Source organism: Microbacterium sp. AG157 (assembly GCF_003385695.1).
Lineage (GTDB): Bacteria > Actinomycetota > Actinomycetes > Actinomycetales > Microbacteriaceae > Microbacterium > Microbacterium testaceum.
Genome location: NZ_QRDK01000001.1, coordinates 222,539 through 279,112, shown reverse-complemented (window position 1 = coordinate 279,112; position 56,574 = coordinate 222,539). Strand labels below are relative to the sequence as shown.

The 56,574-nt window shown below is 70.1% G+C and carries 52 protein-coding genes (2 of these 52 only partly in view); 38 read left to right on the top strand and 14 right to left on the bottom strand.

All coding sequences use genetic code 11. The features are described from left to right. On the top strand, nt 1-660 hold the 3' portion of the coding sequence (locus DEU35_RS01405; protein ID WP_116238407.1) for a DEAD/DEAH box helicase. 1,500 nt of this gene lie to the left of the window's left edge; 660 of the gene's 2,160 nt are visible here — the last part of the coding sequence; its start codon lies off the left edge, out of view; its stop codon occupies nt 658-660. 305 nt (nt 661-965) lie between these two features. Then, a complete protein-coding gene (locus tag DEU35_RS01400; RefSeq protein WP_103210346.1) occupies nt 966-1,994 on the top strand; it encodes a 6-phosphofructokinase in 1,029 nt (342 codons plus the stop codon). 1,508 nt (nt 1,995-3,502) lie between these two features. On the opposite strand, the gene DEU35_RS01390 is transcribed toward DEU35_RS01400, so the two are convergent. After that, nucleotides 3,503-5,617, bottom strand: coding sequence for a S9 family peptidase (locus DEU35_RS01390; protein WP_116238405.1), 2,115 nt, complete (start codon nt 5,615-5,617; stop codon nt 3,503-3,505). 209 nt (nt 5,618-5,826) lie between these two features. Between DEU35_RS01390 and DEU35_RS01385 the strand changes: the two genes are divergently transcribed. From DEU35_RS01385 to DEU35_RS01370, 4 genes are all read left to right on the top strand, one after another. Next, nucleotides 5,827-7,044 (top strand): inorganic phosphate transporter, encoded by a 1,218-nt coding sequence (locus DEU35_RS01385; RefSeq protein ID WP_103210352.1) that lies wholly within the window; start codon nt 5,827-5,829, stop codon nt 7,042-7,044. After that, the gene (locus tag DEU35_RS01380) at nt 7,044-7,373 is read left to right on the top strand and encodes a peptidase (protein ID WP_116238404.1); all 330 of its coding nucleotides are present in this window, start codon (nt 7,044-7,046) and stop codon (nt 7,371-7,373) included. Before DEU35_RS01385 ends, DEU35_RS01380 begins: the two co-directional genes overlap by 1 nt. Before the next feature lie 42 nt (nt 7,374-7,415). Next, nucleotides 7,416-8,318, top strand: coding sequence for a phosphodiesterase (locus DEU35_RS01375; protein ID WP_116238403.1), 903 nt, complete (start codon nt 7,416-7,418; stop codon nt 8,316-8,318). Between the two features lie 230 nt (nt 8,319-8,548). After that, the gene (locus tag DEU35_RS01370; protein WP_103210358.1) at nt 8,549-10,012 is read left to right on the top strand and encodes an aspartate ammonia-lyase; all 1,464 of its coding nucleotides are present in this window, start codon (nt 8,549-8,551) and stop codon (nt 10,010-10,012) included. Nucleotides 10,013-10,074: 62 nt separating this feature from the next. On the opposite strand, the gene DEU35_RS01365 is transcribed toward DEU35_RS01370, so the two are convergent. Beyond that, nucleotides 10,075-10,941: a fumarylacetoacetate hydrolase family protein gene (locus DEU35_RS01365; protein ID WP_116238402.1), complete on the bottom strand. Its 867-nt coding sequence runs from the start codon at nt 10,939-10,941 to the stop codon at nt 10,075-10,077. Between the two features lie 83 nt (nt 10,942-11,024). Between DEU35_RS01365 and DEU35_RS01360 the strand changes: the two genes are divergently transcribed. The 3 genes from DEU35_RS01360 to DEU35_RS01350 all read left to right on the top strand — a co-directional run bounded on the left by DEU35_RS01360 (nt 11,025) and on the right by DEU35_RS01350 (nt 13,435). After that, nucleotides 11,025-12,185, top strand: a complete 1,161-nt coding sequence (locus DEU35_RS01360; RefSeq protein WP_116238401.1) for a PrsW family intramembrane metalloprotease — start codon at nt 11,025-11,027, stop codon at nt 12,183-12,185. A 173-nt stretch (nt 12,186-12,358) separates the two neighbouring features. After that, a complete protein-coding gene (locus DEU35_RS01355) occupies nt 12,359-12,724 on the top strand; it encodes an FKBP-type peptidyl-prolyl cis-trans isomerase (protein ID WP_013583439.1) in 366 nt (121 codons plus the stop codon). Nucleotides 12,725-12,874: 150 nt separating this feature from the next. Next, nucleotides 12,875-13,435, top strand: coding sequence for a YceI family protein (locus DEU35_RS01350; protein ID WP_103210365.1), 561 nt, complete (start codon nt 12,875-12,877; stop codon nt 13,433-13,435). A gap of 92 nt (nt 13,436-13,527) precedes the next feature. Here DEU35_RS01350 and DEU35_RS01345 read toward each other — a convergent pair whose 3' ends face one another. Beyond that, a complete protein-coding gene (locus tag DEU35_RS01345; protein WP_396652078.1) occupies nt 13,528-14,475 on the bottom strand; it encodes a DMT family transporter in 948 nt (315 codons plus the stop codon). A 70-nt stretch (nt 14,476-14,545) separates the two neighbouring features. Next, nucleotides 14,546-15,880, bottom strand: a complete 1,335-nt coding sequence (locus tag DEU35_RS01340; RefSeq protein ID WP_258873301.1) for an MFS transporter — start codon at nt 15,878-15,880, stop codon at nt 14,546-14,548. A gap of 237 nt (nt 15,881-16,117) precedes the next feature. Between DEU35_RS01340 and rpsO the strand changes: the two genes are divergently transcribed. Next, nucleotides 16,118-16,387: a 30S ribosomal protein S15 gene (gene rpsO, locus DEU35_RS01335; RefSeq protein WP_013583433.1), complete on the top strand. Its 270-nt coding sequence runs from the start codon at nt 16,118-16,120 to the stop codon at nt 16,385-16,387. Nucleotides 16,388-16,707: 320 nt separating this feature from the next. Here rpsO and DEU35_RS01330 read toward each other — a convergent pair whose 3' ends face one another. Further along, on the bottom strand, nt 16,708-17,724 hold the full coding sequence (locus tag DEU35_RS01330) for an isopenicillin N synthase family oxygenase (protein ID WP_103210368.1): 1,017 nt from the start codon (nt 17,722-17,724) through the stop codon (nt 16,708-16,710). Nucleotides 17,725-17,941: 217 nt separating this feature from the next. On the opposite strand from DEU35_RS01330, the gene efeU reads away from it, so the two are divergent. The 6 genes from efeU (at nt 17,942) to DEU35_RS01300 (ending at nt 24,319) form a co-directional block, all read left to right on the top strand. After that, on the top strand, nt 17,942-18,898 hold the full coding sequence (efeU, locus tag DEU35_RS01325; protein WP_116238400.1) for an iron uptake transporter permease EfeU: 957 nt from the start codon (nt 17,942-17,944) through the stop codon (nt 18,896-18,898). Nucleotides 18,899-18,961: 63 nt separating this feature from the next. Then, nucleotides 18,962-20,191 (top strand): iron uptake system protein EfeO, encoded by a 1,230-nt coding sequence (efeO, locus tag DEU35_RS01320; RefSeq protein WP_103210372.1) that lies wholly within the window; start codon nt 18,962-18,964, stop codon nt 20,189-20,191. A gap of 2 nt (nt 20,192-20,193) precedes the next feature. After that, nucleotides 20,194-21,489, top strand: a complete 1,296-nt coding sequence (gene efeB, locus DEU35_RS01315) for an iron uptake transporter deferrochelatase/peroxidase subunit (protein WP_396652083.1) — start codon at nt 20,194-20,196, stop codon at nt 21,487-21,489. Between the two features lie 145 nt (nt 21,490-21,634). Next, nucleotides 21,635-22,867 (top strand): LLM class flavin-dependent oxidoreductase, encoded by a 1,233-nt coding sequence (locus DEU35_RS01310; protein ID WP_103210374.1) that lies wholly within the window; start codon nt 21,635-21,637, stop codon nt 22,865-22,867. Between the two features lies 1 nt (nt 22,868). Continuing rightward, nucleotides 22,869-23,513 (top strand): CE1759 family FMN reductase, encoded by a 645-nt coding sequence (locus DEU35_RS01305; RefSeq protein WP_103210376.1) that lies wholly within the window; start codon nt 22,869-22,871, stop codon nt 23,511-23,513. A gap of 206 nt (nt 23,514-23,719) precedes the next feature. Then, nucleotides 23,720-24,319, top strand: a complete 600-nt coding sequence (locus DEU35_RS01300; RefSeq protein ID WP_116238399.1) for a bifunctional 2-polyprenyl-6-hydroxyphenol methylase/3-demethylubiquinol 3-O-methyltransferase UbiG — start codon at nt 23,720-23,722, stop codon at nt 24,317-24,319. 152 nt (nt 24,320-24,471) lie between these two features. Here DEU35_RS01300 and DEU35_RS01295 read toward each other — a convergent pair whose 3' ends face one another. Next, the gene (locus DEU35_RS01295) at nt 24,472-25,254 is read right to left on the bottom strand and encodes a DNA/RNA non-specific endonuclease (protein WP_258027965.1); all 783 of its coding nucleotides are present in this window, start codon (nt 25,252-25,254) and stop codon (nt 24,472-24,474) included. Nucleotides 25,255-25,300: 46 nt separating this feature from the next. Between DEU35_RS01295 and DEU35_RS01290 the strand changes: the two genes are divergently transcribed. The 3 genes from DEU35_RS01290 to DEU35_RS01280 all read left to right on the top strand — a co-directional run bounded on the left by DEU35_RS01290 (nt 25,301) and on the right by DEU35_RS01280 (nt 28,821). Beyond that, nucleotides 25,301-26,062, top strand: a complete 762-nt coding sequence (locus tag DEU35_RS01290; RefSeq protein ID WP_116238869.1) for a fructosamine kinase family protein — start codon at nt 25,301-25,303, stop codon at nt 26,060-26,062. A gap of 49 nt (nt 26,063-26,111) precedes the next feature. Next, a complete protein-coding gene (locus DEU35_RS01285) occupies nt 26,112-27,047 on the top strand; it encodes an ATP-binding protein (RefSeq protein ID WP_116238868.1) in 936 nt (311 codons plus the stop codon). Nucleotides 27,048-27,108: 61 nt separating this feature from the next. Beyond that, the gene (locus DEU35_RS01280) at nt 27,109-28,821 is read left to right on the top strand and encodes a VWA domain-containing protein (protein WP_116238398.1); all 1,713 of its coding nucleotides are present in this window, start codon (nt 27,109-27,111) and stop codon (nt 28,819-28,821) included. 60 nt (nt 28,822-28,881) lie between these two features. On the opposite strand, the gene DEU35_RS01275 is transcribed toward DEU35_RS01280, so the two are convergent. Further along, on the bottom strand, nt 28,882-29,493 hold the full coding sequence (locus tag DEU35_RS01275) for a DedA family protein (protein ID WP_116238397.1): 612 nt from the start codon (nt 29,491-29,493) through the stop codon (nt 28,882-28,884). Nucleotides 29,494-29,626: 133 nt separating this feature from the next. Between DEU35_RS01275 and DEU35_RS01270 the strand changes: the two genes are divergently transcribed. Further along, a complete protein-coding gene (locus DEU35_RS01270) occupies nt 29,627-31,594 on the top strand; it encodes a GDSL-type esterase/lipase family protein (RefSeq protein ID WP_116238396.1) in 1,968 nt (655 codons plus the stop codon). Nucleotides 31,595-31,608: 14 nt separating this feature from the next. Here DEU35_RS01270 and DEU35_RS17355 read toward each other — a convergent pair whose 3' ends face one another. Then, on the bottom strand, nt 31,609-32,862 hold the full coding sequence (locus tag DEU35_RS17355) for a hypothetical protein (RefSeq protein WP_258873300.1): 1,254 nt from the start codon (nt 32,860-32,862) through the stop codon (nt 31,609-31,611). A gap of 304 nt (nt 32,863-33,166) precedes the next feature. Here DEU35_RS17355 and DEU35_RS01260 point away from each other — a divergent pair, with 304 nt between their 5' ends. From DEU35_RS01260 to DEU35_RS01240, 5 genes are all read left to right on the top strand, one after another. Next, on the top strand, nt 33,167-35,464 hold the full coding sequence (locus tag DEU35_RS01260) for a polyribonucleotide nucleotidyltransferase (protein WP_103210392.1): 2,298 nt from the start codon (nt 33,167-33,169) through the stop codon (nt 35,462-35,464). A 226-nt stretch (nt 35,465-35,690) separates the two neighbouring features. Then, a complete protein-coding gene (locus DEU35_RS01255) occupies nt 35,691-36,716 on the top strand; it encodes an aldo/keto reductase (RefSeq protein ID WP_103210394.1) in 1,026 nt (341 codons plus the stop codon). Nucleotides 36,717-36,795: 79 nt separating this feature from the next. Next, a complete protein-coding gene (locus DEU35_RS01250) occupies nt 36,796-37,398 on the top strand; it encodes a histidine phosphatase family protein (protein ID WP_103210396.1) in 603 nt (200 codons plus the stop codon). A 63-nt stretch (nt 37,399-37,461) separates the two neighbouring features. After that, complete coding sequence (gene dapB, locus DEU35_RS01245; protein ID WP_116238395.1) at nt 37,462-38,274, top strand: 4-hydroxy-tetrahydrodipicolinate reductase; 813 nt, start codon at nt 37,462-37,464, stop codon at nt 38,272-38,274. Next, entirely contained in the window at nt 38,271-38,723 is a 453-nt protein-coding gene (locus tag DEU35_RS01240; RefSeq protein ID WP_116238394.1) for a hypothetical protein, read from the top strand. Before dapB ends, DEU35_RS01240 begins: the two co-directional genes overlap by 4 nt. Before the next feature lie 144 nt (nt 38,724-38,867). On the opposite strand, the gene DEU35_RS01235 is transcribed toward DEU35_RS01240, so the two are convergent. The 4 genes from DEU35_RS01235 to DEU35_RS01220 form a co-directional block, all read right to left on the bottom strand. Then, nucleotides 38,868-39,788 carry a TIGR01777 family oxidoreductase gene (locus DEU35_RS01235; RefSeq protein ID WP_116238393.1) on the bottom strand — a complete coding sequence of 307 codons (921 nt, stop codon included), beginning with the start codon at nt 39,786-39,788 and terminating at the stop codon, nt 38,868-38,870. After that, nucleotides 39,781-40,206 (bottom strand): OsmC family peroxiredoxin, encoded by a 426-nt coding sequence (locus tag DEU35_RS01230; protein WP_103210405.1) that lies wholly within the window; start codon nt 40,204-40,206, stop codon nt 39,781-39,783. Before DEU35_RS01230 ends, DEU35_RS01235 begins: the two co-directional genes overlap by 8 nt. 107 nt (nt 40,207-40,313) lie before the next feature. Continuing rightward, nucleotides 40,314-40,877: a DUF4395 domain-containing protein gene (locus DEU35_RS01225; RefSeq protein ID WP_116238392.1), complete on the bottom strand. Its 564-nt coding sequence runs from the start codon at nt 40,875-40,877 to the stop codon at nt 40,314-40,316. Further along, a complete protein-coding gene (locus tag DEU35_RS01220) occupies nt 40,870-41,307 on the bottom strand; it encodes a co-chaperone YbbN (RefSeq protein ID WP_116238391.1) in 438 nt (145 codons plus the stop codon). The genes DEU35_RS01225 and DEU35_RS01220 overlap by 8 nt, the downstream gene beginning before the upstream one ends. A 151-nt stretch (nt 41,308-41,458) precedes the next feature. Between DEU35_RS01220 and DEU35_RS01215 the strand changes: the two genes are divergently transcribed. The 3 genes from DEU35_RS01215 to DEU35_RS01205 are packed head-to-tail and all read left to right on the top strand — an operon-like array spanning nt 41,459 to nt 43,519. Next, complete coding sequence (locus DEU35_RS01215; RefSeq protein ID WP_116238390.1) at nt 41,459-42,268, top strand: thymidylate synthase; 810 nt, start codon at nt 41,459-41,461, stop codon at nt 42,266-42,268. Further along, entirely contained in the window at nt 42,265-42,765 is a 501-nt protein-coding gene (locus DEU35_RS01210) for a dihydrofolate reductase (RefSeq protein ID WP_116238389.1), read from the top strand. Before DEU35_RS01215 ends, DEU35_RS01210 begins: the two co-directional genes overlap by 4 nt. Nucleotide 42,766: 1 nt before the next feature. Next, nucleotides 42,767-43,519 carry an SDR family oxidoreductase gene (locus tag DEU35_RS01205; protein WP_116238388.1) on the top strand — a complete coding sequence of 251 codons (753 nt, stop codon included), beginning with the start codon at nt 42,767-42,769 and terminating at the stop codon, nt 43,517-43,519. Nucleotides 43,520-43,537: 18 nt separating this feature from the next. Here DEU35_RS01205 and DEU35_RS01200 read toward each other — a convergent pair whose 3' ends face one another. Beyond that, a complete protein-coding gene (locus DEU35_RS01200; protein ID WP_116238387.1) occupies nt 43,538-44,074 on the bottom strand; it encodes an NUDIX hydrolase in 537 nt (178 codons plus the stop codon). Nucleotides 44,075-44,170: 96 nt separating this feature from the next. Between DEU35_RS01200 and dapA the strand changes: the two genes are divergently transcribed. The 10 genes from dapA to DEU35_RS01150 all read left to right on the top strand — a co-directional run bounded on the left by dapA (nt 44,171) and on the right by DEU35_RS01150 (nt 54,296). Next, nucleotides 44,171-45,148, top strand: a complete 978-nt coding sequence (gene dapA, locus DEU35_RS01195; RefSeq protein ID WP_103210415.1) for a 4-hydroxy-tetrahydrodipicolinate synthase — start codon at nt 44,171-44,173, stop codon at nt 45,146-45,148. 76 nt (nt 45,149-45,224) lie between these two features. Continuing rightward, complete coding sequence (locus tag DEU35_RS01190; protein ID WP_103210417.1) at nt 45,225-46,901, top strand: ribonuclease J; 1,677 nt, start codon at nt 45,225-45,227, stop codon at nt 46,899-46,901. Nucleotides 46,902-46,984: 83 nt separating this feature from the next. Further along, nucleotides 46,985-47,476: a GNAT family N-acetyltransferase gene (locus DEU35_RS01185; RefSeq protein WP_116238386.1), complete on the top strand. Its 492-nt coding sequence runs from the start codon at nt 46,985-46,987 to the stop codon at nt 47,474-47,476. A gap of 50 nt (nt 47,477-47,526) precedes the next feature. Next, nucleotides 47,527-50,256 carry a DNA translocase FtsK gene (locus DEU35_RS01180; RefSeq protein ID WP_116238385.1) on the top strand — a complete coding sequence of 910 codons (2,730 nt, stop codon included), beginning with the start codon at nt 47,527-47,529 and terminating at the stop codon, nt 50,254-50,256. Beyond that, entirely contained in the window at nt 50,256-50,843 is a 588-nt protein-coding gene (gene pgsA / locus DEU35_RS01175; protein ID WP_116238384.1) for a CDP-diacylglycerol--glycerol-3-phosphate 3-phosphatidyltransferase, read from the top strand. The genes DEU35_RS01180 and pgsA overlap by 1 nt, the downstream gene beginning before the upstream one ends. Continuing rightward, the gene (locus DEU35_RS01170) at nt 50,840-51,367 is read left to right on the top strand and encodes a CinA family protein (protein ID WP_103210426.1); all 528 of its coding nucleotides are present in this window, start codon (nt 50,840-50,842) and stop codon (nt 51,365-51,367) included. Before pgsA ends, DEU35_RS01170 begins: the two co-directional genes overlap by 4 nt. 172 nt (nt 51,368-51,539) lie before the next feature. Beyond that, entirely contained in the window at nt 51,540-51,848 is a 309-nt protein-coding gene (locus DEU35_RS01165; protein ID WP_055835145.1) for a helix-turn-helix domain-containing protein, read from the top strand. Nucleotides 51,849-51,857: 9 nt separating this feature from the next. Next, nucleotides 51,858-52,082 (top strand): DUF3046 domain-containing protein, encoded by a 225-nt coding sequence (locus DEU35_RS01160; protein WP_103210429.1) that lies wholly within the window; start codon nt 51,858-51,860, stop codon nt 52,080-52,082. Between the two features lie 283 nt (nt 52,083-52,365). Then, on the top strand, nt 52,366-53,418 hold the full coding sequence (recA, locus tag DEU35_RS01155; protein ID WP_103210431.1) for a recombinase RecA: 1,053 nt from the start codon (nt 52,366-52,368) through the stop codon (nt 53,416-53,418). Beyond that, nucleotides 53,418-54,296: a regulatory protein RecX gene (locus DEU35_RS01150; RefSeq protein ID WP_258873299.1), complete on the top strand. Its 879-nt coding sequence runs from the start codon at nt 53,418-53,420 to the stop codon at nt 54,294-54,296. Before recA ends, DEU35_RS01150 begins: the two co-directional genes overlap by 1 nt. Before the next feature lie 38 nt (nt 54,297-54,334). On the opposite strand, the gene DEU35_RS01145 is transcribed toward DEU35_RS01150, so the two are convergent. After that, nucleotides 54,335-56,574: the 3' portion of a helix-turn-helix transcriptional regulator gene (locus tag DEU35_RS01145; RefSeq protein WP_116238383.1), read on the bottom strand. 337 nt of this gene lie beyond the right edge of the window; only the last 2,240 of its 2,577 coding nucleotides appear in the window; its start codon lies off the right edge, out of view; it ends in the stop codon at nt 54,335-54,337.

Sequence of the window (56,574 nt, the reverse complement as noted above, 5' to 3'; positions counted from 1 at the left end):
CTCGCCGCCGGCGAGATCGACGACGACATCGTGCGTCTCGTCGCCCACGGTGAGCTCGAGGAATCCAAGGCCGCGGGCTCGGGCAGCGAGAACGTCTTCACAATGGTCCGCCGCATCGGCCAGGCCAAGGCGCACCTCGCCGCCGACTACGCCGTGCAGTTGCAGCGCTCGGTCGGCAAGGTCGTGTTCTTCGCCAAGCACATCGACGTGATGGATGCCGCGGAGGCCCACTTCAAAGCCTCCGGCCTCAAGGCCGTGTCGGTGCGCGGCGAGCAGACCTCGATCGCGCGCCAGGCCGCGATCGACGCGTTCAACAGCGATCCCGACGTGGGCATCGCGGTGTGCTCGCTCACGGCCGCCGGCGTCGGACTGAACATGCAGGCCGCCTCCAACGTCGTGCTCGCCGAGCTGTCGTGGACCGCGGCCGAGCAGACGCAGGCGATCGACCGCGTGCACCGCATCGGCCAGGAGGAGCCCGTGACCGCGTGGCGCATCATCGCCGCGCACACGATCGACACCAAGATCGCCGAGCTCATCGACTCGAAGGAGGGCCTCGCGGCCCGCGCCCTCGACGGCCAGGCCATCGAGCCCGGCTCGAGCGATTCGGTGCAGCTGTCGGCGCTCATGCACCTGCTGCGTCAGGCGCTCGGCGCGGCCTGACCCGGTCCTTCGCGAACGCCCCGGCCGCTTCGGCGTCGGGGCGTTCGTGCGTGCGGAGGGGGTGCCGGTCTCCTGTTCGCGTCGCGGCGGGTCGGGTTGCGTCGCGTCGCGTCGCGGGAGCGGGCTGGGGCCCGGCGTCTGACGCCTTCGACGCACGGCGCGGGGCGCAGTTCGAGCGCCCGGGTCTCGGCATCCGCCCGCCCGTCCGTCATCGTGTGGCAGCGGTCCCGCCCGCGGCGATAGGGTCGAAGACGGCAACGGCGCCGCCCCCTTCACCCGAATCACAGCACCAGAGGACTCTGCCCATGAAGATCGGCATCCTGACCAGCGGCGGCGACTGCCCCGGGCTGAACGCGGTCATCCGTGGCGTCGTGCTCAAGGGCACGACGAACTACGACATCGAATTCGTCGGCATCCGAGACGGCTGGCGCGGAGTGGTCGACGGCGACTTCTTCCCGCTGACGCGTCACGAGGTGAAGGGCCTGTCCAAGGTCGGCGGCACCATCCTCGGCACGAGCCGCACCAACCCCTACGAGGGTGCACGCGGCGGCGCCGAGAACATCTCCAAGACGATGTACGGGCACCGGCTCGACGGCATCCTGGCCATCGGTGGCGAAGGCACGCTGGCCGCGGCCGACCGTCTGTCGAAGGACGGCATCAACGTCCTCGGCGTCCCCAAGACCATCGACAACGACCTTCGCGCCACCGATTACTCTTTCGGTTTCGACACAGCCGTCAACATCGCGACGGATGCCATGGATCGCTTGCGCACCACCGGTGACTCGCACCAGCGCTGCATGGTGGCCGAGGTCATGGGTCGTCACGTCGGCTGGATCGCCCTGCACGCGGGCATCGCCGCGGGAGCCCACGTGATCTGCATCCCCGAGGTGCCGATGTCGATCGACGAGATCGTCGAGCAGGTCACCCGCGCGCACGACCGCGGTCGCGCACCCCTGGTCGTCGTCTCGGAGGGCTTCAAGCTCAAGGGCATGGACGAGGCCTTCAGCGACAAGGGCCTCGACGCCTTCAACCGCCCCCGCCTCGGCGGCATCGGCGAGCTGCTGGCTCCCGAGATCGAGCGCCTCACCGGCATCGAAACCCGCTCCACCGTGCTCGGTCACATCCAGCGCGGAGGTTCGCCCTCGGGCTTCGACCGCGTGCTCGCGACGCGCCTGGGTCTGCACGCCGCCGACGCACTGCACGAAGGTGCGTGGGGTCAGATGGTCGCCATGCGCGGCACCGACATCGTGCGCGTCCCCTTCGCCGACGCCCTCGGCGAGCTCAACAGCGTGCCGCTGTACCGCTACGAGGAGGCCGCGGCCCTCTTCGGCTGACCCTTCGCCTCGACGCCCCGTCCCGCCGCGTGCGGGGCGGGGCGTTGCGCTGTTCGGGGGGCGTTCGCGCTGTGTGGTGGAGGCGCTGTGTGGTGGGCGGGCGGGGCGTGCTCAACCATGTCCCGAATTATGCAGCTCATGTCCCACTTTCGGCTGCCTACAGGCCTGTCAGGCAGCCACAGTTGGGACATGGCCGCGACCCCTGGCGCACTGTCCCGGGCGGGCTACCGTGCAATGTCCCGAACGACACGACTCATGTCCCACTTTCGGCTGCATACGGGCCTCTCAAGCAGCCGAAATTGGGACATGGTCGCGACACCCTCGCGATTCACCGCGCCTCCGCCTGTGGACAACCGTCGGAGCGGAGGGAGGAGGCGAGAAGCTGAGGGATGCCGAGCCCTCGCCCTCTCCCCGGACAGCTTCCCCGACACTTCTCTGTCGGCGCCGCCGCCGAGCTGGGGGTCACGCGCGCTCGATTGCGCGCCGGGGATCTGAAGACGCCGTTTCACGGCATCCGATCTTCGCAAGCCGCTGAACCCTCGTCTCTTGTCGAGCAGTGCCTGGAGTATGCGCCTCGGCTCACGCCTTGGCAGTTCTTCAGTCATGAGACGGCGCTCGCCCTCTGGGGGATCTGCACGCCGGAGTGGCCCTATGTACCGCGGATTCACGTGTCCGCACACCGCCCGAGGAGGGAGCCGCGAACCGGCGGGGTCATCGGCCACCGACTGCAGACGCGCGCACCGGCATTCTCCGCGGGCCGGCACGGCCTGCCGGTGGAGAACCCCGCACGTGCATGGCGCCAATGCGGGCGGCTGTGGCCGCTCGATGACCTGGTCGCTGCGGCGGACGCACTCTTGAGCGGCCGATCCCCGTTGGCGAATGCGCAGCAGTTGCGCTCCGAGATCAGCGAGATGGGCGACGTGCGAGGCGGTGTTCTCCGTGCGGCGATCGGACTCGCTCGGCCTGGCGTGCGGTCTCCGAGGGAGACGCGTCTGCGTCTTCTGCTCGCTCGGAACGGGCTCCCCACCCCCGAGGTCAATGCCGACATCTTCGACGCACGAGGTTTGTTTGTCGCAGAGATCGACCTCGCCTTCCCGAGGTGGATGGTCGCTGTCGAGTACGACGGTCGTCTCCATGCGGAAGACGAACGACAATTCGCGCGGGACGCCGACAGATGGGCCGCCATCCGAGCGGCAGGGTGGGATCACGTGCGGATACTCAGCCATCACCTCCGTGAGGGAGGCGTCCCGGCGGTCGGGTTGGCGCGCGACGCGCTGGTCCGAGCCGGCTGGCGGCCGGGCCTGTCCGAGCGTCCCTGACGCATGTCCCAGAAATGGTCGATCGAGCGGGGTTCAGCCAGCCAAAAGTGGGACACGGTCTGCACCTGATGGGACGAGGAGGGGCGGGTGGTGCCGGGGGTCCCGCGGATTCCGTCCACAGGCTGATGCCCACCCACAGCGAACGCCCCGCCGCACGGGGCGACGGGGCGTTCCAGACGCGGGTCGGGCTTACTCCGCCAAGCCCAGCACGTCGAGCAGCCACGCGATCTCGAACGCGCGCTCGCGCCAGGCGTTGTAGCGCCCGCTGACGCCGCCGTGGCCGGCGACCATCTCGCACTTGAGCAGCGCGTCGGCACCGACCTCGCGCAGGCGCGCGACCCACTTCGCGGGCTCCACGTACATCACGCGGGTGTCGTTGAGCGAGGTGACAGCGAGGATACGGGGGTACTCGACGCCCTCGCGGACGTTCTCGTACGGCGAGTACGACTTCATGTAGGCGTAGACCTCGGCGTCGTGCAGGGGGTCGCCCCACTCGTCCCACTCGATCACCGTGAGCGGCAGGGAGGGGTCGAGGATGGTGGTCAGCGCGTCGACGAAGGGGACGTCGGCCAGCACTCCGGCGAACATCTCGGGTGCGAGGTTCGCCACGGCGCCCATGAGCAGACCGCCGGCGCTCCCTCCCTCGGCGACGATCTGCTCGGGGGTCGTGTACCCCTCGGCCACCAGGTGGCGGGCCGCGGCGACGAAGTCGGTGAAGGTGTTGCGCTTCGCGCGCATCTTGCCGTCTTCGTACCATTGGCGGCCCATCTCGCCGCCGCCGCGCACGTGGGCGACGGCGAAGACGACGCCGCGGTCGAGCAGGGAGAGGCGCGGCACCGAGAAGCCCGGCTCGATCGAGTGCTCGTACGACCCGTAGCCGTACAGGTGCACGGGCCGTGCCGACGCACCGGGCTCGCCGAACGAGCGCTTCCACACCAGCGATACGGGTACCTGCGTGCCGTCCTCGGCGGGGGCCCACACGCGCGCCTGACCGTAGTCGGCCGGATCGAACCCGCCCAGCACGGGCTGGCGCTTGCGCAGGAGCAACTCGCCGGTCTCGACGACGTAGTCGTAGACGGTGCCGGGAGTGACGAACGAGCCGTAGCCGAGGCGCAGGACCGGGGGAGCGTACTCGGGGTTACCGCCCGTGCCGACGCTGTAGAGGGGTTCGTCGAACCCGATCTCGGTGACGGCACCGTCGGCGTACGACAGCATGCCCAGGCGCGCGAGGCCGTCGCGACGGTAGCCGACCACGCCCCAGTCGCGGAAGGTGTCGACGCCCAGCAACCGGTGACCGGTGCGGTGCGCGATCACCGTCTCGCGCGGTCCCTGGGGGTCGGATGCCGAGACCCGCACGAGCTCGAAGTCGAGAGCGTCGTCGTTGTGCAGGATGTACAGCACGTCCTCGCCATCGACGACCGCGTGCGAGGAGGAGTACTCGATGCCCTCGCGACGCGGCCACACCACTCGGGGTTCGCCGCGGAGGTCGTCCGCATCGAGGATCCATTCCTCGCTCGTGATCGACGAGCCCATCTCGATCATGAGGAAGCGGTCGCTGCGGGTGAAGTCGGCCCCGACCCAGTATCGGTCGTCGGGCTCGTGGAAGAGCTTCACGTCGTCGCTGACGGGTGTGCCGATCTCGTGCAGCCACACGGTGTCGGGCCTCCAGGCGTCGTCGACCGTGGTGTACACGATGAAGCGACCGTCGGGCGAGAACGTCGCACCCGAGAAGGTGCCGGGGATCTCGTCGGCGAGCGTCTCGCCGGTGGTGAGGTCGCGCACGCGAACGGTGTAACGCTCGTCGCCCGCCACGTCGATGCCGTAGAGCATGCGCGTGCCGTCGTTCGAGACCTCGAAGCTCCCGAGCGAGAAGAATTCGGTGCCCTCGGCCTCGACATTGCCGTCGAACAGCACCTGCTCGCCGGGGACGGCGGTGTCGGGCGAGAGGGTCGGCGGTGTCCAGTCATCGGGGGAGTCGAGGGGGGCGCGGCACTGGATGCCGTACTGCGCCCCGGCCACGGTGCGGCCGTAGTACCACCAGTCGCCGCGGCGCGCGGGAACCGACAGATCGGTTTCGAGGGTGCGGCCCTTGATCTCGCCGAAGATCGTGTCGCGCAGGGGGGCGAGGTGCGCGGTGCGCTCGCCGGTGTAGGCGTTCTCGGCTTCGAGGTGCGCGATGACCTCGGCGTCGTCTTTCGCGCGCAACCACTCGTAGGGGTCGTCGAACGTGTCTCCGTGGTGGGTGCGCGCCACGGGGCGGCGGTCGGCGACGGGCGGGGTGAGCTTCGGGTCGAGATCGGTCACCGTTCCACGCTAGTGCGCCCGTCCGATGTCGGTCCGCGAGAATACCCAGGATGCCGGCGTCGCGCCGCCCCGCAAGTTTGACCGCCGAGGTCCTCGGTGAAAGGATGTCGAGGCGACCCCGGTGAACGGGTGTCGAACTCCAGGTGAACTCTTCGTTCGTCGCGCCGATCCCGTCGGCATCCCCTCTTCCTTCTCACGGAAAGCGAACGGTGGAGAGCGCAGCCCTCATCATCGTGCTGGTCATCGCGCTGGCACTGTTCTTCGATTTCACCAACGGATTCCACGACACCGCGAACGCGATGGCCACGCCCATCGCCACCGGTGCGCTGAAGCCGAAGGTCGCCGTCCTGCTGGCTGCCAGCCTCAACCTGGTGGGCGCGTTCCTGTCGACGGAGGTGGCCAAGACCATCTCGGGCGGCATGATCCGCGAAGACCAATTGAGCCCCGATATCTTTCCGCCGATCATCTTCGCCGGCCTCATCGGCGCGATCACGTGGAACATGCTCACGTGGCTCCTGGGTCTTCCCTCGAGCTCGTCCCACGCCCTCTTCGGCGGTCTGATCGGGGCGACCCTCGTGGGCGTCGGTGCCTCGGCGATCGACACCGGCGTCGTGCTGAGCAAGGTCATCCTGCCGGCGCTCATCGCGCCCCTCACGGCCGGGATCATCGCCTTCGCGGTCACCAAGATCGCCTACGGAATCACCCGCCGCTACGACATGAAGGCGGACGGCCGCGACGGCTTCCGCTGGGGGCAGATCTTCACGTCGTCGCTGGTCGCCCTGGCGCACGGCACGAACGACGCGCAGAAGACGATGGGCGTCATCACGCTCGCCCTCATCACGGTGGGCTGGCAGTCGACGTCCAACCCCGACCCGCAGCTCTGGGTCGTCTTCGCGTGCGCTCTGACGATCGCCCTGGGCACGTACATGGGCGGCTGGCGCATCATCCGCACCCTCGGCAAGGGCCTGACCGACGTCAAGCCCGCCCAGGGCTTCTCGGCGGAGACCTCTACGGCGGCGACGATCCTGGCATCCAGCGCCCTCGGGTTCGCCCTGTCGACCACGCAGGTCGCCTCGGGCTCGGTCATCGGCTCGGGCCTCGGTCGCCGCGGCTCGACCGTGCGCTGGAACACCGTCGGTCGCATCATGATCGGCTGGGTGCTGACGCTGCCCGCCGCGGGTGCGGTGGGTGCCGCCGCGGCACTGATCGTCGTCTGGCTGGGCGGCTGGGGCGTCGCTGTCGACGCGGTCATCGCTGTCGTCATCATCCTGGGACTGTTCCTGCGCTCGCGGCGGGACTCGGTCACGTCGGCCAACGCGATGAGCGAGGTCGCCGACTCGGGCGCCGCGGTCAAGGTGCCCCGCAAGCCCGGACCCACGCGTCGTCAGCGCCGTCTCGAGCGCGACAAGGCCGGGAAGGACGCCTGATGCTGATCAACTGGGAAGCGTTCCTCCACGTCTTCGTCGCCGCGATCGTCGGCGCATCGATCGTCGTGACCTTCTACTCGCTCGGCCTGCGACTGCTGGTCCGGGGTGGTCGCCCGCCGCTCGTCTCTCCGGCCGAATTCACGGATGCCATCACCGTGCTCACCGACAAGCAGAAGCGCCGGGCCGAGAAGGCGGTGGCCAAAGCGGCCAAGAAGAACCCGTTGAGCGAGGGGCAGAAGCGCGTCTCGCTGGTCGGCGCCTACTTGTGCTTCGCGGTGTGCGCCGCCGCCGTGCTCGGTGCGCTGCTGCTGATCCTCTTCAACCACTGACGTCTCGGGCGCGATGTCGGAGCCCCCTTTTAGGCTGAGGGCATGGCATCCGTGCAGTTCGGTCAACATGCGCCCGCGGCGCGCGTGATCCTCCATCTCAGCGACACCCACCTGCTGGGCGGCGACCGCCTGCTCGGCGACCGCTACGACACCGCGCTGCACCTTCGTCGCACGCTCGAGGCCGCCGAGGCGACGGGAGTGCGGCCGGATGCCGTGGTGTTCACCGGCGACCTCGCCGACCTCGGCGAACCCGAGGCCTACCGTGCTCTGCGCGACGCGGTCGAACCGTGGGCCGAGGGCCTCGGCGCGCCGGTGGTCTGGGTCGCCGGCAATCACGACGAACGCCCCGCTCTTCGTGAAGAACTCCTCGACGCCGAGCCGACCGAAGAACCCGTGACGGGTGTCTGGGATCTCGGCGGCCTGCGGCTGATCGCCCTGGACTCGACCGTCCCGGGCTGGCACCACGGCGATATCGACGCGGAGCAGCTCGAGTGGTTACGCGCAGAACTCGCGGAGCCGGCGCCGCTCGGCACGATCCTCGCGCTGCACCACCCGCCGCTTCCCACGCACATCCCCTTCTTCGACATCCTCGAGCTGCGCGACCAGCCGGGTCTCGCCGCAGCCATCGCCGGGAGCGACGTACGGGCGATCCTCGCGGGCCACCTGCACTACTCGACCTCGGGCACCTTCGCCGGAGTGCCGGTGAGCGTCGCCGCGGCTTCCTGCTACACGATGGACCTCGCGCGCCCCGGCGACGCGGTGAACGGGATGGATGCCGGACGCTCGTTCCACCTCGTCCACGTCTGGGACGACACGATCACCCACGCCGTCGTCCCCGTCGTCGACGTCGAGGCCTCGGGATTCTTCACTCCCGAGTGGACGGCGCGCATGGCGGCGCTGAGCCCCGAGGAGCGCCTCGAGGCGTTCTCGCGCAAACGCCCCTGAGGGGCGACGCTCACCGCGCGGCGCGGAGATGCCTGGCCGCCCCGTACCGGACGCGGAGAGCGGAGACACGCCTGCGCGTTCCGGCGGACCGACCCGGTCTCGAGACGCGGCAATAGACGTCACGGAAGGTATGGATCCGACGACCGGCCGCCGTGTCCACCGACCGGCAGTGCCGCCCTCGTTAGGCTCGTGGCATCCCTATTCGCCGTGACACCCACGAGGACTCCCACATGGCTTTGGACGCAATGACGCGCACCCGTACCGAGACCGACTCCCTCGGATCCCTCGAGATCCCCGCCGACGCGTATTGGGGGATCCACACCGCTCGTGCGCTCGAGAACTTCCCGATCGCCAAGCGCCCCATCTCGGTGTATCCCGACCTCGTGCGGGCGCTCGCGATGGTCAAGCAGGCCTCGGCTCGCGCCAATCGCGAGATCGGCGTGCTGGACCACGAGAAGGCCGACCTCATCGACCGCGCCGCGCAGCGCGTGATCGACGGCGAGTTCCACGACGAGTTCACCGTCGGCGTCATCCAGGGCGGGGCCGGCACCTCGACCAACATGAACGCCAACGAGGTGATCACCAACATCGCCCTCGAGCTGGCGGGACGGGAGAAGGGCGATTACGCCTTCCTCTCGCCGATCGACGATACGAACCGCAGCCAGTCGACCAACGACGTGTACCCCACGGCGATCAAGATCGGCCTCGCCCTGACCCTTCAGAGCCTGCTCGAAGAGCTCAAGCTCCTGCGGCAGTCCTTCCTGTCGAAGTCGGAGGAGTTCCACGACGTCCTCAAGGTGGGTCGTACGCAGCTGCAGGATGCCGTGCCGATGACGCTCGGCCAGGAGTTCCACGGCTTCGCGACGACCCTCGGCGAGGACTACAGCCGGCTCACCGAGAACGCCTACCTGCTCTACGAGATCAACATGGGCGCGACGGCCATCGGCACGGGGATCACCGCTCACGCGGGGTACGGGGGAGCGGTGCTCCGGCACCTGCGCGAGATCACCGGCCTCGACCTCGAGACGGCGACCGACCTCGTCGAGTCCACGAGCGACACGGGCGCTTTCATGTCGTTCTCGTCGTCGCTGAAGCGCAACGCGGTGAAACTGTCGAAGATCTGCAACGACCTGCGCCTGCTCTCGAGCGGCCCGCAGGCCGGTCTCGGCGAGATCAACCTCCCGGCGCGCCAAGCCGGCTCGAGCATCATGCCCGGCAAGGTCAATCCCGTGATCCCCGAGGTCGTGAACCAGGTCGCCTTCTCGGTGGTCGGCGCCGACATGACGGTGACGATGGCGGTCGAGAGCGGCCAGCTGCAGCTCAATGCCTTCGAGCCGGTCATCGCGCACTCGATCTACCAGTCGATCACGTGGATGCGTCAGGCGATGTGGACCCTGCGCGTCAACTGCGTCGACGGCATCACGGCCAACCGCGAGCGTCTCGGCGCGATGGTCGGCTCCTCTGTCGGCGTCGTCACGGCTCTGACCCCCTTCATCGGCTACGCGGCCGCCGCGGCCCTCGCCAAGACCGCGCTCCTCACGCACCGCAACGTCGCCGACCTCGTCGTCGAGGCCGGGCTCATGACGCGCGACGAGGTCATGAAGCAGATCTCTCCCGCGCGGCTCTCCGGTCTGCAGGCGGTGACGGCCGCGATCCCGATCGTGCGCGCGGCGGACAGCGTCGTCGAGGGCTGAGCCCTCGAAAACTCCGAAGGGCCGGGACGCGATCGTCCCGGCCCTTCGTCGTGCGTGCGACCTCAGTCGAGGATGCGGCAGTGCGTGGTCAGTTCACCGATGCCGTCGATCCCGACGGTCACGGTGGAGCGGTCGCGGAGGAAGATCTGCGGATCTCGCGAGTAGCCGGCACCTCCCGGGCTGCCGGTGGAGATGAGGGTGCCGGGGAGCAGTGTGACCGACTCCGACAGCTTGTTGATGAGGGTCGCGACCGAGCGCACCATCTGGCCGGTGCTGGCATCCTGCACGGTGTGTCCGTCGACGACGGTCCAGATGTGCAGGTCCTGCGGATCGGGGATCTCGTCGGCGGTCACGACGAAGGGGCCGGTCGGGGTGAACCCGTCGAACGACTTGCAGCGCGACCACTGGGCCTCGGAGAACTGGATGTTGCGCGCCGTCACGTCGTTGACGACGGTGTAGCCCCAGACGTGGTCGAGGGCGTCCTCTTCGCTGATGTCGCGACCGGGGCGCCCGATGATGACGCCGAGCTCGGCTTCGTAGTCGACGGCCTCGCTCAGCGAACGCGGCCACGAGGTGGTCTCGCCGTGCGCGGTGAGCGAGTTCGGCCACAGCACGAAGACCGTGGGGCCGGCGTCGGTCTTCAGCCCCAGTTCTCCCGAGTGCGCCGCGTAGTTGAGGCCGACCGCGAGGATCGAGGGCGGTGCGAGCACCGCGGACGCGTACCGGATGCCGGAGAGCGGATGCCGCGGGGCACTCGTCGCGCCGTCGCGGACGCGGTCCAGCAGGTCGTCACCGCCGGCGATCAGCTCCTCGAGGGTGCTCGGGGCGCCGACGAAGAATTCGTCGACGAACGAGAACTCCTCGTCGTGGACGCTGACGAGACGGGGGGCTTCCGCCCCCTCCTGTGCACGGACGTGGGCGAAACGCATGCCTCCACGCTACCGGCCCCGGCGCGGTGGGGGTGTCCGCAAGCCCCGCAGGCCGGGTCGGAGGCCGCCCCTATGCTGTGCGCATGACCTTTCCCTCGCCGCTTTCGCAGCCCGGATCGGCCGACCCGCCCCGCATCTCGACGGCCCCTCAGTCGGCCGTCTCGGCGGCGCCGCCCCGCTCACGGCGGGGCGGTGTGGCGCTGTGGATCGTGGCGGTGCTCCTGGTGCCGCTGTTGGCCCTCCTGGTGCGCTACTTCACCGGCTTCCTCGGGACGGCGGCGTCGTTCGTCGGGCTCGTGCTCGCCGTGATCCCCTTCGTGATCGTCTGGTTCGCCGTGCGTTACATCGACCGATGGGAGCCCGAGCCGCGTCGCCTGCTCGTCTTCGCCGTGGCATGGGGTGCGATCGCCGCGGTGGCGATCGCGCTCGGCGTCGACCTCGTCATCACGTTGTTCGCCGGTCCGCAGCCGCCGGCCTTCAGCAGCGTCATCCAGGCACCGATCGTCGAAGAGGTCGCGAAGGGCCTCGGCGTACTGCTCATCTTCGCTCTCGCCCGCCGCGCCTTCGACGGTCCGGTCGACGGCATCGTCTACGGCGCTCTCATCGGGGCCGGCTTCGCCCTCACCGAGAACGTGCAGTACTTCGCCATCAGCTACCTCGAGGGCGGTCCGAGCCAGGTCGCGAGCACCTTCTTCCTGCGCGCCGTGCTCTCTCCTTTCGCGCACGTCATGTTCACGAGCGTCACCGGGTTCGCCTTCGGCCTGGCCGCCCGCCGGGGGCTGCGCACCGGCGCGGCGCTGCGGTACGGCGTCCCCGGGATCATCGGCGCGATCGTGCTCCACGCCCTGTGGAACGGCTCCGCCACGTTCTTCGACTTCTTCGAGCTGTACGCGGCGCTCCAGGTGCCGCTGTTCGTTCTGTTCCTGCTCGGCATCCTGGCCCTGCGCCGCGAGGAATCGCGACTCACGCGAGCGCGGCTGGGGGAGTACGCCGCGGCGGGGTGGTTCACCCCTCAAGAAGTCGACATGCTGGCCACCGCCCCGGGGCGGCGTTCCGCCCTGGCCTGGTCGCGGACACTGCCCGGAGACCGCTCCACGGTGATGAAGGGCTTCATCGCGGATGCCACGGCACTGGCCGCCGCGCGTCAGCGGACGCTGTCCGGACGCGACCCGCACGCCCCGGCCACCGAGCGGTATCTGCTCGAGCGCACGACGGCCGCGCGGGCGGCGCTGCTGCGTCCCTGACCCGGCGTCGCGACGGGGTCTTGACACCGTCTGAGGGGAGGAGCACCATCGATGTAGGCCAACTCAGCGCCCGGTAGACACGCAGGCATCGCCGCGGCACCGGGCGCTGAGTCTTTCTCGGGCAGGAATGTCCAGGGGGTTCGTGGGCGGCGCGTCCGTGCTTGGATGGAGTCATGACTGATCGCACCAAGCCGGAGTTCGATGCTCCCAGCGGCCCCGCCCCCTCCGACCTCGTCATCCGCGACATCATCGTCGGCGACGGCGATGAGGCGAAGCCCGGCGACACCGTCACCGTGCACTACGCCGGTGTCGAGTACGAGTCGGGTGAAGAGTTCGACTCCTCCTGGGGCCGGGGCGAGAGCATCCAGTTCCCCCTCCGCGGTCTGATCCAGGGCTGGCAGGACGGCATCCCGGGCATGAAGGTCGGCGGACGCCGCGAGCTCGTGATCCCGCCGCATCTCGCCTACGGACCCGCCGGTGGGCACTTCCTGGGTGGCAAGACCCTCATCTTCATCATCGACCTGCTGAAGGTCGGCTGATCGGGAGTTCTTCACCGAACATTCACGAACCCGAGGGGGCAGAGGCTCCCTCGGGTTCGTCATTTTCCTCGATCGTGGAATACATTCGTGTGAATGGGAGTTGGATCCCGGCAGGACGCCGATACGGCTCCCCAGACCTCTAGGAGTGACATGACCGACACCACCGCCCTCGACATCCCCGGCTACAAAGCAGGCACCTGGGTCCTCGACCCGTCGCACAGCGAGGTCACCTTCTCGGTGCGCCACATGATGATCTCGAAGGTCCGCGGCACCTTCGGCATGAAGAGCGCCACGATCGTCGCTCCCGAGAACCCCCTCGAGGCGACCGTCGAGGCTTCCGTCGACGTCACGTCGGTCGACACCAAGGACGAGGGGCGCGACCAGCACCTCCGTTCGGCGGAGTTCTTCGACGTCGAGACCTACCCGACGATGGACTTCCGCTCCACCGGCGTCCGCGTCGAAGACGGCGACTTCCTCGTCGACGGCAACCTCACCATCCGCGGCATCTCCAAGCCCGCGACCTTCTCGCTCGACTTCGGCGGCTTCGGCACCGACCCGTGGGGCAACTACAAGGCCGGCGCCACCGCGAAGACGGTCGTCAACCGCGAAGACTTCGGTCTCACCTGGAACGCCGCCCTCGAGACCGGCGGCGTGCTCGTCGGCAAGGACGTCACCATCGAGCTCGACCTGCAGCTCGCGCTCCAGGCGTGATCTTCCCGCAGCTCGCGCTGCGGACCTGACACATCGCGAAGGCCCCGGGTGCTCGGCATCCGGGGCCTTCGTCGTCGCCGCGGCACGGGTGGTCAGGTGCGGACGCGTCGGGGGAGACGGATCCGTTGCTGCACGAGCAGGATGCCCACGAACACCACCGCCGCGCCGACGGGTTCGTTCCACGAGATGCGCTCGCCCAGGATCAGGATGCCGAGAGCCACCCCGACCACCGGGGTGATGTACGTGACGGTCGAGGCGCGGGTCGGCCCCCAGGCGCGCAGGGTGTTCTGGTTCCAGACGTAGGCGATCCCGGTGCCGAGGACGCCGAGGGCGACGATGCTCCCGACGACCGGAAGGGTCAGCTGCATCGGCTCGGCCAGGATGAACGGCGACAGCAGCACCATCAACGCCGCCGCGGGGCCGATGTAGCCGAACGCGAAAGCGATGCCCGAGAGGCCGGTGTCGCCGAGGAAGCGGCGCATGTACGCGAGGCTGAAGCCGTAGCAGGCGGTGGCGCCCAGGAGGGCGATCTGCGCGATCGTGCTGTCGCCGACGTCGGCCACGGCGCCGGGCGCGATGATCACGACCACGCCCGCGATGCCGACCCCGATACCGATCAGCTGGCCGACCCGGAGTCTCTCGACGCGGAACACCGCCCACGCCATGATCGCCGTCATGATCGGCGTCGTCGCGTTGAAGATGCTCGCCAGGCCCGACGACACGTGCTGCTCGGCCCACGCGAACAGCAGGAACGGCACGACGCAGAAGCTCATCGAGAGTACGCACAGGTGCCCCCAGACGCGGCGGTCCCGGGGGAGGCGTTCACGACGGATCGCCACGATCGCCGCGAGCGCCAGGGCGCCGAACAGGAGCCGCCCGCCGGCGACCTGCGCCGGTGTCATGCCGGTCAGGGCCACCGCGATGAAGAGAAAGCTCGAGCCCCACACGATTCCGGTGAGGATGAACTGCACCGCGATCGAGAAGGGGGAGGGAGCGGGAGAGGGAGCCACGATTCCGACCCTAGGGCCGAGGTGCGACATCGCGTGGGCTTCGGCGATGCGACGTCCGTAATCCGCCGACGCTCGGCAGCCGGCGGGTTCCTCCGCCGCGTCAGGGCCGCGGGTCGAGGGCGTCGTACTGCCGGAATCGTGGGGAGAACCGCACGAGCGTGCCGACGAGGGCGAGGATCAGGATGCCGCCGAACAGGGGCGGAACCCAGAGGGCGGCGAGGGTCGCCAGGGTGCCGGCGTAGAGGGCTCCGACGCGGGGGCCGCCGGCGACCACGACGATGAAGATCCCCTGGAGGCGGCCCCGCATGGCATCGGGAACGGCCGCCTGCATCATGGTGGACCGGTAGATGGCGCTGACGTTGTCTGCCGCTCCCGATACGGCGAGTACGACCGCGGCGAGGGCGATGAGCGCGACCGCCGCGTGGGTCTCGTCGACGAGCGCGGGACGCAGCCAGCCCAGGGTGGCGGCCAGCAGCACGAGCCCGAACAGACCGATCGATAGGCCGTAGGCCTGGATCGCGCGTTCGATGCCGAGCCCCTGTCGCCGCACGCGGCCGATCGGTCCCGAGAACAGGCTGGAGAAGAAAGCTCCGGCGGCGACGGCCGCCGTCAGGATCCCGGTCGTGATCGCCCCGCCGCCGAGCAGTACCGCTCCGATGGCCGGGAAGAGGGCGACCGGCTGTCCGAAGGTCATCGCGAGGATGTCGAGGATGTATTGCAGTCGGATGTTCGGAGCCCGCCGGAGGAAGCGCACGCCGTCGCGGAACGACTCGAGACCCGGACGCACGATCTCGCCCTCGGGGCGGAGCTTCGGCAGCGACCACAGACCGAGGAACAGCGAGGTCATCAACAGCACGTCGAGCGAGTAGGTCCAGGCGTAGCCGGCCACCGCGACGAGCACTCCCGCCAGGGCGGGGCCCGCCATCACCATGACCCCGACGGTGACCCCCTGCAGCGCGGCCGCGGCGGGCAGCAGATCGCGCGGGATGAGGCGGGGGGTGATCGCCGACTTGGTGGCCATGACGATCGAGTTGGCCGCGGAGTTCACCACGCTCAGCGCGAAGAGCCAGGCCGCGGTCTCGAGCCCCGTCCAGGCGAGCACGGCGAGCAGCGCCGTCGAGACGAAGGTGACGACCGCGGCGAGCAGGGCGACCGTGCGTCGGTCGAAGGCGTCGGCGAGCATGCCGCCGTAGAGTCCCGCCGCGACCATGGGGAGCAATCCCGCGACGGCGATCATCGACACCGCGAAGGTGCTCTGCGTGAGCTCGAACACGTGGAGCATGACGGCCACGACCGTCAGCTGGCCGCCGAGTCCGGCGAGCGTCGACCCGATCCACAGGCGCGCGAAGGCGGGAGAGGTGGTGAGGGGGCGCAGGTCGATGAACGCCGCGCGGGCGCCACGGCGCGGTGGTGCCGCGGGATCGGTCTTACTCACGGATCGAGGCTACGCCAGGCCTTCGACACCGCGATCGCCGCTCGGCGGCGGCTCCCGGCATCCGGAGTCCTCCGAGAACCTCACCGCAGGGCCGGGTTCGGTCTGACTCGACCGGTGCGGTTCGGGCATCCCGATGCTGGTAGACTCATGCGGTTGCCGTTCGATCGGCCGCGGATAAAGAGAGCTCGCACATCGTGTGACGGGCGCCGCGCAATGAGAAGGAAGGGGATCCCATCTATGGCACTCGAAGCAGACGTCAAGAAGGCGATCATCGAAGAGTACGCGACGCACCCCGGTGACACCGGATCCCCCGAGGTGCAGGTCGCGATGATGACGCAGCGCATCAAGGACCTCACCGAGCACCTCAAGATCCACAAGCACGATCACCACTCGCGCCGTGGGCTCTTCCTGCTCGTCGGTCAGCGCCGCCGCCTGCTGGGTTACCTGCAGGACGTCGACATCAACCGTTACCGCTCGCTCATCGAGCGTCTCGGTCTGCGTCGCTAATCGCACCAGCGTTCTATCGCGCAAAACATTCTTGGAAGGCCGCCCCACGGTGTGGGGCGGCCTTCGTCATTCCCGGATGCCGTGGCCCCGTGGCGCGTGCTCGTCGTCGCGTCTCGACGCGCGGGCGTTGCGCGGCCACGTGCAGCGGGTTGCACGCATAAACGCGATCGGCGCCCATAAACGCGGTGTGCACGCGTTTATGGGCGCCGACGGTGTTTATGCGTGGCCCTGCGGCCCTGGGTCCACGGTCCGGCGGCCGCGCGGCCCTGCGACCCGCGGCCACGCGAGCGGTCGCGGGCGCCGGCCACGCGGTGGGCGGGTCAGGATGCCGCGCGCGCGGCGAGCAGGTCGGAATGCCAGCGCTCCGCCACATCGGGGTGTGCACGCAAGCGCGACTTGAGGGCGTTCTCGCCGTAGGTGGCGTGGATGGGGTTGGTGGGGTCGTCTTCGACGCCGCGGGCTTCGGCGGCGAGCTCGGCCGGCAACTCGATGATCGGCAGACGCGCATCCAGAGCGGGGTTGAAGAAGAACGGCACGGAGATGCGCTCGTCGGGGAAACGCGGCGAGATCACGCGGTGGTTCGTCGCGCGCAGGTACCCCTGGGTGGCGTACTCGAGCAGCTCTCCGATGTTGACGACGAAGGCGCCGGAGACCGGGGGAGCGTCGACCCACTCTCCCTCGCGCTCGACCTGCAGGCCCCCCTTGCCGGGCTCGACCCAGAGCAGGGTGAGGACGCCGGAGTCCTTGTGGGCACCGACGCCTTGCTGGGGCGTGGGGTCGTCTTTGCCGGGGTAGCGGACGATCTTGATCAGGGTCTGCGGGTCGCCGAAGTGGCGGTCGAAGTACTGCTCCTCCGCGCCGAGGGCGAGCGCCCACGCGCGCAGCAGCTTGCGGGCGACGCCGGTGAGGTGATCGTGCCACTCGGTGACGACGTCTTTGAGCTCGGGCTGCGCCGACGGCCACAGGTTCGGGCCGATCAGCCGGTTGTATCCCGGACCGTCGGGGTCGTCGATCGCGTCGCGCTCGGGACCGATGTCGATCTGCTCGCGCCAGTCGACGCGACCCTGGGTGCGCTCGCCGCCGACGCGGGTGTAGCCGCGGAAGTGCGGGCTCGTGACGTTCTCGATCGAGAGCTTCTCGGCCTCGGGGAGCGCGAAGAAGTCCGTGGCCGCCTGCAGCAGGCGCGCCTCCAGCTCGGGGCTCACGCCGGTGCCGGTGAGGTAGAAGAAGCCGACGTCGTGGGTCGCGGCGCGCAGCTCGTCGCGGAAGCGGGCGGCGGCATCCGGGCCCTGGTCGAGGAGCGACAGGTCGAGCACGGGGAGGTTCAGGTCGGACATGCGTCGAGGCTAGATCGTCGCCCCCGGCGCACGCCGGAATGTTGCCGAGGGTTACCGACGGCACCTCTTCGCGAGCCGAGGCCGATCAATCCCCGCCGATCGGCGGGGTGCGAATCGTCCCGGGACTTGCGTAATGTGTGCTGGTCAGGTGAGGCTGTCCTTACCTACCCGCAGCGCCGCGGCTCCACCCGAGAATCGAAAGTCGGAACATCCGCCCGTGCTCGCCACCTTCCTCATCGGCCTTCGCGAAGGCCTCGAAGCCGCTCTCGTCGTCGGCATCCTCGTCGCTTACCTCACGCGCCTCGACCGGCGCGACGCCCTGCCGCGCCTGTGGGCGGGTGTCGGGCTCGCCGTCGCCCTCGCTCTGGCCATCGGTGCGGTGTTCACCTTCGGCGCGTACATGCTCACGTTCGAAGCGCAGGAGCTGCTCGGCGGCGGTCTTTCGCTGCTGGCCGTGGCCATGGTCACGTGGATGATCTTCTGGATGCAGCGCGCCGGACGCACGCTCAAGGCCGGCCTCGAGGGCGGTGTCGACAAGGCGCTGCGCGGCGGCGTCTGGGCGCTCGTGGCGATCGGTTTCGTCTCGGTCGCACGCGAGGGGGTCGAGACGACGCTGTTGCTGTGGTCCATGGTGCAGTCTTTCGGCGACGCCCCGACAGCCCTCCTCGGGTCTCTGCTCGGACTGGCCGCGGCGGTCGTGCTCGGCTGGCTCATCGCTCGCGGAATGCTGCGCCTCGACCTCTCGCGTTTCTTCACGTGGACCGGAGGATTCCTCGTCGTGGTGGCCGCGGGCGTGCTCGCGTACGCGTTCCACGACCTGCAGGAGGCCGGTGCGCTCCCCGGTCCCTTCGGCGCCGGCGCCCCCGTCGATGCGGCGACGGGTCTGGTGGCCACCGGCTGGGCGGGCCTGCCCTTCGGCTGGGCGTTCGACGTCTCGGGGGTGATCGCCCCCGGCGGCCCTCTCGCTGCTCTTCTGCAGGCCACCATCGGCTTCATGCCGCAGATGACGTGGCTGCAGGTCATCGCGTGGACCGCGTACGTCGCGATCGTCGTGCCCCTCTTCGTGCGGGGTGTCCGCGCCAACGGACGGTCTCGTCGCGCCGCGAAAGCCGCGCCCGCTGCCGCGGACACCGCCGCGCCCTCGACCCCCGACGCGGCGACCGCCGCACCGTAGACCCCCGACGCCGCGCGCGTGCCCGACGCCGTGGCATCCACCCCTCCTTCCGAACGGAGCATCATGAACCCGACTCGCCTCCTCGCGGCCACGGCCGTGGCCGGCGCGGCCGTCCTCGTCCTCTCCGGTTGCGTCGCCAAGTCCGACGCCGCCGCCTCCGGAGCTCTCTCGGTCACCTCGACCGACGACGGGTGCGCCGTGTCGTCGGCCAGTGCGCCCAGCGGCACCGTCGCCTTCGACGTCAGCAACAAGACCGACCAGGTCACGGAGTTCTACCTGCTGGCATCCGACGGTCTGCGTATCGTCGGCGAGGTGGAGAACGTCGCGCCCGGCGCCTCGCGCAACCTCACGGTCGTCGCGCAGCCCGGCGACTACTTCACCCTCTGCAAGCCGGGCATGGTCGGCGACGGTGTCGGCAAGGCGAGCTTCTCGGTGACCGGAGACGCGGTCGCCGTCGATGGTCCCGACGCCGAGCAGAAGCAGCAGGCGGTCGACCTCTACGCGGCGTTCGTGAAGGATCAGGTCGGCCAGCTCCTTCCCGCGGTGCAGACCTTCTCCGCTGCGTACGAGTCGGGCGACGACGCCGCCGCGCGTGAGCAGTTCCCGCGCGTGCGGGCGTTCTACGAGCGCATCGAGCCGATCGCCGAGGCACTGGGCGACCTCGACCCGCGCATCGACTACCGCGAGGTCGACGCGGTGGCCGAGGGGCTCGACTGGACCGGATTCCATCGCATCGAGAAAGATCTCTGGGTTCCCGCGCAGGATGCGCTGAACGCCGACGGGGAGACCCCGGCCTGGAAGAACTGGGCGCCCTCGACCCCCGCCGAGCGCGCGACGTACGGCGACAAGCTCGTCGCCGACACCCAGGAACTGTACGACTACGTGCACTCCGACGCCTTCCTTCAGGCACTCGACGCGCAGGGTGTCGCGGGCATCTCGAATGGCGCGATCTCGCTGCTCGACGAGGTGGCCACCGGCAAGATCAGCGGCGAGGAGGACTGGTGGTCGGGCACCGACCTCAACGATTTCGCGGCGAACGTCGAGGGCTCGAAGATGGCGTTCTCGCTCGTGCGCGACTTCGCCGACTCGAAGGGCGACAAGGGCACCGCGCTGGTGACCCGCATCGACGGCGGCTACGCCGACCTCGAGGCCGCCCTCGCGAAGTACGGTTCGCTCGACGCCGGCTTCGTCCCCTACAGCCAGATCACCGAGGCCGACAAGCGACAGCTCACCGACCTCATCAACGCCCTCGCCGAGCCGCTGTCGCAGCTCACGGTGACGATCCTGGAGTGAGCGTGAGCGACGCGGAGAAGACCTCGGACGAGAAGGCCCCGGATGCCACGGGCCTCTCGCGCCGCGGACTGATGGGGCTGGCGCTCGGCGCCGGCGCCACGGGACTCGTCGTGGGTGCCGGTGGCGGCCTCGTCGGCGGGCAGGCCTACGCCCTCGAGCAGCAGAAGGCGATGAGGGATGCCGCGGCGGCGACGACCGGCATCCATCAACCCGGGATCACGACGCCGGTGCAGGAGCACTTGCACTTCGCGGCGTACGACATGATGGCGCGCACCACCCGCGACGACCTCGCCGAGCTGCTGTCGGACTGGACCTACGCCGCCACTCGCATGATGCAGGGGCTCGAGGTCACCGCCACGGGAGCCGTCGGTGGATCTCCCGAGGCGCCGCCGGACGACACGGGGGAGGCTCTCGGGCTTCCCGCGAGCAACCTCACGATCACCTTCGGCTTCGGCCCCTCGCTGTTCGATGCGCGTTTCGGCCTGGAAGATCAGCGACCCGACGGGCTCGAGCGACTCCCGGCCTTCCTCGGCGACGACCTCGACCCGCTGCGATCCGACGGCGACCTCTGCATCCAGGCCTGCGCCGATGACCCCCAGGTGGCCGTCCACGCAATCCGCAACCTCAGCCGCATCGCCTTCGGGCGCGCCACGATCCGCTGGTCGCAGCTCGGATTCGGTCGCACCTCGAAGACGACGTCCGAGCAGACGACTCCGCGGAACCTGTTCGGCTTCAAGGACGGAACCGCCAACATCCTCGCCGACGACACGGCCGCCCTCGACGAGAACGTCTGGGTGTCGGCATCCGAGGGTCCGGCGTGGCTTGCGGGCGGGTCGTATCTCGTCGCGCGGCGTATCTCGATGCTCATCGAGACGTGGGATCGCACGCGGTTGGCCGAGCAGGATCGCGTGATCGGGCGCGACAAGGCGAAAGGGGCTCCCCTCTCGGGCGGTGACGAGTTCACGGCGCCCGACTTCGCGGCGACGGGTTCGGCGGGAGCCCCGGCGATCGATCCGCGCAGTCACGTGCGGCGCGCGCACCCCGACACGAACGGGGGCATCCGGCTCCTCCGGCGCGGCTACAACTTCGTGGACGGCACGACCGACCTCGGTCGGCTGAACGCGGGTCTGTTCTTCTTGTCGTTCCAGAAGAGCCCGCAGCGATACATCACGGTGCAGAAGGCTCTGTCGACGGATGCCATGAACGAGTACGTGCGCCATGTCGGCTCGGGGCTGTGGGCGGTGCCCCCCGCTCCGGCCGCGGGCTCATCGGTGGGCGCCGGGTTGCTCGGCTCCTGACGGGCGGGCGCGGACGCGTGGGCCCTGACGCGTCGGTCCGGACGCGGGGTCCCGGGTGTGTGGGCCCCGAGGCGGGCGCGGAATAAAGACCGGCCCTGTGCGTTCTCCCATGTATATTCAGATGCATACAAACAGGAGGCGCATCATGAGTGAGACGAGCAACTGGCCCGGAATGCAGTTCGGTGTCATGACGGTGAGCGACATCACCCAGGACCCCACTACGGGCAAGACGCCGAGCGAGGCTCAGCGCATCAAGGACACCCTCACGATCGCCAAGCACACGGAGGAGGTGGGCCTCGACGTCTTCGCCCTCGGCGAGCACCACAACCCGCCGTTCTGGTCGTCGTCGCCCACGACGACGCTCGCGTACATCGCGGCCCAGACCGAGCGCCTGATCCTCACGACGTCGACGACCCTCATCACGACGAACGACCCGGTGAAGATCGCCGAGGACTTCGCGATGCTGCAGCACGTCTCGGGCGGTCGCGCCGACCTCATGCTCGGCCGCGGCAACACCGGCCCGGTCTACCCCTGGTTCGGCAAGGACATCCGTCAGGGCCTGCCGCTCACCATCGAGAACTACGACCTGCTGCACAAGCTGTGGCGCGAGGACGTCGTCGACTGGGAGGGGAAGTTCCGCACGCCCCTGCAAGGCTTCACCTCGACGCCGCGCCCCCTCGACGGTGTGCCCCCGTTCGTGTGGCACGGCTCGATCCGCACTCCCGAGATCGCCGAGCAGGCCGCGTATTACGGCAACGGATTCTTCGCGAACAACATCTTCTGGCCGAAGGAGCACTACCAGCGCCTCATCACGCTGTATCGCGAGCGCTTCGCGCACTACGGTCACGGCACGCCCCAGCAGGCGATCGTCGGTCTCGGCGGCCAGGTGTTCATGCGTGCGAACTCGCAGGACGCGGTGCGCGAGTTCCGTCCGTACTTCGACAATGCACCCGTCTACGGGCACGGCCCGAGCCTCGAGGACTTCAGCGAGATGACCCCGCTGACGGTCGGATCGCCGCAGCAGATCATCGACCGCTACGCCGCGATGCGTGAGACGTTCGGCGACTACCAGCGCCAGCTGTTCCTCATCGACCACGCGGGTCTTCCCACCAAGACCGTGCTGGAGCAGCTCGACATCCTCGGTTCCGAGGTCGTGCCGGTGCTGCGCAAGGAACTGCAGGTGAACCGTCCGGTCGAGGTGCCCGACGCGCCGACGCACGCGAACCAGGTCGAGAAGATCTATGCCGGTGCCGTTCCGCGGCAAGCCGTCCCCGGGGCGAACCGCGGCGACAACATGGTCGCGGGTAGCCCGTACCAGGACGCCGCCCCGCGCTCGGGCAGCGCCTTCGGTGCCGCCGCGACCAAGGTCGGTGCCTGACATGGCCGCCCGCCGTATCGCGGTCGTGACCGCGGGCCTGTCGACCCCGTCGTCCACGCGTATGCTCGGCGACCGGCTCGCCCACGCGGCTCTCGCCGAGTTGCGCGAGCGCGGGATCGACGCCACGAGCGACGTGTTCGAGCTGCGCGACTATGCGCACGACCTCACCGACAACCTGCTCACCGGTTTCGCGCCCGCGCCGCTGGAGCAGATGATCAACACGGTCATCTCGGCCGACGGCATCATCGCGGTCACGCCGATCTTCTCGACGAGCTACTCGGGCCTGTTCAAGTCGTTCATCGACGTCCTCGACCCGCAGGCGCTCAGCGGAATCCCGGTGCTGATCGGCGCGAACGCCGGCACGGCTCGGCACTCGCTCGCGATCGACTACGCGATCCGCCCGCTCTTCACCTACCTGCACGCCAACCCCGTGCCGACCGGTGTGTTCGCGGCATCCAGCGACTGGGGCGCGAACGCCGACGAGGTCGCCCCGCTCGGCTCCCGCGTCGAGCGCGGTGCCCGGGAGTTCGCGGATGCCATCGCCGCCCGCGAGCCCGTGCGCGACGCCGATCCGTTCGACCCGTCGTCGTACCTCGGAGAGGGGCGTTCGTTCGGTCATCTGTTGGGTGGCCTGTCGGGGGAGTGATCCGCGACCGAAGCCCCGTCGCCCGTGTGGCGGCGGGGCTTCGTCGTGCGGGGGCCGCACCTCCGCGGCAGGTCGGTGCGGGGGATCCGTGGCGGTGGGGTGCCGGCATCCGCATCTGTCGGGTGCATCCGAACGTGTGGCGACGGGCCGTGCGGCGGGGCGTCGCCGCACAGATCTAGGGTGGGAACCGAGCAGAGGGAGTCGACATGGATGCCGCGCAGTGGGACGAGCGATACCGCGCCTCCGCCGGGGGAGTGTGGGCCACCCAGCCGCCCGCCGTCGTGCGGGAGATCGCGGCGACGCTCTCCCCGGGAACGGCCATCGACGTCGCCACCGGCGACGGACGCACCGCGCTGTGGCTCGCCGGACGCGGCTGGGCGTGCACGGGCATCGACTTCTCGAGCGCAGGTCTCGCGCTCGCCGCCGCGCGCCCCGGAGGCGACGCGGTCACCTGGACCACCGCTGACGTCCATGACTGGGAGCCCGCGGCGCCCGTCGATCTGGTCGTCTCGTGCTATCTGCACCTGCCCGATAGCGCGGCGGCCGTATCGAGGATCGCCGACTGGGTGGCCCCCGGCGGGACCCTGGTCGTCCTCGGCCATGACGTCGAGAACATCGCCGCGGGAGGCCACGGCCCGACCGACCCGACGATCCTGTACACGCCCGAGCTGCTGCGGGGTGCGCTCGACGAGCGGTTCCGCATCGAGCGGTGCGAGCGGGTCACCCGCACCAGCGCGGACGCCGAGCTGCGTGACGGACACCCCACCGCGGCGGTCGACACGCTGTTGCACGCGGTGCGGGAGTGAAGCGGTAGACGACATCGGGGGCGAGAAGAGGGGAGACCCTGTCGAAGTCGTGCGTGTTCGTCGCCGCGATGAGGTCCGCGAGGGCGCGGGCCGCGGGTGTCCGCTCTTTCATGTCACGCCTCCCGTGTCTGGCTGCCACCTCGGGTCCCGCCTCACAGCTCGATCTCCTGCACGCTCCGCAGCTCCCGTGCGGCGATCGGGCGCAGCCCGCGTCGGATGAACGTGTCGGCAGCGGCCAGGGCGCCGACGTCGATACGTGCCGCTGTCGCGATGTCGGCGATCGGCGCCTGGAACGTGCGGAACGCCCCGAGCGGCGGCACCGTCAGCCCCTGGCGCGTGTCGACGAGCGCGGTCTGATCGAGCACGAAACCGGCCGCGGCCAGCGTCTCGCCCTGCCGCCACGCCGCGATCTTCCAGAACCGCAGCGGTAGCCGGATGCCGCGGTACGGCGGATCGTCGTCGTCGAGCACCGGTGCCGTGAACACCGCCAGCCGCTGATCGGTGGTCTCGGCGTAGGACAGGACGTGGTCTTCGAGCCCGAGCCACAGTTCTTTCGACTGGTTGAACCCGGCCGCTTGCGGCGCGGCGTTCGTGTAGAAGAACGTCGCCTCGGTGGCATCCCGAGCCTCGGCTGCGGAACCCCAGCCGGGGTCGCGGCGGCGCACCAGGTGACCGCGGTCGAGGTCGTTGCGGCTGTACACCTCGGGTCCGGCCTGCGCGTCGTCAGGCACGCGCGGGTCGAGACGCCACTCGCCCGTCCGCGGTTGCTCGCGCAGGGTCGCGCCGTCGATCACGACGCCGGTGACCGCCGCGAATCGGCGCCGTTCGTCGAGCAGCACCGAGAATCTCGGATAGTCGAGCCGCGTGGTCGCCGCGGCGGGCGCGGGAAGCAGCAGGGGGATGCCGAGGAAGTCCGGATCGTAGCCGTCGCTCATACCTCCATCGTGCCGGTGACATCCGACATCGCGACAGACTGGGGCGATGGAACAGCTCGTGAAGACCCGCGCCGACGCGCCCGCCGGATTCTTCGCCGCGGAAGCCGCGGGGCTGCGGTGGCTCGCGGCGGCCGGGGGAGCGCGCATCGCGCGGGTCATCGCCGTCGGCGACGACCGGATCGCCCTCGAGCGCATCGCGGAGGCCGCGCCGATGCGCGCGGCGGCGGCGGACTTCGGGGCGGCGCTCGCCGCGACCCACACGGCCGGGGCCGACGCCTTCGGCTCACCGCCGCCCGGATGGGAGGGGGACGTCTTCATCGGTCGGCGCCCGCAACCCGCGCGTCCCGAACCGACCTGGGGTGCGTTCTACGCGGCTCAACGCGTGGAGCCGTTCGTGCCCATCGCGGTCGCGGCGGGCAACCTGTCGGCATCCGGTGCCGAGGTCGTCCAACGGGCGTGCGCCCTGATCGCCGACGGCGCCTTCGACGACGACGAACCGCCCGCCCGCCTGCACGGCGACCTGTGGGCGGGCAACGTGCTCTGGGCTGCGGAGGGCGTCGTGCTGATCGACCCCGCGGCGCACGGCGGGCATCGCGAGACCGACCTCGCGATGCTGGAGCTGTTCGGGTGTCCGTTCCTCGACGACATCCTTGCCGCGTACGACACCGCACACCCCCTGCGGGAGGGATGGCGGGCCCGTGTGCCGCTCCATCAGCTGCACCCGCTCGCGGTGCACGCGGCGGGCCACGGCGCTTCGTACGGGCGGGCGCTCGTCCGTGCCGCGGAGCGGACGATCGCGTTGACGTGAGGCGCGCGCAATCCTCATATTGAGAAGCATTATCAATATGATGGATGCCATGACGTCACCCGTCTTCCCCTTCACCGCCGTCGTCGGTCAGGACGGTCTGCGACACGCTCTCACGCTCTGCGCCGTCGATCCGGCAGTGGGAGGCGTGCTGGCGCTGGGCGACCGCGGAACGGGGAAGTCGACGACCGTGCGCGGGCTCGCTCAACTGCTCGCGCGGGAGGACCTCGACATGCCGGTCGTCGACCTGCCGCTCGGGGCGAGCGAGGACCGTGTGCTCGGATCGCTCGACATCGACCGGGCGCTCCGCGGTGAGATCGCCTACGCACCGGGCCTGCTCGCGGCGGCGCACGGCGGCATCCTGTACATCGACGAGGTCAATCTGCTCGACGACTACCTCGTCGACCTGCTGCTCGACGTCGCCGCCTCGGGGGTGAACACCGTCGAGCGCGACGGCATCAGTCACACGCACCCCGCGCGGTTCGTGCTCGTGGGCAGCGGCAATCCCGAGGAGGGCGAGCTGCGCCCCCAGCTGGAGGACCGCTTCGGACTGTCGACGCCGGTCGCGACGATCCGCGACGTCGAGCAGCGGTGGGAGATCGTGCGCCGACGCTTGGCGTTCGAGCGCGATCCGCGCGGGTTCCTCGCGGAGTGGGCCGAGCGGGAGGAACGTCTCGCCGCGCGGATCCGCCTCGCTCGTGACCGGTGCGCCGACGTCGACCTCGAAGACGACCTGCTCGAGGCCGCCGTCCGCCTCTGCGTCGACGCGGGAGCGGTGGGGCACCGCGCGGAACTCGTCCTCGTGCGGGCCGCCCGGGCGGCCGCGGCGCTCGCGGGACGCCCCGCGGTCACCGTCCACGACCTCGCCGCCGTGGCGGTTCCCGCTCTGCAGCACCGCACGCCCCGCACCGCCCTCGAGCCGGTATCGGCCGCCGCCGCCCGCGTGCGGGTCGCCGCGACCGCGGTGCTGGGGCGGCGCGTTGCCTGAGACGCGCATCGCTTCCCCCGATCGCTCCGTCGCCGCGACCGGCTCGCGCGCCGATGGTGGGGTGGCAGAGCTCCGCGCGGAGATCGCGGGAGACATCCCCCTCGCGCCCGCTGCTCACGCGGTGATCGAGGCGTGGCGCTCCGGTGCTCCGTTCGGTCTCGCACTGAGGGGTGACCCCCAGCGCGCCGAGGAGGTCTTCCGCTCTCTGCGTCCGCAGGCCACCCGGGTCGTTCGGCGAGCGGATGCGGACGCGCCGTCCCCGGAGACCGCCCGGGTCCTCGCGCTGTGCCTCGAGGGGGCGACGCTGCCCCCCACCGTGCGCCGCCTCTGCACCGCCGTCGTCGACGTGGGCGGACGAGTGGCACCGGGGCGGAGGCCGGCGGGCGAGGACGAAGCGGGGCTGTGGCGTCGTGTGATCAGGGTGCTGGCGTCGCACGGTGTGCGCGACGGAGCGATCGACGTCGCGGCCTGCGTCCTGGCATCCACCCTCGTCGCGGAGGGATGGAAAGGCGACCCCGTCACCCTCGTGCGCGCGATGGTCGCCGTCCCCCATGGGCGGGCGATGCGGCCGAACGGCGACAGCGACGGCGGAGGGGCGGACGGCGCGTCGGATGAGGAGCCGGACGGGACGGTTGCCGGTGACCCGTCCGGTGCGTCGACGGCGGCCTCGGAAGGGGATGCCGCCGACGACGGCGAGGGAGAGACGGGGCCGGGAGGGAGCAGGGGCGAGGAGCAGCCCGCGGATGCGCGTGAAACCGCCGCGCCCGAGGCCGGCGACGGCGGAGAAGACGCGTCGGCGGACCCGGATCCCGCGACCGACGAGGCCGCGGAGGAAGTTCCCGACGCCTCCGCTGAGGACGGCGGCGAGGCGCTCCGCGAGGCGGGCGACCCGCGTGCCCCGACGTCCGAAGCCGCGCCCGCCACCGCGTCGGCCGACGGGGCGCCCGAAGCCGGTGTGGCGACCCACGATCCCGACGAGAACCCCTCCGCGCGTGCCGTCGCGCTCGCCGACCCCACTTTGAGCGACACCGTGGTGCGAGCGACGGTGCGGGCGGGGCGGAGCGCACGCCGCGGTGCAATGCGGGCGGGTAGCGGTCGGGGCCGGCCCGGTCGCGTCGTCGCCCTGGAGAGGGCGGGCGGGCGCATCGCGATCCTCCCCACGCTGCAACGCGCTCTGCGCCGGCACGCGACGACCGGCGCGACAGGCGAGCTCGCCCTCGATCGCGACGACCTACGCGGGCGTCTGCGGAACGAGCCCACGGCATCGCACACGGTGATCGTGGTCGACGGCTCGTCGTCGATGGGAACGGCCGGAGCCGCGCACGCGCGCCGCGTCGCGGACGCTGCCCTCGCGCACGTGTACCGGGACCGGGGCGACGTGAGCATCGTGCTCGCGGCCGGGTCGTTCTCGCGTGTGGTGCAGCAACGGACCGCCCGGACCTCCCGCGCCCGCGCGGCTCTCGAGCGCGCGAGCGCCGAAGGCGGGGGAGGCACACCCCTCGCGGATGCCGTGAGGTGCGCTCTGGAGCAGTTCGGGGACGCACCGCGCGAGCGCTGCCGTCTCGTGATCGTGAGCGATGGTCACGCGACGGTCGACCTCGTCGGACGCGCAGACCCGTCGACCGCGACGGCCGATCTTCGCGCCGAGCTCGATCGCGCGACGGCGCGCGCCGCGCGCACCGTGTTCGTACCGCTCGATCCCCGCGGGTGGGCACCGCTGGAACGCACGCTCGCCCCGTTCCGCGCCGCGGGAGTCACGGTCTCTCCGGGCTGAACGACGAGGGGCCCGGGCCGAGGCATCCCGGCCTCGCATCCGCGCCCACCGGCGCGGCCGTCACGCCTCGACGCTCGACCGGCGTCGCGCCCGCCGCGCCAGCACGAGATCGATGCCCACGCCGATCCCGACCGCGACGACGATCGACACGACGACCGCGACCACCGGTCCGCCCGGCACGACCGCGGCTACGACCGCACCGATCACCGCCTGGTACGCCGCCCACGCCAGAGCCGCCAGCGCCGCGACGCCGAGGTAGCGCACCGGATTCACCCGCGCGGCCCCCGCCGCGAGATTGACGGCGAGCCGGGCGAAGGGCACGAACCGCGCCGTGAACAGCACGACGGCGGCGTTGCGCTCGAGGCGCGCCCGGGCCCACTCGAGCGCCGCGCGCACGCGGGGTCCACGCATCCACGCCCAGCGTTCGACGCCGACGATGCGCCCCACCAGATAGCAACAGGCGTCTCCCGCGAAAGCGGCGAGCCCCGCGACCACGATGACCCCGGCCAACGGCGGTGTCCCGTGCGACACCGCCAACGCACCGAACGCCGTCACCGCGGCCTCTCCCGGCACGACGACCAGGAACGCGTCGGCGAACACGAGCACCGCCATGCCGAGCAGGGCCCAGGGGCTCGCCGCGATCGCCTGCAGCCAGGCGTCGACTCCGTCCATTCCGTCACTCTCCGCCGCCGATCGAGACGCCCCGCCGACGCGGCGGTGACCCCCAGGAGAGCATCCGGTGAACATCGCGAACGTCGGGCTCCCCGAGCTCCCGCGATGCCGATGCGCACCCCACCCTGGTCACGTGAGAGTCGCGCTGCTGGCCGAATCCTTCCTCCCGCACATGAACGGGGTCACCGGTTCCGTCCTCCATGTCCTGCGCCATCTGGCGGAGGCGGGACACGAGACGCTCGTGATCGCCCCCAAGTCCGGCGACGTCACCGCCGACCTGCACGGAGCCCGCACCGAGCTGCTGCGCTCCGTGCCGCTGCCGTCGTACCCCGAGGTGCGTGTCGTGTTCGCCCGCGCCGCACGCCTGGGCGCGCTGCTGAGCGATTTCGATCCCGACGTCGTGCACCTGGCATCGCCCTTCGTCCTCGGCTGGCAGGGGCTGGCCGCCGCCGACGCGCTCAAGATCCCCTCGGTCGCGGTGTACCAGACCGATGTCGTCGCCTATTCGCAGAAGTACGGCCTTCCGCACGCCACAGCCCTGGTCGCGGGGCACGTCTCGCGCCTGCACCGCCGCGCGACCCTCACGCTCGCCCCCTCGTCGGCCTCGACCCGGCAGCTCGAGGAGCTCGGGGTCGACCGCATCCGCCGGTGGGGCAGGGGAGTGGATGCCGTGCGTTTCGCCCCCGAGCGCCGCGACGACGCGTGGCGCGCGCGGATCGCCCCGAACGGCGAACGCATCATCGGCTACGTGGGCCGCCTCGCCCCCGAGAAGCAGGTCGACGACCTGCGCACCCTCGCCGATCTGCCCGGCACGCGCCTGGTGATCGTGGGTGACGGACCGTCGCGTCCCGCTTTGGAGAAGGCGATCCCGGATGCCGTGTTCACCGGCCACCTGGGCGGTTCGCAGCTCGCATCGACCCTCGCGGGCTTCGATGTGTTCGTCCATCCGGGGGAGAGCGAGACGTTCGGCCAGACCATTCAGGAGGCGCTCGCGAGCGGTGTCCCGGTCGTCGCCACCGGGGTCGGGGGACCGCTGGATCTCGTGCGTTCGAGCGTGGACGGGTGGTTGTACAGACCCGGCGACCTCGGCGATCTGCGGACGCGCGTGGCGGACCTCGTGGGAGACGAGGCGAAGCGTCGTGCCTTCGCGCGCGCGGCGCGCGGTTCGGTGGAGGGTCGGACGTGGTCGGCGCTGACCGGGGCACTGATCGAGCACTACCACGACGCGGTGGCCCTCCGTCGCGTCGACGACAGTCTGCTGCGGCGCACGAGCCCGCGACCGGCGGGCACCGCGACCTCCCGGACCCGGGGGCAGTGGACGCGCTTCGTGGCGCTGGGCGACTCGCTCACGGAGGGGCTGTGCGACGCGTCGCGCATGCCGTCGGGCCAGTTCCGCGGGTGGGCCGACCGCCTCGCCGAGCTGCTCGCGGGCACGACGGATCAGGGGCCGTTCCGCTACGCGAACCTCGCCGTGCGAAGCCGGCGGGTGCGGCATCTGATCGATGAGCAGATCCCGGCCGCGCTCGAGTTGAAGCCCGATCTCGTGTCGATCCTCATCGGGGCGAACGATCTCGTCGGTCCCGCCCCCGTGCTGCCGGCGCTGGTGTCCGAGGTCGAGTCGGCGGTGCGGGCGCTTCGTCGCGGCGGCGCGGACGTGCTGCTGGTCACGACGTTCCTTCCGCAGCGGCCCGCGGCCCGCATCTTCGCTCGGCGCTTCGCGGCGTACAACGTGCACCTGCGCCGCATCGCCGCGGAGCAGGGAGCGGTCCTGCTCGACCTCGAGGCCGTGGGCGAGATCGGTGAGGCGCCGATGTGGGCCGACGACCTGGTGCACCTCAGCTCCGCCGGACACCGCCTGGTCGCCTACCGGGCCGCGGAGGCGCTGGGCGTACCGGATGCGCGAGCGCTGCTCGGCCTCGACGAGGCTCTGCACGCCGACGACGCCGAGCGACCGAGCGGGACCTGGCTCACGCGCGACGCCCTGCCGTGGCTGTGGCGACGCGTGCGCGGGCGCACCGCCGGAGACGGGGTCGTCGCCAAGCACACCGGTTACGTCGAGCTGCCGACCCGCGGTGACCGGCTGCGCGCCGACGCGGTCTGAGTCTCGAGTGCGCCTCAGTACCAGCCGGTGCGTTGGGAGTGATCCCACGCCCCGCACGGGGAGCCGTATCGCGAGCTGATGTACGACAGGCCCCAGGAGATCTGGGTGTTCGCGTTCGTGCGCCAGTCGAGGCCGAAAGCGGCCATCTTGTCGCCGGGGAGCGCCTGGGGGATGCCGTAGGCGCCGCTGCCGCTGTTGTAGGCGTCGACCCGCCAGCTCGACTCGCGGTTCCACAGCGAGACGAGGCACGAGAACTGGTCGTCGCCCCAGCCGTAGCGACCGATCGCGCCGCGGGCCGCGGAGCGGGCTTCGCCCGGGCTCATGACAGGGCCCGCCGGGGCGGTCGATCCGCCGGACCCGCTGCCCGCGCCGGACCCGCTGCCCGCGCCGGACCCGCTGCCCGCGCCGGAGCCGCCACCGGAGGTCGAGCCGCCCGATCCGCTGCCCGAATCCGAACCGTTGCCGGGTCCGCCCGACCCGCCTCCGACCGACGCCCCGCCGCCCGCGCCCGTAGCGGGTCCGCCCGCCGACCCGCCGGGCTGCTGCGCGTCGCGTTGCACCTTCTCCTGCTCGCGCGCCGCGCGTTCCTGAGCGGCGGTGGTCGCCCGCAGTGCCGCGAGCTGGGCGTACAGATCATCGAGACGCGCCTGCGCCGCCCGCACGGTCTCGGTCTCGGCGTCGGCGTCGCTCTGCGCCGTCGCGGCGGTGGCCCGTGCGTCGTCGGCGAGGCGCGCGGCTTCGTCGCGTGCCTGCTCGGCTTGTTCGCGCAAGGAGGTGGCGACGTCGGCCGCGCTGCGGGCCCGGCCCGCGGTGCGTGCCGTGATCTCGGACACACGATCCAGGATGCCGAGCCGCTCGAGCAGCGAATCGGGATCGGCGTCCGTCAGGAGCTGCGCCACGAGGGGTCCGCCGCCCACGGTGCGGTACAACCGTGCGGCACTGGCTCCCGCGGCGGCGGCGCTGGAGGTCTCCGCGGCATCGGCCGCGGCGCTCTGCGCGGTCAGCTCCGCCGCGCGCGCCGCGGTCCGTTCCGCCTGGAGGCGTGTCTGCTCGGCGACGGCCGACGCCTCGAGGGCACGGTGTGACGCGGCTGCGGCATCGGCCTCCGCGGCATCCAATTCCTGCTTCACCTGGGCCACGGCGCTGTCGTCGACGACGGCGAGGGCACCGCCGGTGCGGACGTGCGCCGAGGCGGGAGAGGGCACGAGGGCCGCGCCGGCGACGACGCACGCGAGAAGCGTGTGACTCATGCGACGAATGAGGCCCATGAGGTCACGCTAGAGCACGATCCCGTGCGCTGCCCACCCCCGAACGGTGGTCGCTGATAGGGTGAGGAAGGATGCCGCCTTGGCATCGGCTCAACTACATATGAGCTCACGGAGCAGGCCGGCAGACGCTGGTCCCCTGTGGTGGACTCCCCGTCGGATCGCCGGGTGGTCGTCTACTGGTGGCCAGTCGCCGGGAATTCCGGGCCGACTCGTCGGCGCGCCCTTTCTGCCTGTTCCTGCTCCTTCGCATGTCAGCTCGTCGCCCACACGGGGCGGCGAGCCTAAACAAAGAAGGAGGGACCTCTTGGAAGGTCCAGAAATCACCGCCGCTGAAGCCGTTCTCGACAACGGCCGTTTCGGCACCCGCACCGTCCGGTTCGAGACCGGACGCCTCGCTCAGCAGGCTCAGGGCGCTGTCGCCGCGTACCTCGACGAGGAGACCATGCTCCTGTCGGCCACCAGTGCCGGCAAGCACCCGCGTGAAGGATTCGACTTCTTCCCGCTGACCGTCGACGTCGAAGAGCGCTCCTACGCCGCCGGCAAGATCCCCGGCTCGTTCTTCCGCCGCGAGGGTCGCCCCTCCACCGAGGCCATCCTCGTGTGCCGCCTCATCGACCGCCCGCTGCGCCCGTCGTTCGTCGACGGCCTCCGCAACGAGGTTCAGATCGTCGTCACCGTCCTGTCGATCGCGCCCGGCGAGTTCTACGACGCTCTCGCGATCAACGCCGCGTCGCTGTCGACCCAGATCTCGGGTCTTCCGTTCTCGGGTCCCATCGCCGGTGTGCGCCTCGCGCTCATCCCCGGTCAGGGTGAGAACGCCGACCAGTGGGTCGCCTTCCCGACCGTCACGCAGCTCGAAGACGCCGTCTTCGACCTCATCGTCGCGGGCCGCGTGCTCGACGACGGCGACGTCGCCATCATGATGGTGGAGGCCGAAGCCACCGAGGGCAGCTGGAACATGATCAAGGGCGGCGCCACCAAGCCGAACGAGCAGGTCGTGGCCGAGGGCCTCGAGGCAGCCAAGCCCTTCCTTCGTCAGCTGGTCGACGCGCAGAACGAGGTCGCGCGTACCGCGGCCAAGGAGATCCAGTCGTTCCCCGTCTTCCCGGCCTACAGCCAGGAGACCTACGACTTCGTCGCCGGTCGCGCGTACGACCGTCTGGTGCCCGTGTACCAGATCGCCGACAAGCAGGAGCGTCAGAACGCCGATGACGAGGTCAAGACCTCGGTCAAGGAGCAGCTCGTCGCCGCCGTCGAGTCGGGCGAGCTGCCCGCCGTCGCGACCCTCGAGTTCAACGCGGCCTACAAGTCGGTCACCAAGACGATCGTCCGCGGTCGCATCCTGGCCGAGGGCGTGCGCATGGACGGCCGCGGACTCGCCGACATCCGCCCGCTCGACGCCGAGGTGCAGGTCATCCCGCGCGTGCACGGTTCGGCGATCTTCCAGCGTGGAGAGACCCAGATCCTGGGCGTCACCACGCTGAACATGCTCAAGATGGAGCAGCAGATCGATTCGCTGTCGCCCATCACGAGCAAGCGCTACCTGCACCACTACAACTTCCCGCCGTACTCGACCGGTGAGACCGGTCGCGTGGGCAGCCCGAAGCGTCGCGAGATCGGTCACGGCTTCCTGGCCGAGCGCGCGCTCGTTCCGGTGCTCCCCAGCCGCGAGGAGTTCCCCTACGCGATCCGTCAGGTGTCCGAGGCCCTCGGCTCCAACGGTTCGACGTCGATGGGCTCGGTCTGCGCCTCGACCCTGTCGCTGCTGAACGCGGGTGTGCCCCTTCGCGCCCCCGTCGCCGGTATCGCCATGGGCCTGGTCACCGACGAGGTCGACGGACAGACGCGCTACGCCGCGCTGACCGACATCCTCGGCGCCGAAGACGCCCTCGGCGACATGGACTTCAAGGTCGCCGGCACGAGCGAGTTCATCACCGCGATCCAGCTCGACACCAAGCTCGACGGCATCCCGTCGTCGGTGCTCGCTGCCGCCCTGACCCAGGCCAAGGAGGCTCGTCTGACGATCCTCAACGTCCTGAATTCGGCGATCGACGCGCCCGACGAGATGGCGCCCACCGCGCCCCGCGTCATCAGCGTCCAGATCCCCGTCGACAAGATCGGCGAACTCATCGGACCCAAGGGCAAGACGATCAACTCCATCCAGGACGAGACCGGCGCTCAGATCTCGATCGAGGACGACGGCACCGTGTACATCGGCGCGACCGACGGCCCCTCGGCCGAGGCCGCCCGTGCCCAGGTGAACGCGATCGCCAACCCGACCAACCCCGAGGTGGGCGAGCAGTTCCTCGGAACCGTCGTCAAGATCGCCACCTTCGGCGCGTTCGTGTCGCTGCTTCCCGGTAAGGACGGCCTGCTGCACGTCAGCGAGGTCCGCAAGCTCGCGGGTGGCAAGCGCGTCGAGAACGTCGAAGACGTGCTGTCGGTCGGTCGGAAGATCCTCGTGCGCATCACGAAGATCGACGACCGCGGCAAGCTGTCGCTCGAGCCCGTGCTCGACGAAGACGCCACCACGCCCGAGCCGGCGGACACGCAGAGCTCGGCCGCCGCGAGCGAGGGCCCCGAGGCTCCCGCCGAAGGCTGATCGTCTCGTCATCGGATGCCCGTCCCGCTTCGCGGGGCGGGCATCCGTCGTTCGGGGGTGTGGCGCAGGGACGGCCGCTGCGGAAGCGTTACGCAATGTTTATCGCCACGGCGGGGCAATGGGCTGGCCGGTCCCGGGGAGGGCCTAGCCTCGTAGTACGTCGGGGGGCGTGGTGATACGGGGGCATCCGTACCGTCATCCGGCATCGCGGGGAGAGGACCTCACCATGAGCGGCTCGGGCGTCGATGAGACGGCCTCACCGCGCCTGCGCCGGAATCGCGCCCCGCACCCGTCATCGCCGATCACCCTGCAGGGCCCCGGTCTCGGCTCCCACGTGCGCGTCCCTCTCGGAGAGACGGGCTTCGAGGTTTTTCCGCTCTTCCTCGGCGGGGGAGAGTTCGGCTGGAACGTCGACGCGCGTTCGAGCCACGAGATCCTCGATGCCTACGCCGAGCTCGGCGGCAATGCGCTGCACACGGCGGACAGCTATGCCGCGGGTCGCAGCGAGTTCATCATCGGCGAATGGCTTCGCACCCGACGCATGCGCGACGACGCCGTACTGACGGTCCGTATCGGCGGTCACCCCGACAACCCCGGGCTCGATTCCGTCAACCTCGTCCGCGCCGTCGAGGCCTCGCTCACGCGTCTGGGTACCGATCGCATCGACGTGCTCTCGCTCGACGCCGCCCGGGGCGACCGGGCCCTTCTCGAGGACACCTTGGCCACCAGCGAATGGCTCGTGGAGTCGGGAAAGGTCCGCGCCATCGGCGCGCACGGCTACACGGCCGCGCAGCTCGTCGAGGCCCGGATCCTGTCTTCGGCCGGATACCCGCGCATCACGGTGCTCGACGTGCCCTACAACGTGCTGCGCCGCTCCGAGTTCGAGGGCGACGTGCGTCTCATCGCCTCGGCGCAGAACATGGCCGTGACCCCCTCGCACCCGCTCGCGCACGGCTTCCTCGCCGGAGAGACGCGCACCCGCGGCCAGTCCTCCCAATCGGTGCGCGGCACGCAGGTCGCGGCGCATCTCAACCGCCGTGGTTCGCGCGTGCTCCGCGCCCTCGATGCGGTGGGCGACGAACTCGGACTCCCGGATGCCGCGGTGGCGGTGGCCTGGCTGCTCGCGCAGAAGATCGTGACGGCTCCGATCGTCAACGCCTTCGCACCCCGCCACGTCGTGGAGTGCATGCGCGCCGTGGGTGTGCGCCTGAGCCGCGCGCACCTGTCGGATATCGCCCGAGCCGCAGAGTGACCGGCCCCCTTTTCGGGGTGTGACGTAGGCTTGTCGGTGAGGGCCGGGGGACGGCAGATCGACGACGGAGTGAGCTGACGTGACGCACTACATCTACCTGGTGCGCCATGGCGAGCACCAGGATGCCGAACACGGCCTCACCGACGGACCCCTCTCTCCGCGCGGGCAGCGCCAGGCCGCTCTGCTGGCCGACCGCCTCTCCGGGCTCCCGCTCGACGCTGTATGGCACTCGCCTCTGGAACGCGCGGCGCAGACCGCCCGCGCGGTCGCCGACCGTCTTCCCGCGATCACACCCGAGTCCTCGGCGCTGCTGTTCGATTGCATCCCCACCGGGATGACGCCCGAGACGCCGGCGGTGTTCGAGCCCTTCTTCGGCTCGGTGACCGAGGCCGAGATCGATGCGGGTCGCGCCCAGATGGCCGACGCCACCGCCGAGTTCCTCGCGCGCAAGGCGGGCGAGGTGCATGAGCTCGTCATCACGCACAACTTCGTGATCTCGTGGTTCGTCCGCGAGGTGCTGCAAGCCCCCGATTGGCGGTGGATGACGATCAATCAGGCCTACTGCGGTCTGACCGTCATCGCGCAGAAGAAGGGGCGGCCCTGGACGCTGCTGTCCCATAACGACCTGGCTCACCTGCCGGTGGAGTTGCGCACCGGTCTCGTCGACCCCCTTCCCGTCTGAGCTCGTCGCGGCACGTCTGTGGATAAGGCCGCAGCGCCGGGTGGTCGCGCCTAGGCTGGGGGCATGACGACGCGCGTGGCCATTGTGGGCGGAACCGGAAAGCTCGGCGGAGTGATCCGCGCGGTCGTCGAGGCCGAAGAAGGCTACGAGGTCGCGGCCGTCCTCACCTCGGCCTCCCCGCTCAGCGAGATCGACGGCGCCGACCTCGTCATCGACGCGACCACGCCCGCCGCGTCGATCGACGTGGTCCGAGCGGCCGTCGAGCGTGGCATCAACGTGCTGGTCGGCACGTCGGGCTGGTCGAACGAGCGCATCGCGCTGGTTCGTTCCCTGGTACATGCCAGCGGCACGGGCGCCGTCTTCATCCCCAACTTCTCTCTCGGTTCGGTGATCGGCAGCGCCCTCGCGGCCGCGGCGGCACCGTTCTTCCCGTCGATCGAGATCGTCGAAGCGCATCGCGAGTCCAAGATCGACTCCCCGAGCGGTACCGCCGTGCGCACGGCGGAGCTCATCGCGGCGGCGCGGACCGACGTCGGACCCGTCGAATCACCGCACGTCGACCAGCGGGCCCGCGGCCAACGCGTCGCCTCCGTCCCCATCCACTCCCTGCGCCGCCCGGGCGTCGTCGCTCGACAGGAGACGATTCTGTCGGGAGCGGGGGAATCGCTCACCCTCGTCCACGACACGATCGAGCCGGCGAAGGCGTACGCCCCCGGCATCCGGATCGCCCTGGCCGCCGCGCGCGAGGCCCGCGGGGTGCACGTGGGTCTCGACAGCTTCATCGACATCGGCGTGCGCACCCGCCCCCTCCCGGCCGGGGCCCCCATCGCCGACGGCGACGTGTCGGGCCAGGTGGCGGGCGTCACCAGCGCATGAGAGTGCGGATCGCGGTAGCCGTCATGACGGTGCTGCTGCTGATGTACGTGGCACTCGCCGGCCAGCGGGCCATCGTCCTGCTCTCGAGCGGTGAGACCGTCGGTGTCGTGATGGGGGTCGCGCTCCTCGTTCTGCCGGCCCTCGCGATCTGGGCGATCGGCCGTGAGCTGTGGTTCGGCGTCCGCGCCCAGCAGTTGGGGGAGCGTTTGGATGCCGAGGGCGGCCTCCCCGAGGAAGACCTCCCCGTGCGCCCGAGTGGACGCATCGAGCGCGAGGACGGCGATGCTCTGTTCCCGCGGTACCGCGCTGACGTCGAGGAGCACCCCGGCGACTGGCGCGCCCGATACCGGCTCGGACTCGCGTACGACGCGGCGGGAGATCGTCGCCGCGCGCGCGATGCCATCCGCACGGCGATCCGTCTCGAGACGGCAGCGCGCCGCACGGCCTGATCGGACGCGGCGCCCTGGCCCTCGGCATCCGGCCCCGCTTGGGACTCGGAACGGACGCACCCGGGCGCGCACGTCGTCGCCGCCGCCCGCTCGGAGTCGGGAGCCGGTGGGGCAGCCGATTGTGCGCCGGCCGCCCCGTCGTTGTCAGGCCGCGTCGTGAGCGGGAACTGCCGAGGCGACGGCCTCCTCGACCGTGCGGTGCGTGAAGGCGAATCCGCTGTCCTCCAGGACCGCGGGGCGCACGTCGGCGTCCGACGTGAGCAGGGCTTCCGTCGCATCGGATCCCAGGGCGAGCTTCACGCCCCAGATCGGCGCGCGCACGAGGTACGGACGGTTCATCCGGCGAGCGAGGGCGAACCCGAGATCGTTGGCCGTCGCCCGCACGGGTCCGGTGAGGTTGACCGGTCCCGCCAGGTCGGAATCGATGACGTGGCGGATGGCCCGCACCTCGTCGTCGAGCGAGATCCACGGCCATACCTGGGTGCCGCGCCCGATCGGACCCGAGATGCCGAGCTTGGTCAGCAGCAGCAGGGGCTTGAGCACACCCTGCTCGTGTACGACGGGCGCCGTGCGCAGCATCGCGACGCGGGCCGAGTCGCCCGCGGCGCGGGCAGCATCCTCCCAGTCGACGCAGATGTCGGCGAGAAGGCCGGAGCCGCGCTTCGAGGTCTCGGTCAGCACGGCTCCCGGCTGCGAGCCGTAGAAGCCGGTGGCGCTGGCGTTCACGAGTGCGGGGGCATCGTCGCCGAGTGAGCGGACGGCCGCCGCCAGCGTGCGGGTCGGCGTGATCCGCGACCACAGGAGCGTGCTCTTGTACGAAGGGGTCCAGGGGAGGTGGCCGATGGACGCGCCGTTCAAGCACACCACCGCGTCGGCTCCGGCGATGACGTCGGGGTCGAGCGGCCTGGCATCCTGCAGCCACTGCACCTCGTGCGCAACGGTCGGCTCGTGACGCACGAGCGAGGTGACCTCGACACCGTCACCGCGCAGTGAGTCGAGCAGCGCCGAACCGATGAGGCCCGACGCGCCGGCAAGGACGACGCGTCGGGCAGAAGTCTCAGGCAAGCGTGGCCTCGAGGGTGATGTCGATGCCGGTGAGCGCCTGCGAGACCGGGCAGTTGGCCTTCGCGTCGGCGGCGATCTTCTGGAACGTCTCGTCGTCGAGCCCCGGGACGACGGCGTTGACGTTCAGGTGACTCCCGGTGATGCCGGTGCCGGGCTTGAAAGTGATCGACGCGGTGGCGTCGACCGACTCGGGCGGGGTGCCGTTCTCGGCCAACGCGTTCGACAGCGCCATGCTGAAGCACGACGAGTGAGCGCCCGCGAGCAGCTCTTCGGGCGTGGTGACCGAGCCCGACCCTTCGCTGCGCGCTTTCCAGTTCACGTCGAACGTGCCGATGCCCGACGAGGTGAACGTGACCTCGCCCGATCCCTCGAACAGGCTGCCTTTCCAGGCGGTGGTGGCTTCGCTCGTGACGGCCATGGGGAACCTCCGTTGTCTCGGCGCGGTCAGGGGTGACCGCGACGCGGCCAGCCTAACCAGAGCGTCCGACACCGGGCGGGTCTTGACAGCGCCCTGCTCGGAGACGCTCAGGCGGCGGCGGGACCGCGTCGTCCGACGAGCCCCGCGCGTTGCAGGACGAGGTAGAGCTGGCATCCGAGGCACAGGCCGAAGGCGGCGTTCAGGAACGCGGCCACGAACGCCATCGCCGCAGCGATCGGCAGCGCCCACGGCACCCCCGCGAGGTGCAGGAGCAGGCCCACGGCCGTGACGAACAGCCCCACGCCCTGCGCGAAGCGAGGCGGGCGAGGGTCTTCGAACTCGGTCGGAGGCGCGAGACGGGGCTGCACGATACGGCGGTACAGGGCGCCCCAGGGGGCGGTGCGGGGCCAGGCGACGCCCCAGACGAAGAGCAGGGCGACGATCAGCAGGAGGAGGAAGCCGGGGTCGGAGACACGCTCGGTGAAAGACGCGGCGGGCAGGGCCCACATGTCGGGGGACACGGCAACGCCGCCTGCGGCGGGAAAACCGACGGCCCCGCGCCGTGTCGAGATTCCGACCAGGGCGAGCACTGTCGCCAGGAGGAGCAGGACGGCGGTGATGGATGCCGCGAAGCGCGGGCCGCGGGCGTCGATGCGCGAGGGTTCAGCCATGGGAGGACTCCTTCTGCAGGCGGGTCAGTTCGCTCTCGACCGCGTCGCGTTCGATCGTCCCGCTGAAACGGGTGCGCACGACCCCGCGTCGGTCGAGGACGAGGGTGGTGGGGGTCTGCAGCACACGGAAGTGCTGGGCGAGGTCGGGGCGGTGGGTCAGGTCGACGTCGACGTAGACGACGCCTCGATGGGCGTCGGCGGCCTGCGTCAAGATGCGACGCACCCCGGGGCACCGCGAACAGATCTCGGTGCTGAACTGCACCAGGGTCGCTTCGGTGCCCAGCCGCTCCGCGCCCACGAGGCCCGGATCGACCGCCTCCGCCGAGGCGACCGTCCGTGCTCGACCCTGTCGGCGGCGGAACACGACACCGGCGATCGTCGTCAGCACGACGAGCGCGCCGACCGCGAGAAGAGCGAAGGTCAGGTCCACGACCGTCAACGCTAACGCGCGGGCGCGCGAGCAGGGCCGATGAGTCCTCCCATGACGGGCGCTCCTCCCCAGGGGTGCACCGTCTCCCGAGCCGGCCGACGAAACCCCGACGAAACCCCGACGAGAGCTCGTCGCGGGTATCGTGAGGGCCGTGACCGCCGACATCCCGACGCCCTATGAAGACCTGCTCCGCGACGTTCTCGAGACGGGCGTACACAAGTCCGATCGCACCGGCACGGGCACCACGAGCGTGTTCGGGCGTCAGATCCGCTTCGACCTCGCCGAGGGCTTCCCGCTGATCACGACCAAACGCGTGCACCTGAAGTCGATCGTGTACGAGCTGCTGTGGTTCCTGCGCGGCGAATCCAACGTCTCGTGGCTGAAAGACAACGGCGTCACCATCTGGGACGAGTGGGCCGACGCCGATGGCGAGCTCGGACCCGTCTACGGTGTGCAGTGGCGCTCCTGGCCCACCGCCGACGGCGGCACGATCGACCAGATCTCACAGGTCGTCGAGCAGATCCGCCGTGACCCCGACTCGCGCCGTCTGATCGTGTCCGCGTGGAATCCCGCCGACATCCCCGACATGGCCCTCGCCCCGTGCCACGCACTGTTCCAGTTCTACGTCGCCGACGGCAAGCTGTCGTGTCAGCTGTTCCAGCGCAGCGCCGACATGTTCCTCGGGGTGCCCTTCAACATCGCCTCGTACGCGCTGCTGACGCTCATGGTCGCGCAGCAGACGGGTCTCGAACCCGGCGAGTTCGTCTGGACCGGCGGTGACTGCCATGTCTACGACAACCACCGTGAACAGGTGCGAGAGCAGCTGACGCGCGAGCCGTACCCCGCCCCGACGCTGCGGTTCGCCCGAAAGCCGGAGTCGATCTTCGACTACCGCTACGACGACATCCTGATCGAGGACTACCAGCACCACCCCGCCATCCGCGGAGCCGTCGCGGTATGACCACCGTCGGGCTCGTGTGGGCGCAGGCGCACGGCGGCGTGATCGGTGCCGACGGAGGGATGCCGTGGCACGTCCCCGAAGACCTCGCGCACTTCCGCGCGGTGACCGGGGCATCCGACGTGGTCATGGGCCGGCGCACGTGGGAGTCGCTCCCGCCGCGGTTCCGCCCCCTCCCGGGGCGTCGGAACCTCGTCGTCACCCGCTCGGACGGGTGGGCGGAGGAGGGCGCCGAGCGAGCGTCCTCGCTCGACGATGCGCTCGCGCAGGCGCACGGCGACGCCATCTGGGTGATGGGCGGAGGCCGGCTCTACGCGGAAGCGATCCATCGCGCCGATGTTCTCGAACTCACGCGTCTCGACGTCGAGGTCGACGGCGACACGTTCGCTCCCTCGATCGACGGGTGGACGCTCGAGACCGCCGACCCCGCCGAGGGCTGGCACACCTCGGCGAGCGGCATCCGCTACCGCTTCGAGACCTACCGGCGAGCGGGCGCCTGACGTGGCCGTCGCGCTCGTCACGGGGGCCAGCTCGGGCTTGGGCGCCGAGTTCGCACGTCAGCTCGCCGCCCGCGGTGCCGACCTCGTGCTGGTCGCTCGCGACGGCGCGGCCCTGGAACGGGTGGCGGGGGACATCCGAGCGCGCTCGGGCGTCGACGTCCACGTGCTCGCCGCCGATCTCCTCGACGACGGCGCGCTCGCCGCGGTCGAGAAACGCCTCGCCGCGGGCGTCGACGTGCTCGTCAACAACGCGGGATTCGGGCTCGACCTCGCCTTCGAAGAGAACGATGTCGCCGTCGAGGTGCGGCACCTGCGCCTGCACGTCGAAGCCGCGATGAGACTCATGCACGCCGCGCTGCCCGCGATGCTCGAGCGGGGGAGCGGTCGCATCGTGAACGTGGCCTCGGTGGCCGGGTTCGTGCCGCGCGGAACCTACGGCGCGGTGAAAGGTTGGCTCATCTCGTTCAGCCGCTGGGCCAACGTCGTCTACCGGCCTCGCGGTGTCACCGTCACCGCGGTGTGCCCCGGCTTCGTCCACACCAGTTTCCATGAACGGCTCGGCCTGCCCCCGGGTCACGAGGGTGTTCCCGCGGGCATGTGGCTCGATGCCGACAAGGTCGTCCGCGAAGGTCTCCGCGACGCCGCGCGCGGCCGCTCGGTCTCGGTGCCGTCGTGGCGGTACACAGCGCTCGTCGCGGCCTCGCGTCTGCTGCCCGATGCGGTCGTGGTGCGTGCCGCCTCGCGCGGCCGCTGACGCGTCCTGGGCGGAGAGTCAGCGGAAGCGCCCGAGGCGGATACCCGCCAGAGCGAGCGCGCCGATCGTCTCGCCGTCCGACACCTCTCCGCTCGCGACGAGTTCGAGCGCCTCGGCGAACGGAATCCACCGCACGGCGTCTATGCCCTCCTCGCGCTGCGAGGCCGCGGCATCCGTCATCGTCAGCCCGCGCGCGAGAAACACGTACTCCGGGGCATCGGCGATGCCGTTCAGGGCGTTCATCCGGCCGAGGGAACTCCAGTCCGATGCCGTGACCCCGGTCTCCTCGAGCAGCTCGCGCTTCGCGGCGTGGAGCGGGTCCTCTCCGTCGGAACCGCCCGCGGGGACCTCCAGCGAGCGGCCGGTCGTGTACCGCTCGAGCTCGACGAAGCACACGCGTTCTCGCTCGTCGAGAGCCACCACGAACACCGCGGGGTGCTGCATCCGCACGACGCCGTAGATGCCGTCGCCGTGGGGACCGGTCACCTCGTCTTCGCGCACGTGGATCCAGCGGTTCTCGTAGACGGTGCGCGTCGAGCGGGTCGTCCAGGCCATGACGCCCACCCTAGGACGTCACCGCCGTCACGCATTGTTCACCCGCGCCGTGGAAGACGCCGAGGGCGTCTCCTCGTGAACCGATACCCTGGAGCCATGACGCACTCCGGCAATCCCTTCGGTCAGGTGCTCGTCGCGCTCATCACCCCGATGACCGCCGACGGCGAAGTCGATTGGCCCGCCACCGAGAAGCACATCGACGACGTGATCACCGCGGGGGCGGACGGCATCGTCGTCACCGGCACCACGGGTGAGACCTCCACCCTCACCGATCCCGAGAAGCTGCGTCTCGTCGAGGTCGGCAAGAGCGTCTCGGCCGGTCGCGCCAAGATCATCACGGGCGGCGGGTCGAACGAGACCGCGCACGCGATCGAGCTCTACAAGGCGAGCGAGAAGGCCGGCGCCGACGGCATCATGATCGTCACGCCGTACTACAACAAGCCCACGCAGGCCGGCATCCTGACGCACTTCCGTCTCGTCGCGGACGCGACCGACCTGCCGGTGATCCTCTACGACATTCCCGGTCGAACCGGTGTGCCCATCAAGTACGAGACGATCCTGCGTCTCGCCAAGCACCCGAACATCCTCGCCATCAAGGACGCCAAGGGCGACTTCAGCGAGGTCAGCCGCGTGCTGAACCAGACCGACCTCATGTACTTCTCGGGAGACGACGCCAACGTGCTGCCGCACCTGTCGATCGGGGCTTCCGGTCTCATCGGTGTGACGGCGAACATCACCGCGACGCCCTACCGCACGATCGTGGACGCCGTGAACGCGGGCGATCTGGCCTCGGCCACGGCCGCGCACAAGAGTCTCGAGCCGCTGGTCCGCGCTGTCATGACGCACGTGCCCGGCACGGTCGCGGCGAAGTACATCCTGCACGGCCTCGGCCGCATCGGCAGCCCGCGCGTCCGCCTGCCCCTCGTCGGGCCGGAGGAGTGGGAAGCCGCCGTCATCGAAGACGAGCTGGCCCTGGTGAAGGACGTGGCCGGCGCCGACTTCTCCAACTTCCGCCCCGACCGCAACGCGGCCGCCGGCGGTGCCCTGCCGAAGGTGCACGGCACCACGAGATAAGCATCGGCGTCCGCCGAACCGCGGCCAGGGACGCCACACGAAGGGATGCCGCGAGGCGGCATCCGAGGAGGCTCATATGCCCACTACCCCGCTCGACCCGCCGGCGCTGGCCGCCGGAACCCTCCGCGTCATCCCGCTCGGCGGTCTCGGCGAAGTCGGCCGCAACATGACCGTGTTCGAGTACGACGGGAAGCTGCTCGTCGTCGACTGCGGTGTGCTGTTCCCCGAGGAGCACCAGCCCGGCGTCGACCTGATCCTGCCCGACTTCGAGCCCATCAAGCACCGCCTCGACGACATCGTCGGCGTCGTGCTGACGCACGGACACGAAGACCACATCGGCGCGGTTCCCTACCTGCTGAAGCTCAAGAGCGACATCCCCCTCATCGGTTCCGGCCTCACGCTGGCGCTCATCGAGGCGAAGCTCAAAGAGCACCGCATCCGGCCGTACACCCTGACGGTGAAAGAAGGCCAGCTCGAGAAGGTCGGCCCGTTCGATCTCGAGTTCATCGCCGTGAACCACTCCATCCCCGATGCCCTCGCGGTCGCGATCCGCACGCCCGCGGGTCTCGTGCTGGCCACGGGCGACTTCAAGATGGACCAGCTGCCCCTCGACGGCCGGATCACCGACCTCCGTGCCTTCGCCCGCTTGGGTGAGGAGGGCGTCGACCTCTTTCTCGTCGACTCCACCAACGCCGACGTCCCCGGGTTCACCCCCACGGAGCGGGGCATCGGTCCGGTGCTCGACCAGGTCATCGCCCGCGCTCCGCGTCGCGTGGTGGTCGCGAGCTTCTCGAGCCACGTGCACCGCGTGCAGCAGGTGCTCGACGCCGCCCACGCGAACGGCCGCCGCGTCGCGCTCCTCGGTCGCAGTATGGTGCGCAACATGGGCATCGCGGCCGATCTGGGCTACTTGAACGTCCCCGATGGCGTGCTGATCGACTACAAGAAGGCGCGCGATCTTCCCGACGACCAGATCGTCTACATGTCGACCGGTTCGCAGGGTGAGCCGATGGCCGTGCTCAGTCGCATGGCCAACCTCGACCACGCGATCGAGCCGGGCGAGGGTGACACGATCATCCTGGCATCCAGCCAGATCCCCGGGAACGAGAACGCGATCTACCGTGTGATCGACGGTCTGACGAAGCTCGGGGCGACCGTGGTGCACAAGGGCAACGCCAAGGTGCACGTCTCGGGCCACGCTGCTGCCGGCGAGCTGCTCTACTGCTACAACATCCTCAAGCCCAAGAACGTGCTGCCCGTGCACGGCGAGTACCGCCACCTCATGGCCAATGCCAAGCTCGCGCGTGAGACCGGTATCCCCGAGGAGAACACGATCCTCGGTGAGAATGGCACGGTCGTCGACCTGCGCGACGGCGTCGCGAAGGTCGTCGGTCAGATGGACATCGGCTTCGTCTACGTCGACGGTTCGTCGGTCGGCGAGATCACGGATGCCGACCTCAAGGACCGCCGCATCCTCGGCGAAGAGGGCTTCATCTCGGTCATCGTCGTCGTCGACTCGGCGACCGGCAAGATCGTCTCCGGCCCCGACATCCACGCGCGAGGTGTCGCGGAAGATGACAAGGTCTTCGACAGCGTCAAACCGAAGATCGCCGCGGCGCTGGCCGAGGCGGCGAAGTCGGGCGTCAGCGACAACCATGCTCTCTCGCAGGTGGTCCGCCGCACGATCGGACGCTGGGTCAATCAGTCGCTTCGTCGTCGGCCCATGATCGTGCCGATGGTCATCGAGGCCTGATCCGCCTCGAAGCGCCGCGGGTTCGCCCGCGGCGCTTCGTCGTTCCCGCCCCGCGCGCGGACCACGCTCGATATCATGCGGGCATGCCCGGTCTCCCGATCCGTGCGGCGCTCCCCTCAGACGGCGCCTTCCTCGCCGACATGACGGTGGAGGCCGCCACCTGGCGTGCCGGTGTCTCGAGGCCGCGTCACGAGATCGTGAGCAGCGCGGAGCACCGTCGGTACATCTCGGGGTGGATGCGTCCCGGGGATGCGGGATTCGTCGCCGAGTCGCCGAGCGGCGAGCCCGTCGGGGCGGCGTGGTACCGCATGCTTCCGCGTGACGAGCCCGGCTTCGGGTGGGTCGGTACGGGGGTACCCGAGCTCATCATCGGTGTGCGCCCCGTCTGGCGCGCGCACGGCACCGGGCGCGCGCTGCTGCAGCGCCTCGTCGACCACGCCCGCGCACAGGGGTACGCGCGGATCAGCTTGAGCGTCGAGCGCGACAATTTCGCGGTGTCGCTGTACCGGTCCGAGGGCTTCGCTGTGGTGCGGAAGGGGATGGGGCGCGACGTCATGGTCAAGCGCCTGGCCTGAAGTCCGCGTCGGTACCCCGGAATGTCGGAGGTCCGGCCTACCGTGGAGGAATGCCTCGTACCTCGTCACCGTCCGGCGGCCGCGCTCCCGCCAAGGGGTCGTCGCGCGCGAAGGCCGCCGCCCCCGCGTCGAAGCGCGCCGCTCCGGCACCCAAACGCTACGTCGACGAGCCTGAGAAGCCCGCCGCTGCGGTCCGTGCGTGGATGGCCGTCGCCCACGGCGTCGGCGGCATGTTCCGCGCTTTCGGGCCCGAGAACCTCGAGCGCGATCAGCGTCGGGACGGCTTCCCGTTCTTTCTCGTGGTGCTCGCAGCTCTCGGCGCGGTGGTCGAGTGGTTCTTCATCGGGACGGATGCCGCTGCGCTGATCAGTGCATACAGCTTCGGCGGACTGGTGGGTCGGGTCGCTTTCGTTCTGCCGGTGCTGCTGCTTCTGCTCGCGGGCTGGCTGTTCCGGCATCCGGCGTCGGTGCACGACAACGGGCGCGTGGGCATCGGTTTCGCCCTGTTCATCGTGACGGTGGCAGGGTTCTGCCACGTCGCCGGCGATCGCCCCGCTCCCAACGTCGGGGGTCTGCCCGCGCTGAGCCCCGCGGGCGGGCTCGCCGGCTGGATCGTGGGTGAACCGCTCGCTCTCGTGCTCACGAACGTCGGGGCCTACATCGCCCTCTCGCTGCTCGCGGTTCTGAGCATCCTCATCCTCACCAAGACGCCGCCGAACCGCATCGGCCGCCGTCTGGGCGACCTCTACGCCTGGATGTTCGGGGCCGAGCGGGCGGAGCGCGACGACGCGACGGCGACGCAGGTGCTGCCCGTCGATGACTCCGACGAGGAGTCGAGCGAGAAATCGCTGCCGTGGTGGCGTCGCAACAAGACCGGTCGTGAAGAAGAGACCGATGGGTCTCTCGGGTCGAATGACCTGACAGAGCTGTTGTCGCCCGGAACGACGCAGGGGGGTTTCGAATCCGCCGTGGTCGAGCCCGAGTCGACCACCCGTCCGACGCCGCCGCCGTTGCCTCCGACACCCGACGCTCTGACCGAGGTCTTCGATGCCACGGCACTCGCGGGTGCCGCTACCGGCCGCGGTCTGCACGACGACTCGCCTCTCGGAGAGTCCGCCGACGACGACCTGCCCGGGATCTCGGGCCTGGGCGGCGATCACGCCGGTGCGCCCCCCGCGGCGAACTACCGCCTGCCCGCGGTCACCGCTCTCGCCGCCGGAACGCCGCCCAAGGCGCGCTCGGCCGCGAACGACGCCGTGGTCAAGGCCATCGAGAGCGTCATGGAGCAGTTCAAGGTCGACGCACGCGTGACCGGTTTCTCGCGCGGCCCGACCGTGACACAGTACGAGATCGAGGTCGGCCCGGGCGTCAAGGTCGAGCGCATCACTGCACTGACCAACAACATCGCCTATGCCGTGGCCTCCAACGAGGTACGCATCCTCGCGCCCATCCCGGGCAAGAGCGCGATCGGTGTCGAGATTCCCAATGCCGACCGCGAGATCGTGACCCTGGGCGACATCCTCCGCTCGGATGCCGCGACCTCGTCGACGCATCCGATGACGATCGGTGTGGGCAAAGACGTCGGAGGCGGGTTCGTGGTCGCGAACCTCGCGAAGATGCCGCACCTTCTGGTGGCCGGTTCCACCGGCTCGGGAAAGTCGAGTTTCGTCAACTCGATGATCACGAGCCTCCTCATGCGCGCCAAACCGTCCGACGTTCGAATGGTGCTGATCGATCCGAAGCGCGTCGAGCTCACGTCGTACGCGGGTGTTCCGCACCTGATCACCCCCATCATCACGAACCCCAAGAAGGCGGCCGAGGCGCTGCAGTGGGTCGTGAAAGAGATGGACATGCGATACGACGACCTGGCGTCGTTCGGCTTCCGGCACATCGACGACTTCAACCGTGCCGTGGTCGCCGGCGAGATCACGCTGCCAGCCGGTAGCGAGCGCGTCCTCAAGCCCTACCCTTACCTGCTGGTCGTCGTCGACGAGCTCGCCGACCTCATGATGGTCGCACCGCGTGACGTCGAGGACTCGATCGTGCGTATCACGCAGCTGGCCCGGGCCAGCGGCATCCACCTCGTCCTCGCCACCCAGCGTCCATCGGTGGACGTCGTGACCGGTCTCATCAAGGCGAACGTGCCCTCGCGCCTCGCCTTCGCGGTGACCAGCGTCACCGATTCCCGCGTCATCCTCGACCAGCCCGGTGCCGACCGTCTGATCGGACAGGGCGACGGTCTCTTCCTGCCCATGGGGGCCTCCAAGGCCCTCCGCGTTCAGGGCGCGTGGGTGAGCGAGCAGGAGATCGAGAAGGTCGTCGCGCACGTCACGCAGCAAGCGCGTCCCGAGTACCGTTCCGACGTGCAGGCCGCGGCCGAGAAGAAAGAGATCGATGCCGACATCGGTGACGACCTCGAATTGCTGCTCGCCGCCGCCGAACTCGTCGTGTCGACCCAGTTCGGCTCGACCTCGATGCTGCAGCGCAAGCTCCGCGTCGGCTTCGCCAAGGCCGGCCGCCTCATGGACCTCCTGGAGTCCCGAGAGATCGTCGGGCCGTCCGAGGGTTCGAAAGCGCGCGACGTCATGGTGACCAACGAACAACTCCCCGCGGTGCTCGCGCGACTACGGGGCGACGACGCTCCAGCCGCTCCGGCGCCAGGGGCCGACGACCGTTACGGCTCCGATCCCGTCGAGGCGCAGTTCGCCGGTCTTCCCGTGGTGAACGCCGACGACGAAGAAGGCTCCGAAGACGCGTGGCAGCTGACGGGGCGCGACTGATGGCCGTGCACCCTCAGTTGCCCAACGCGATCACCGTCGCGCGCATCGTCTGCGCGCCGATATTCCTTTGGCTGCTGCTGGCCGATGCGGGCTCTGGCGGCGGCCTCCGTTGGGCCGCGGCGGTGCTGTTCATCGTGGCGATCGCCACCGACGGCGTCGACGGATACATCGCCCGCAAGTACGACATCGTCAGCGACCTGGGCAAGCTTCTCGACCCCATCGCCGATAAAGCTCTCACCGGACTCGCCTTCATCGGTCTCTCGATCCTGGGCGAGCTTCCCTGGTGGATCACCATCGTCGTGCTTGTGCGTGAGATCGGTATCACCGTCTATCGCTTCCTCGTGGTCAACGACCATGTCCTGGCGGCCGCCTGGATGGGCAAGCTCAAAACCGTCTTCCAAGCCATCGCTCTCTCGATCGCTCTGCTCCCGTTCGCGTCTCTGTCTGATGCGAGCGCCTGGCAGGCCACCGTCTGGTGGGGGAGCGTCATCACGATGACGATCGCGGTCATCCTGACGATCGCTTCGGGTCTCGATTACGTCGCGACCGAGGTCCGGGCGGCGCGGGCGAAGCGAGGCGCGCGGTGATCGACGGCGTGCCCGACGACCTCGACGAGACCCTCGTCCGCACGCCTCGCGAGAGCGCGTCGGTGCTGCTGGAACGGCTCGTCGAGCTGGGATGGACGGTCGGCGTTGCGGAGTCGCTCACCGGAGGACTTGTGGTCTCGGCGCTCGTCGACATCCCGGGCGCCTCGCGTGCCGTGCGAGGGGGAGTGGTCGCCTATGCGACCGACCTGAAGCATGGTCTGCTCGGCGTCGACCAGACGCTCCTGGAGGCGCACGGGGCCGTGCACCCGCGCGTAGCGCGCCAGATGGCCCGCGGGGTGAGAGACGTTCTGGGCCGGGACGGCGTGCCGACCGATGTCGGGATCGCGACCACCGGCGTCGCCGGCCCGGAGGAGCAGGACGGTCAGCCGGTCGGCACCGTGCACATCGCGGTGTCCACGCCGCTGGGCACCCGGGTGGACTCGCTCGTCATCGCCGGCGACCGCGAGCGCATCCGCCGCGAGACGGCCCATCTCGCGATCCGTCGCGCATTGGCCGCCCTGTGACGACACCCGCTTTCCGGCTTCGAAAAAAGCGGGAACAAATCATGGCACATCCCGGTTTTGTCTCACGATTCCCATCCGGTGCACAGCGCGCGGCATTAGGGTGACCACAGAAGGTGTTTCACAGTCGTTCACAGCGGACGGCGACGGAATCAGCAGTGAGGAGGGCCCCAACATGATCCTGGTTCGTCAAGAGATCGGCGAAGTCCTGCGTGACCTCCGCCAGCAGAAGGGTCGTACCCTCCGCCAGGTCGCCAGCCGTGCGAGTGTGGCCCTCGGCTACCTCAGCGAGGTCGAGCGCGGGCAGAAGGAGGCGTCGAGCGAGATCCTCGCGTCGGTCGCGGAAGCCCTCGACGTCCCCATCTCGACCATCATGCGTGAAGTCGGCGATCGACTCTCGGTGCTCGAAGGCCTCCAGACCTTCCCCGACGTGGTGCCCGACGAGCTCGTCGCCTCCGTCGAGCCCGAGCTCTCGCTCCGCTGATCGACGCTCGTGCGTCGTAGTGAGTTCGACCGCGCCGTCAGTGATGAGTTCGGCGCACGAGGCGGCTCGCTGTTGACAGACCTTGTGCTGTCGGCCGTGGGTGGGCGTACGAGCGTCGACGCTCTCTCCGCCGGCGTCGATCCGCGCGACGTCTGGCTCGCGCTGTGCGAAGAGACCGACGTCCCCGCTGATCGTCGTTACGGAGTCGGCCGGCTGGAACCGCGGCGCTCCTGACCCGTTCGCGTCCGCTGCGGCGCGCCGCTGAGGATTTCGGCTCTCGGTGTCTGCTCGTCGGCGTGTCATCGAATCTACGTTCGATACGGGCGTAGGCTCCTGCACATCAGGTTTCGTTCCTGACGTCTCCCCAGTTAGGGGCTTCTCCGCAGCCGATGTCGGAGGCCCTCTCTAACGTGGGAAACGTCGAACGACACCCTGAACGCCTTGTCGGGCAGGCCCACCGTCGGTGGGAGGCTCGACAGCCTATAGGCGACCGGAACGCGAGAAGAAAGAAGACGTCATGCCCTCACCCGCAGAGCGCGAAAAGGCCCTCGAGTCCGCGCTGGCTCAGATCGACCGTCAGTTCGGAAAGGGCTCGGTCATGCGACTGGGCAGCGACGATCGTGCGCCCATCGAGACCATTCCCACGGGCTCCGTCGCTCTCGACGTTGCCCTCGGCATCGGCGGTCTGCCTCGCGGCCGCATCATCGAGATCTACGGCCCGGAGTCGTCGGGAAAGACCACGTTGACGCTTCACGCGATCGCCAACGCCCAGCGCGCGGGCGGCATCGCCGCTTTCATCGATGCTGAGCACGCTCTCGACCCCGAATACGCGAAGAAGCTCGGCGTCGACATCGACGCCCTTCTCGTGTCTCAGCCCGACACCGGTGAGCAGGCGCTCGAGATCGCCGACATGCTGATCCGCTCCGGCGCGATCGATCTCGTCGTCATCGACTCGGTCGCCGCCCTGGTTCCCGAGGCCGAGATCAAGGGTGAGATGGGCGACTCGCACGTCGGCCTGCAGGCTCGCCTCATGTCGCAGGCGCTGCGAAAGCTCACCGGTGGTCTGAACACCACGAAGACGACGGCGATCTTCATCAACCAGCTGCGCGAGAAGATCGGCGTCTTCTTCGGCTCGCCCGAGACCACGGCCGGTGGAAAGGCGCTCAAGTTCTACGCGTCGGTGCGACTCGACATCCGTCGCATCGAGACGCTGAAGGACGGTACCGAGGCCGTAGGTAACCGCACGCGCGTCAAGGTCGTCAAGAACAAGATGGCGCCGCCGTTCAAGCAGGCGGAGTTCGACATTCTCTACGGCGTGGGTATCTCGCGTGAGGGAAGCCTCATCGACTTCGGGGTCGAGCACGCCATCGTCAAGAAGTCGGGCGCCTGGTACACCTACGATGGCGAGCAGCTCGGTCAGGGCAAAGAGAACGCGCGCAATTTCCTCATCAAGAACCCCGATATCGCGGAAGAGATCGAGACGAAGATCAAAACCAAGATGGGCATCGGTGGCGCTCCCGTTGCCAGTGCGCCGGCAGACGACGAGCTTGCCGCGCGGCGCCCGGCCTGATGACCGACGACACGTGGAGCCCCGGTCGTCGGCCCTCCGCGGGAGCGGGTGACGACCGGAGCTTCGCTGACGCCGACGAGCGGGACAAGTCGAAAGACGGGGGCAGTCTCGAGGAGTTCTCGGTGCGCGATGGGATTCAGGCCGTCGACGACACCCGCCTCGCTCCCATCATCCCTCTCTTCGGCACGGGTGCACAGCCGGGTGGAGAGCACCCCTCGCGTCGGCAGGTCGTCGAGGACACACCGGGCGGAATGCCCCGAGCCGAGGTGACGGCGACGCCCGGCGTCGGCCGTCCCCACCTCTCGGTCGTCGATGACGACCGCGACGACGCAGGATCGTCGCCGGGCCGGGTCGAGATTCGTGAACAGGCGGAGGCGATACTTCTGCGCAAGCTCCGTTCTCGATCTCTTTCGCTGTCCGAGGCGCGTGCCGTCGTGCGCGGCGTCGATGGTGCCGATGATTCCCTTGCGGACGAACTCGTCGACCACTTCGTCGACCTCGGGTACCTCGATGACGCGGCGTTCGCCGAGCAACTCGCGATGTCAGCCGTCGAGCGCAAAGGGGAGGGGCGGCGCGCCGTCGCCGAGACGCTGCGCAAGCGCGGCATCCCGAGGGAGGTAGCCGAAGAGACCCTCGCCGCTCTTCCCGACGACGACGCCGAACGTGCGCTCGACTTCGCGCGGTCGAAGGTTCGTGGGGTGGAGGGCAAGGAGTACGACGCCGCCCTGCGGAGGCTCGCGGGCCAGCTGTCGCGGCGCGGGTACCCGTCGTCGGTAGCTCTCACGGCCGCGAGGACAGCCCTCGAAGAAGCCGGGATCGGGCGTAGCCGGTCGTTCTCGCGGCCGTCGTCGGGCGTGAGGTTCAGCCCCGACCAGTGACGTCGGGGCACTCGTCGTCGACGCCGGTTCTCGGAACCTCAGTGGGCGACGCCGGCCCCCGAGCCGCCGCCGGACACGGCGGCCACGACCCGACCGAGCTCCCGCCGCGAGGGCGCTCCGACCTTCATCCGCGCCTGGTAGACGTGCGACTCCACGGTACGGATCGACAAGAACAGGCGCGTAGCGATCTCGCGGTTGGTGAGACCCTCGTCGGCCAAGAGTGCGATCTCGCGCTCTCGCGTGGTCAGCTCCTCGACAGCCTCCTCGGGGAGGCCATGCATGGTTCCCCGCGGGATGGCGACAGGGGGCTGGGACTCGGGCGCGTCCGGGGCAGACCACAGGCCGTGCAGCCGGAGCTCGTCGACCGGGAGCAGCTCTTCTTCGCTGGTGCGGGCCGCCACCCGACGGACGGCCGCGACGGCGAGAGGGAGGTCGGTGGTCGCCGCGAGCTGGACGAGCTCGTCGATTTCCGCCTCTTTCGCCTCTCCCAGCGTGATCAGCCGGAACAAGTCTCGGATCCGTAGCGCGGCGGCAGAGCGGCCACACGAGAGGTCCGCCGCGGCGCGGACGGCCTGCCGCGCCTCGTCGGTGCGTCCCTCCGCCGTGAGAATCGTCGTCTCCACGTACAGACGGCTGCGCACCAGGAACGGCGCGGGTCCTGTTCGCAGACGGTTCAGCATCGATCGAGCCTCTTCCGTGCGGCCCGCCGTCGCCAGCTCGTCCGCAACGGCGAGCCCGATCATGGTCGCGTCCAGCGGCGTCATCGCCGACGGCTCCCGCGAGAGCGCGGTGGCGAGTTCCCGCTGCGAGGCCTCCGGACGGCCGATGCAGGCGAGGGCGATCGCGGAGGCGGCCCCGGCGATGGAGAGGTCCTCGGACTCCCCTTCTCTGGCCGTGATGCGCACTTCGTCCTCGAGACGCTTGTGTATTGCCGTGCCGTCGGCGCCCGCGATCTGGTGGCCGGCAAGCATGCTCAACAGCGCCCTGAGACGGTCGCGCACGCCGATACCCTCCGGACGTTGACGAGCGTCGAGGATCCGCTCGATCGCTCGGTAGTGCTCCTGGGCACGGCGCCAGTCTCCGCGGAAAGTCTGCGCGGATCCGGCCGCGATGAGGGCACGGAGCCGGGCCGCGGGGGTCGCGGAGGGCTCGGTCAGCGCGTGCTCCGCCACCGTCGCGGCCCGCGCGCCGTCCATGTCGGCGACCGCGCCCGCAGCGTCTTCGAGCAGCGCATCGATCCGGCCGTCCGCGATCGTCGACACGGTGGCGCGGTCCTCGGCCGTTCCACGAGCGACACGCGCAGCGCGGGATCGTGCGATGCGACGGCGCGTCTGCGTGCCGGCGGTCTGCGCGGGCTCGGGCGACATGCCCGGGTCATCGGGGGTGGCAAGGCGCGCTTCGAGCCGGAGTTCGGGGTCCTCCACCGCCCGCAGGCCCCGCGCGGCGTGTGCAGCGGCGTGCGCGGTGTCGCCCCGGTCGTTGGCTTCGCGAGCAGCGTCCAGCGCGACGCGGGCGCGCAGCTCGGGGGAGTACGCCTCCTCACCGGAGGCGCCGACGCCGAGCCGGTGCCAGCGCTCCGACACAGAGACGGCGATGATCGAGCTCCACCATTCCTCCGCCTCGGTCAGCATGCGCGTGCCGGCCGCCTCCACCAGTGCGTCGATCATGGATGGGCCGAGCTGTCTCTGCGCCTCCTGGGCGACGAGGTCGTTGGCGGTGAGGCGGCGATCGACGGAGGCGTCGGCGTGCAGGAGCCCCGTCGCGACGAGTGCTTGCACGCTCTCGGCATCGAAAAGTCGTGTGGCGACGGCGAGTTCGAGGTGGGGGAGCCGCCGCACTCCCGCGAGGCAGGCGAGGTCCTCCCGGGGGAAGTCGGCGACGTGTTCCGAGAGCGCGACGGCGAGCCGGCTGTGCCGAGCCACGGTCTGCAACGCGGTCAGCGGGTCGCGCCCGATGCGCGCCGCGGCGATCGCCTCGATGATCAGCTGTCGTAGAAGGGTCCGGGACCCGTCGGCTCGCCACGCGATCGCGGCGCGGGTCGTGTTGTCCAGCAGATCGGCGCCCGGGAAGAGGGCGATCATATCGAGGGCGTCGTCTGTGCTGAGCTCGGCGAGGTCGATCCGGCGTGCGAGACCGTCGAGCCAGAGGTCGAGAACAGTACGGCGCACGATGTCCGAATCGTCAGGGCGGGAGAGCGATCGAGCGCGCGCCGTACGCATCCCCACGACCGCCGTCACCCGACCCGCGGCGATGCCTCGGGCGAGGGCCCGCGTCGACG

What these genes read in the sequence shown, in the direction of transcription:
- DEU35_RS01365 (WP_116238402.1), bottom strand. Translation starts at nt 10,941, where the DNA reads ATGCGTTTCGCCCACGTCCGTGCACAGGAGGGGGCGGAAGCCCCCCGT.
- DEU35_RS01290 (WP_116238869.1), top strand. Translation starts at nt 25,301, where the DNA reads ATGGAACAGCTCGTGAAGACCCGCGCCGACGCGCCCGCCGGATTCTTC.
- DEU35_RS01255 (WP_103210394.1), top strand. Translation starts at nt 35,691, where the DNA reads ATGAGCGGCTCGGGCGTCGATGAGACGGCCTCACCGCGCCTGCGCCGG.
- DEU35_RS01355 (WP_013583439.1), top strand. Translation starts at nt 12,359, where the DNA reads ATGACTGATCGCACCAAGCCGGAGTTCGATGCTCCCAGCGGCCCCGCC.
- DEU35_RS01180 (WP_116238385.1), top strand. Translation starts at nt 47,527, where the DNA reads ATGCCTCGTACCTCGTCACCGTCCGGCGGCCGCGCTCCCGCCAAGGGG.
- DEU35_RS01360 (WP_116238401.1), top strand. Translation starts at nt 11,025, where the DNA reads ATGACCTTTCCCTCGCCGCTTTCGCAGCCCGGATCGGCCGACCCGCCC.
- recA (WP_103210431.1), top strand. Translation starts at nt 52,366, where the DNA reads ATGCCCTCACCCGCAGAGCGCGAAAAGGCCCTCGAGTCCGCGCTGGCT.
- DEU35_RS01330 (WP_103210368.1), bottom strand. Translation starts at nt 17,724, where the DNA reads ATGTCCGACCTGAACCTCCCCGTGCTCGACCTGTCGCTCCTCGACCAG.
- DEU35_RS17355 (WP_258873300.1), bottom strand. Translation starts at nt 32,862, where the DNA reads ATGGGCCTCATTCGTCGCATGAGTCACACGCTTCTCGCGTGCGTCGTC.
- DEU35_RS01400 (WP_103210346.1), top strand. Translation starts at nt 966, where the DNA reads ATGAAGATCGGCATCCTGACCAGCGGCGGCGACTGCCCCGGGCTGAAC.
- DEU35_RS01200 (WP_116238387.1), bottom strand. Translation starts at nt 44,074, where the DNA reads ATGGCCTGGACGACCCGCTCGACGCGCACCGTCTACGAGAACCGCTGG.
- dapB (WP_116238395.1), top strand. Translation starts at nt 37,462, where the DNA reads ATGACGACGCGCGTGGCCATTGTGGGCGGAACCGGAAAGCTCGGCGGA.
- DEU35_RS01185 (WP_116238386.1), top strand. Translation starts at nt 46,985, where the DNA reads ATGCCCGGTCTCCCGATCCGTGCGGCGCTCCCCTCAGACGGCGCCTTC.
- DEU35_RS01380 (WP_116238404.1), top strand. Translation starts at nt 7,044, where the DNA reads ATGCTGATCAACTGGGAAGCGTTCCTCCACGTCTTCGTCGCCGCGATC.
- DEU35_RS01275 (WP_116238397.1), bottom strand. Translation starts at nt 29,493, where the DNA reads ATGGACGGAGTCGACGCCTGGCTGCAGGCGATCGCGGCGAGCCCCTGG.
- DEU35_RS01210 (WP_116238389.1), top strand. Translation starts at nt 42,265, where the DNA reads ATGACCACCGTCGGGCTCGTGTGGGCGCAGGCGCACGGCGGCGTGATC.
- dapA (WP_103210415.1), top strand. Translation starts at nt 44,171, where the DNA reads ATGACGCACTCCGGCAATCCCTTCGGTCAGGTGCTCGTCGCGCTCATC.
- DEU35_RS01230 (WP_103210405.1), bottom strand. Translation starts at nt 40,206, where the DNA reads ATGGCCGTCACGAGCGAAGCCACCACCGCCTGGAAAGGCAGCCTGTTC.
- DEU35_RS01150 (WP_258873299.1), top strand. Translation starts at nt 53,418, where the DNA reads ATGACCGACGACACGTGGAGCCCCGGTCGTCGGCCCTCCGCGGGAGCG.
- efeO (WP_103210372.1), top strand. Translation starts at nt 18,962, where the DNA reads ATGAACCCGACTCGCCTCCTCGCGGCCACGGCCGTGGCCGGCGCGGCC.
- DEU35_RS01165 (WP_055835145.1), top strand. Translation starts at nt 51,540, where the DNA reads ATGATCCTGGTTCGTCAAGAGATCGGCGAAGTCCTGCGTGACCTCCGC.
- DEU35_RS01240 (WP_116238394.1), top strand. Translation starts at nt 38,271, where the DNA reads ATGAGAGTGCGGATCGCGGTAGCCGTCATGACGGTGCTGCTGCTGATG.
- DEU35_RS01350 (WP_103210365.1), top strand. Translation starts at nt 12,875, where the DNA reads ATGACCGACACCACCGCCCTCGACATCCCCGGCTACAAAGCAGGCACC.
- DEU35_RS01295 (WP_258027965.1), bottom strand. Translation starts at nt 25,254, where the DNA reads ATGAGCGACGGCTACGATCCGGACTTCCTCGGCATCCCCCTGCTGCTT.
- DEU35_RS01300 (WP_116238399.1), top strand. Translation starts at nt 23,720, where the DNA reads ATGGATGCCGCGCAGTGGGACGAGCGATACCGCGCCTCCGCCGGGGGA.
- DEU35_RS01345 (WP_396652078.1), bottom strand. Translation starts at nt 14,475, where the DNA reads ATGTCGCACCTCGGCCCTAGGGTCGGAATCGTGGCTCCCTCTCCCGCT.
- DEU35_RS01285 (WP_116238868.1), top strand. Translation starts at nt 26,112, where the DNA reads ATGACGTCACCCGTCTTCCCCTTCACCGCCGTCGTCGGTCAGGACGGT.
- DEU35_RS01225 (WP_116238392.1), bottom strand. Translation starts at nt 40,877, where the DNA reads ATGGCTGAACCCTCGCGCATCGACGCCCGCGGCCCGCGCTTCGCGGCA.
- rpsO (WP_013583433.1), top strand. Translation starts at nt 16,118, where the DNA reads ATGGCACTCGAAGCAGACGTCAAGAAGGCGATCATCGAAGAGTACGCG.
- DEU35_RS01305 (WP_103210376.1), top strand. Translation starts at nt 22,869, where the DNA reads ATGGCCGCCCGCCGTATCGCGGTCGTGACCGCGGGCCTGTCGACCCCG.
- DEU35_RS01375 (WP_116238403.1), top strand. Translation starts at nt 7,416, where the DNA reads ATGGCATCCGTGCAGTTCGGTCAACATGCGCCCGCGGCGCGCGTGATC.
- DEU35_RS01310 (WP_103210374.1), top strand. Translation starts at nt 21,635, where the DNA reads ATGAGTGAGACGAGCAACTGGCCCGGAATGCAGTTCGGTGTCATGACG.
- DEU35_RS01370 (WP_103210358.1), top strand. Translation starts at nt 8,549, where the DNA reads ATGGCTTTGGACGCAATGACGCGCACCCGTACCGAGACCGACTCCCTC.
- pgsA (WP_116238384.1), top strand. Translation starts at nt 50,256, where the DNA reads ATGGCCGTGCACCCTCAGTTGCCCAACGCGATCACCGTCGCGCGCATC.
- DEU35_RS01190 (WP_103210417.1), top strand. Translation starts at nt 45,225, where the DNA reads ATGCCCACTACCCCGCTCGACCCGCCGGCGCTGGCCGCCGGAACCCTC.